We start from the raw sequence: 57671 nt of genomic DNA, 5'->3' as shown, positions 1-57671 counted from the left end.
CTCAAAGACATCAAGGCCAACGAGAAGTTCGCCAAGATGTCGCTCGTCACCTCCATGCGGCTTTCGGTCCAGCCGGTGACGGATGAGGAGTATCTGGAGATCTGCCGGCTGGGTGGTCTCGACAATCCGCCGCGTTGAGCCGCCTTTGAGAACCGATTCCGAGATCTTCATCCGCGCCAATACCAGCCCGATGACGCCGCCGCATGTGCCGGAAATTCGACTGCACCTGGCAGACGAGGCGCATGAGTTGTGGCTGAAGACCGAAGAGGAGCTTGCGGAAATCGGCTTGCCACCGCCCTTCTGGGCGTTTGCCTGGGCGGGCGGTCAGGGACTGGCGCGCTACATACTCGACCATCCTGATATCGTTGCCGGCAAGCGCGTTCTCGACTTCGCCACAGGTTCCGGCCTGGTGGCGATTGCAGCAAAGATGGCGGGCGCGGCCAAGGTCGTTGCCGCCGACATCGATCCGTGGACCGAAACCGCCGTGCGGCTGAACGCCGGCCTGAACGCGGTCGAGGTCGATTTCACTGCTGCTGATCTGATCGGCGGCAAGGTCGAGGCCGACATTCTGCTCGCCGGTGATGTCTTCTATGACAGCGGCTTTGCCACCGCGATCGTTCCGTGGTTCGAAGCTCTCAGCCGCCAAGGCATTACGGTCCTCGTCGGCGATCCGGGTCGCAGCTATCTTCCCAAGGACCGCCTGGATTTCTGCGCAGTCTATCAGGTGCCGGTTACACGAGCGCTTGAGGATAGCGAGGTGAAGAAAACAACTGTCTGGCGTTTCACGGTCTGATAACGCAGACGCCTGCCTCGTAAGAGCAGCTGCTGCTTTTCGCCGTGACGTTGATGACCTTGGCCATTGGTGCGAGGGTCGTGGTTTGCGTTTTCGCTGGAAAGCCGTAGCCGCTGCCGACCGCATAAGTTCCGCCGTCGTTGTCATACACGTAGGACGATCCGGCATAGGTGCCGCTTGCGTTTCCGCCGCCCAGCTGTGGCGCAACGAGGACGATGACGTTGCGTCCACCGTAGCCGCCATAACCTCCGCCATAGCCGCGATAACCATTGTAGCCACCATTCGGCCATGAAGCGCGCTTGATCAGAGGCGTTCGGCCGTGGCGATAGCCGAACCGACCATATCCATCTGAGAAACGGATGCGTCCATCGTTCCATCCACGAAAGGGTCGGCCGACGATGGTGGGCGCATGATGCCTGATGAATCCCTTTCCACCGTGGCGAGAGAACGAATTCTTGCCGAAATCGCCCGCCGAGGTCGGTAGCGCGATCAAAGCAGCGGCGACAAGTGAAACGAGCGTGGAGATAGTCTTCAGCATCACGCGGATCTCCGAAAATGAAATGGTTAACAAAGCGTTAACAGCAAAATGCGCCAAAAGTCGTCGGTTGTCCAGAAGACGTCGCGGCATGCCGCTTGCGTCGAGCACCGGCCGGGTCGTCAAGCACAGTTCGCGCCACCCAGAGACGCAAATCGATTAAATTAAATTGGGGGTGCAATTATACTTGTCGTTAGGGGCTTCCGTGATTAAACGTCGCCATTGATGCGACGCACACAAACAAATTTGTCATTCGTGTGGTTGCCTTGAATGCTCCGAAATCCGGGAGCGCAGAGAAGACGCCGCGAGGTTCTGATGGCGAATGTCACAAATAACCGGCCCCTGTCGCCGCATTTGCAAATTTACAAACCAAACCCCACGATGGTTATGTCGATCGTCCACCGTATCACTGGTGGCGCACTTTATGTCGGCACGCTGCTGGTCGCCTGGTGGCTGATCGCGGCCGCAACCGGTCAAGCCTACTATGAGTGGGTGAACTGGATCCTCAGCAGCATCGTCGGCAAGCTTGTGCTGCTCGGCTATACCTGGGCACTGCTGCACCACATGGTCGGCGGCTTGCGCCACTTCGTCTGGGATCTCGGCTACGGCTTCGATAAAGAAGTCTCGACCAAGATGGCTCAGGCTTCGATCGTCATATCGCTCTGTCTGACCGTGGTGGTCTGGGTGATCGGCTTCCTCATTCGCTTCTGAAGGTTGTTCTCATGGATATGCGCACCCCTCTGGGTAAGGTTCGCGGCCTTGGCTCGGCCAAGGAAGGAACCGATCATTTCTGGCGCCAGCGCGTCACGGCGGTCGCCAATGTGCCGCTCTTCCTCTTCTTCATCATTTTCATGATCGTTCACGCAGGCGAGCCTTACGCAGACGTGGTTCACGCCTTGTCGAACCCGCTTGTTGCGGTCGTCATGGGTCTGATGGTCGTCTCCGGCACCATTCATATGCGGCTCGGCATGCAGGTGATCATCGAGGATTACGTACATGGCGAATTCGCCAAGATCGGCCTGCTGATGTTGAACACCTTCTTTTCGATCCTGATGGCGGGGCTCTGTCTCTTCGCCATTCTGAAAATTGCATTCGTAGGATAACCGTATCATGGCACCGACTTCACCCGCCCAGAATGGCAAGGCCTACAAATATGTCGATCACTCCTATGACGTGATCGTCGTCGGCGCCGGTGGCGCCGGGCTTCGCGCCACGCTCGGCATGGCCGAACAGGGTTTCCGCACGGCCTGCATCACCAAGGTATTTCCGACCCGCTCGCACACGGTCGCGGCCCAGGGCGGCATCGCCGCCTCGCTGCAGAACATGACGCCTGACAGCTGGCAGTGGCACCTCTACGACACCGTCAAGGGCTCCGACTGGCTCGGCGACGTGGACGCCATGCAGTATCTGACCATGGAAGCGCCGAAGGCGGTCTATGAGCTGGAGCACTACGGCGTTCCGTTCTCGCGCAACGAGGAAGGCAAGATCTACCAGCGGCCGTTCGGCGGCCACATGCAGAACTTCGGTGAAGGCCCGCCGGTGCAGCGCACCTGTGCCGTTGCCGACCGTACCGGCCACGCCATCCTGCACACGCTCTACGGCCAGTCGCTGCGCAACAACGCCGAATTCTTCATCGAGTATTTCGCGCTCGACCTGATCATGTCGGAAGACGGCAGCCGCTGCACCGGCGTCGTTGCCTGGTGCCTTGACGACGGCACGATCCATCGCTTCGCCGCCAAGATGGTGGTGCTGGCGACCGGCGGTTACGGCCGCGCCTATTTCTCGGCAACCTCCGCCCATACCTGCACCGGCGACGGCGGCGGCATGGTGGCACGCGCCGGCCTGCCGCTGCAGGACATGGAATTCGTGCAGTTCCACCCGACCGGCATCTATGGTTCGGGCTGTCTGATCACCGAAGGCGCACGCGGCGAAGGCGGCTACCTCGTCAACTCCGAGGGCGAACGCTTCATGGAACGCTATGCGCCTTCAGCCAAGGACCTTGCCTCGCGTGACGTCGTTTCGCGTTGCATGACGCTGGAAATCCGCGAAGGCCGCGGCGTCGGCAAAGCCAAGGACCACATTTTCCTGCATCTCGACCATCTTGACCCAGCCGTTCTGCATGAGCGCCTGCCGGGGATTTCCGAGAGCGCCAAGATCTTTGCCGGCGTCGATGTAACGCGCGAGCCGATCCCGGTCCTGCCGACGGTCCACTACAATATGGGCGGCATTCCAACCAACTATTGGGGCGAAGTGCTGAACGCCGACAGCGCCAATCCGGAACGCATCATCCCCGGCCTGATGGCCGTCGGTGAAGCCGGTTGCGCTTCGGTGCACGGCGCCAACCGCCTTGGCTCCAACTCGCTGATCGACCTCGTGGTCTTCGGCCGCGCTGCCGCGATCCGCGCCGGCGAGGTCATTGATCGTGCGGCCCCGATCCCGCATCTCAACGTCGCCGCCTGCGACAAGATCATGGATCGCTTCGACGGCCTGCGTCACGCCAGCGGCGGCACGCCGACGGCGGTGCTGCGCGAGAAGATGCAGCGCGCCATGCAGGAAGACGCTGCCGTGTTCCGCACGCAGGAATCGCTGGAATCCGGCTGTAAGCGCATCTCGGCCATCTGGCAGGAAATGCGTGACATTAAGGTCACTGACCGCTCGATGATCTGGAATTCCGACCTCGTCGAGACGCTCGAGCTACAGAACCTGATGGCCAATGCCATTACGACGATCTATGGCGCCGAGGCACGCAAGGAGAGCCGCGGCTCGCATGCGCGCGAAGATTACACCGAAGGCGCATTTGCCGGCCGCGACGACGTCAACTGGCGCAAGCATACGCTTTCCTGGGTCAACGACGCCGGCGACGTCAAGCTCGACTACCGCCCGGTTCACACCGAGCTCATCGCAGAGGGCATCGATCCCAAGAAGATCGCTCCCAAGGCTCGCGTGTACTAAGAGGAACTGGACATGGTCGAATTAGCTCTTCCCAAGAACTCCCAGATGCGCGAAGGCAAGGTGTGGCCGAAGCCGGCGGGTGCGAAGAACACCCGCGAATTCCGCGTCTACCGCTGGAGCCCGGATGACGGGCAGAACCCGTCGATCGACACCTTCTACATTGATGTCGACGATTGCGGGCCGATGGTGCTCGACGGTCTGCTCTACATCAAGAACAAGATCGACCCGACGTTGACGCTGCGCCGTTCCTGTCGTGAAGGCATTTGCGGTTCCTGCGCGATGAACATCGACGGCACGAATACGCTGGCCTGCACCAAAGGTCTCGACGACATCAAGGGTGCGGTGAAGATCTATCCGCTGCCGCATCTGCCCGTGGTCAAGGACCTCGTTCCTGATCTCACCAACTTCTACGCCCAGCATCGTTCGATCGAGCCGTGGCTGAAGACGGTTTCGCCGACGCCGGCGAAAGAGTGGAAGCAGAGCCACGAGGATCGCCAGAAGCTCGACGGTCTCTACGAGTGCATCCTCTGCGCCTGCTGCTCGACCTCCTGTCCGAGCTACTGGTGGAATGGCGACCGTTATCTCGGTCCGGCCGTCCTGTTGCAGGCCTATCGCTGGCTCATCGATTCCCGCGACGAGGCGACTGGCGAGCGCCTCGACAATCTCGAGGATCCGTTCCGGCTCTATCGCTGCCACACGATCATGAACTGCGCGCAGACCTGCCCGAAGGGTCTCAACCCGGCCAAGGCGATCGCCGAGATCAAGAAGATGATGGTCGAGCGCCGCGTCTGATTGACCCAGCAAGAGGGCCGCAGATGCGGCCCTTTTCTTTATCCGATCACAAAGCCTTGATTTGCTCGAAATTGCGCCAAATTTGTCTCGGGTTTAGGGCGTTGCTCCCACATCGACACAATTTCTCCTCGCGCTGGCTTGATTCAATACAGCCTTTCAAGATAATTCCGCCGTGATTGCGCGGCAACTTCAGGACAATACTGGAAAAATCAGGAGTATCATGATGCAGTTCAGACATATGGCGACAGGTCTCGTGGTTATTCTGTCGTTAGCTGGCTGCCAGCGCACCGCATACAATGATGCAAGCTATTCTGCCCCGGCGCCGCTCACGGCGCAGCCGGTTCCGTCGGTTCAGGGCGGGCAGCTTCCGCCGCCTTCCGGCTCTTCCCAGTTCCCTGCTGCTCCGTCGACCACGGCGCCTGTCGCCGGCGGCCAGCCCGGCGCGATGGCTGCGAATGCGATGGATGTCACAAAGGAATCGATGGTCGGCAGCTGGCGCGTCAACGGGTCCTGCGACATGTTCCTGACGTTGACCAATCTTGGCAGCGGCTCGCGCGGCGGTACGCGCGGCTGCGTCGGAGAGCTGACGGCGATGGGCTCTTGGGAAGTCTCGGGCAAGCAGGTTCTCTTGAAGGACCGCAGCGGCAACCAGATCGGCAGTGTCTACAAGACCGCCGACAACGCCTTCAGCGGCCAGACCAATACCGGGCAGCCGATCAGCCTCAGCCGTTAAAAGATCAGGCGGCGAAGGCCGCCGATCCTGCATAGGCGGACCTCCTTTATGCAACCCATGCCAGACTATTCCCTGAGCGTCAGCGAACAGTTGAAGTCGCTGACGGCTTCGGGCGCGCTTCAAATCGATTCAGCCCAGATGCATGTGGCGAAATGTCTGGACCGGGTTCTGTCGGCGCTGAAGCAGAGGCGGCCGGCGGCAAAGGCGAGCGCTCTCGGCTGGTTGTTCGCCAACAAGAAGAAGCCGTCGGAATCCGTCAAGGGGCTCTACATTCACGGCAGCGTCGGCCGCGGCAAGACGATGCTGATGGATATGTTTTTCGCGATGGCACCCTGCGCGAAGAAGCGGCGCGCGCATTTCCATGAATTCATGACCGACGCGCACAACCGCATTGCGGCGCACCGCCTGAAGCTGAAGCAAGGCGAGACGAAGCAAGCCGATCCCATTCCGGTCGTCGCCGCCGCTCTCTATGACGAAGCCGAACTGCTTTGCTTCGATGAGTTTACCGTGACGGACATTGCCGATGCGATGATCCTGTCGCGGCTTTTCTCCGAACTTTTCCGGCGCGGATGCCTGCTGGTCGCGACCTCGAATGTCGAGCCCGACAATCTCTATAAGGACGGCCTCAATCGAAGCCTGTTCCTGCCCTTCGTCGACCTTCTGAAGCAGAACGTCGAGATCGTGACCCTGGACTCGCCTACCGATTACCGGATGGAGAAGCTCGACAGTCAGCCGGTCTACCTGACGCCCATCGACGAGCGCACGGACATGGCGATGGAAGCGTCTTGGACGCAGGCACTGCATGGGCGAAAGGCGCAACCGCTCGAAATTCCGATGAAAGGGCGCTCGATCCACGTTCCCCTCGCGGTCGATCGCATCGCGCGCTTCTCCTTTGCCGACCTTTGCGAAAAACCGCTCGGTCCGGCTGACTTTCTCGCGATTTCCGAGCGTTTCGATGCGATCTTCCTCGAACACGTGCCATTGCTGGGGCCCGACAAACGGAATCAGATCAAGCGCTTCATCATCTTGATCGATACGCTTTACGATCATGCGGTGCGGCTCTATGTCTCCGCAGCAGCGATGCCTGAAAGTTTGATGACACAAGCGCGTGGTACCGAGGGCTTTGAATTCGACCGCACTGTCTCGCGTCTTTTCGAAATGCGCAGCGCCGAGTATCTCGCATTGCACCATGAGCGACGGGCTGCCGAGTAAGCTTTGGTGACAATTTATATTACGTTTACGTAAGAATTTTATGATCTAAACGATTGAAATTCCTCGCTCAAAAATAATCGTTTGCCATTTTTTGGCTTTGGGGCTATGCGATGGCGGCATTGGGCGATGCCCCCTCCGCGCGTCGCCTGACGAATTTTGATCGCAAAGGAAACAGCGAAATGGCGCGTAACAAGATCGCACTCATTGGTTCTGGCATGATTGGTGGCACGCTGGCGCATCTCGCCGGCCTGAAGGAACTGGGTGACATCGTTCTCTTCGATATCGCCGACGGCATTCCTCAGGGTAAGGGCCTCGACATTGCTCAGTCCTCTCCGGTCGAGGGCTTCGACGCCAACCTGACGGGCGCCAGCGACTACTCCGCGATCGAAGGCGCGGACGTCTGCATCGTCACCGCCGGCGTCGCCCGCAAGCCGGGCATGAGCCGCGACGATCTTCTCGGCATCAACCTCAAGGTCATGGAACAGGTCGGCGCCGGCATCAAGAAGTACGCCCCGAACGCTTTCGTTATCTGCATCACCAACCCGCTCGACGCGATGGTCTGGGCGCTGCAGAAGTTCTCCGGCCTCCCGGCCAACAAGGTCGTCGGCATGGCCGGCGTGCTCGACAGCTCGCGCTTCCGCCTGTTCCTCTCCCAGGAATTCAACGTTTCCGTCCAGGACGTCACGGCATTCGTTCTAGGCGGCCACGGCGACACCATGGTACCGCTCGCTCGTTACTCCACGGTCGCAGGTATTCCGCTGACCGACCTTGTCACGATGGGTTGGGTCACCAAGGAGCGTTTGGAAGAAATCATCCAGCGCACCCGCGATGGCGGAGCCGAAATCGTCGGCCTGCTGAAGACTGGCTCGGCCTACTACGCGCCGGCTGCTTCCGCGATCGAAATGGCTGAATCCTACCTCAAGGACAAGAAGCGCGTCCTGCCTTGCGCGGCTCAGCTGACCGGCCAGTACGGCGTCAAGGACATGTATGTCGGCGTTCCCACGGTCATTGGTGCCGGCGGTGTCGAGCGCATCATCGAGATCGACCTGAACAAGGCCGAGAAGGAAGCCTTCGACAAGTCTGTCGGCGCTGTCGCCGGCCTATGCGAAGCCTGCATCAACATCGCGCCTGCGCTCAAGTAATAGACCACGCGCTGACGTCATCCAAACAGGAATAGACCCATGAATATTCATGAATATCAGGCCAAGGCCCTGCTGAAGGGCTATGGCGCGCCGGTCGCGCAAGGCGTGGCGATCCTCAAGGTCGAGGAGGCCGAAGCTGCCGCCAAGTCGCTCCCCGGCCCGCTTTACGTGGTCAAGAGCCAGATTCACGCCGGCGGCCGCGGTAAGGGCAAGTTCAAGGAACTCGGCCCTGACGCGAAGGGCGGCGTTCGTCTCGCCAAGTCGATCGACGAAGTCGTTGCCCACGCCAAGGAAATGCTCGGCAATACGCTGGTGACGGCGCAGACAGGTGAAGCTGGCAAGCAGGTCAACCGCCTCTACATCGAAGACGGCGCCGACATCGCTCGCGAGCTCTATTGCTCGCTGCTGGTCGATCGTTCGGTGGGCCGCGTTGCCTTCGTCGTCTCGACGGAAGGCGGCATGGACATCGAGGCCGTCGCTCACGACACGCCTGAAAAGATCCACACGATTGCGATCGATCCGGAAGCCGGTGTCACGGCTGCCGATGTTGCTGCGATCTCCAAGGCGCTGCAGCTCGACGGCGCCGCCGCCGAAGACGCAAAGGCGCTGTTCCCGGCGCTCTACAAGGCGTTCGGCGAAAAGGACATGGCTCTGCTTGAAGTCAACCCGCTGATCGTCATGAAGGACGGCCACCTGCGCGTTCTCGACGCCAAGATGTCGTTCGACGGCAATGCGCTGTTCCGCCATGACGACGTCAAGGCGCTGCGCGACGAGACCGAAGAAGACGCCAAGGAAATCGAGGCCTCGAAGTGGGACCTCGCCTATGTCGCCCTCGATGGCAATATCGGCTGCATGGTCAACGGCGCCGGTCTTGCGATGGCGACGATGGACATCATCAAGCTCTATGGCAAGGAGCCGGCGAACTTCTGCGACGTCGGCGGTGGCGCCGGCAAGGAGAAGGTCGCTGCGGCCTTCAAGATCATTACCGCCGACCCGAAGGTCGAGGGCATCCTCGTTAACATCTTCGGCGGCATCATGCGCTGTGACGTCATCGCCGAAGGTGTTGTCGCGGCTGTTCAGGAAGTCGGTCTTAAGGTTCCGCTCGTCGTCCGCCTCGAAGGCACCAATGTCGAGCTTGGCAAGAAGATCCTCAACGAGTCAGGCCTGGCGATCACCGCGGCCGACGACCTTGACGATGCGGCGAAGAAGATCGTCGCGGCGATCAAAGCCTAATCTGGAAGGACCGGAAAGAATGTCTATTCTCGTCAACAAAGACACGAAGGTTCTCGTTCAGGGCCTGACCGGCAAGACCGGCACCTTCCATACCGAACAGGCGCTCGCCTACTACGGCACCAAGATGGTCGGCGGTATTCATCCGAAAAAGGGCGGCGAATCGTGGTCGTCGGGCGTCGATGGCACCTCGCTGCCGATCTTCGCGACCGTTGCCGAAGCCAAGGAAAAGACTGGCGCCGACGCGACCGTGATCTACGTTCCGCCGGCAGGCGCCGCCGACGCGATCATCGAGGCGATCGAAGCCGAGATCCCGTTCATCACCTGCATCACCGAAGGCATCCCTGTCATGGACATGGTCCGCGTCAAGGCTCGCCTCGACCGATCCAAGTCGCGACTGCTTGGGCCCAACTGCCCGGGCATCCTGACGCCGGAAGAATGCAAGATCGGCATCATGCCGGGCTCGATCTTCCGCAAGGGTTCGGTCGGTATCGTTTCCCGCTCGGGCACGCTGACCTACGAAGCGGTGTTCCAAACCTCGAACGAAGGCCTCGGCCAGACGACGGCCGTCGGCATCGGCGGCGATCCGGTCAAGGGCACCGAGTTCATCGACGTCCTGGAAATGTTCCTCGCAGACGAAGCCACCCAGTCGATCATCATGATCGGCGAAATCGGCGGCTCGGCTGAAGAAGACGCGGCACAGTTCCTGATCGACGAAGCCAAGAAGGGCCGCAAAAAGCCGATGGCCGGTTTCATCGCTGGCCGTACGGCTCCCAAGGGCCGTACAATGGGCCACGCCGGTGCTGTCGTGTCCGGTGGCAAGGGCGATGCGGAATCGAAGATCGCGGCCATGGAATCGGCCGGGATCAAGGTATCGCCGTCCCCGGCTCGTCTCGGTAAGACGCTGGTTGAAGTCGTAAAGGGCTAATCCAATCTATAACCCGGGCAGCGGTTGTTACTGTCTGCCCGGATCTCGACTTCGAAATGAAATGAGCCGCGGACAGGCGGCCAACGACAGATGCGGCAAGCCGGTCGAGTATCCGGCGGATTCACAAGTCAGGAGGCGGACGAAAGCGTCCGCATGTAACCATGGCACGGCAAGAAGCCAACGAGCAGTTTCAGATTACCTCGTTCCTGGATGGCGCCAATGCTTCGTATATCGAGCAGCTCTATGCGCGCTATGAGGAAGACCCGAACTCGGTCGGCGAGGAATGGCGGTCTTTCTTTAAGGCGCTGGAAGACAATCCGGAAGATGTGAAGAAGGCGGCCAAGGGTGCATCCTGGCGCAAGAAGGATTGGCCTCTGCAGCCCAAGAGCGACCTCGTTTCGGCGCTCGACGGTGATTGGGGCACTGTTGAAAAGATCATCGAGACCAAGGTCAAGGGCAAGGCGGAAGCCGCCGGCAAGCCGACCGATGGCGCCGATATCCTGCAGGCAACGCGCGATTCCGTCCGTGCCATCATGATGATCCGCGCCTACCGCATGCGCGGTCACCTGCATGCCAAGCTCGATCCGCTCGGGATCGCCGCGCCTGTTGAAGACTACAAGGAACTGTCGCCCGTAGCTTACGGCTTCACCGAGGCCGACTATTCCCGCAAGATCTTCATCGACAACGTTCTCGGCCTCGAATACGCCACCCTGCCCGAGATGATCGAGATTCTCGAGCGCACCTACTGCTCGACCCTCGGCGTCGAATTCATGCACATCTCCAATCCGGAAGAGAAGGCCTGGATTCAGGAGCGCATCGAAGGCCCGGACAAGGGCGTTGCCTTCACACCGGAAGGCAAGAAGGCAATCCTCGCCAAGCTGGTCGAAGCCGAAGGCTACGAGCAGTTCCTCGACGTGAAGTTCAAGGGCACCAAGCGCTTCGGTCTCGATGGCGGTGAATCGCTTGTCCCGGCGCTCGAGCAGATCTTAAAGCGCGGCGGCCATCTCGGCCTTCGCGAAGCCGTGTTCGGCATGGCTCACCGCGGCCGCTTGAATGTGCTCTCACAGGTCATGGGCAAGCCGCACCGCGCCATCTTCCACGAGTTCAAGGGCGGTTCCTACGCACCTGATGAAGTCGAAGGTTCGGGCGACGTGAAATATCACCTCGGGGCGTCCTCAGACCGTGAGTTCGACGGCAACAAGGTTCACGTGTCACTGACGGCCAACCCGTCGCACCTCGAAATCGTCGACCCTGTCGTCATGGGCAAGGCCCGCGCCAAGCAGGATATGGGCGCTACCGTCTGGGAAGGCGACACCATTCCGCTTTCCGAGCGCGCAAAGGTTCTGCCGCTGCTGATCCACGGCGACGCGGCTTTTGCCGGCCAGGGCGTGATTGCAGAAATCCTCGGCCTGTCCGGCCTGCGCGGTCACCGCGTTGCCGGCACGATGCACGTCATCATCAACAACCAGATCGGCTTCACCACCAATCCGGCCTTCTCGCGTTCGTCGCCCTATCCGTCCGATGTCGCCAAGATGATCGAGGCGCCGATCTTCCACGTCAACGGCGACGATCCGGAAGCGGTTGTCTACGCGGCCAAGATTGCCATGGAATTTCGCATGAAGTTCCACAAGCCTGTCGTCGTCGACATGTTCTGCTACCGTCGCTACGGCCACAACGAAGGCGACGAGCCGTCCTTCACGCAGCCGAAGATGTACAAGGTCATCCGCGCTCACAAGACCGTGCTGCAGATCTATGCGGACCGCCTTGTTGCCGAGGGTCTCGTCAGCGACGGCGAAGTCGAGAGGATGAAGGCCGATTGGCGCGCGCATCTCGAGCAGGAATTCGACGCCGGCCAAAGCTACAAGCCGAACAAGGCCGACTGGCTGGACGGCGAGTGGTCGGGCCTGCGCACGGCTGACAATGCCGACGAGCAACGCCGCGGCAAGACCGCCGTTCCGATGAAGACGCTCAAGGACATCGGCCGCAAGCTGTCGGAAATTCCGGAAGGCTTCCGTGCGCACCGCACGATCCAGCGCTTCATGGAAAACCGCGCCAACATGATCCAGACGGGTGAGAACCTCGACTGGGCGATGGCTGAGGCGCTTGCCTTCGGTTCGCTGGTGGTCGAAGGCCACAAGATCCGTCTCTCCGGTCAGGATTGCGAACGCGGCACGTTCTCGCAACGTCATTCGGTTCTCTACGATCAGGAGACCGAAGAGCGCTTTATTCCGCTTGCGAACCTGTCGCCCAACCAGGCCCGTTATGAAGTCATCAACTCGATGCTCTCGGAAGAAGCGGTGCTCGGCTTCGAATACGGCTATTCGCTGGCTCGTCCGAACGCGCTGACCCTTTGGGAAGCCCAGTTCGGTGACTTCGCCAACGGCGCGCAGGTCGTCTTCGACCAGTTCATCTCGTCGGGCGAACGCAAGTGGCTGCGCATGTCCGGTCTCGTCTGCCTATTGCCGCATGGCTACGAAGGTCAGGGCCCGGAGCACTCTTCGGCCCGCCTCGAGCGCTTCCTGCAGCTCTGCGCTGAAGACAACATGCAGGTCGCCAACGTCACGACGCCGGCGAACTACTTCCACATCCTGCGCCGGCAGCTGAAGCGTGACTTCCGCAAGCCGCTCGTTTTGATGACGCCGAAGTCGCTGCTGCGCCACAAGCGGGCTGTTTCCAGCCTTGCCGAACTCGCCGGCGAGTCCTCCTTCCATCGCCTGCTCTGGGACGATGCGGAGGTCATCAAGGACGGCCCGATCAAGCTGCAGAAGGACAACAAGATCCGCCGCGTCGTCATGTGCACCGGCAAGGTCTATTACGACCTTCTGGAAGAGCGGGAAAAGCGTGGCATCGACGACATCTACCTGCTGCGCGTCGAACAGCTCTATCCGTTCCCGGCAAAGGCGCTCATCAACGAGCTCAGCCGCTTCCGGAACGCAGAGATGGTCTGGTGCCAGGAAGAGCCGAAGAACATGGGCGCATGGTCGTTCATCGACCCGTATCTGGAATGGGTGCTCGCCCATATCGATGCGAAGTACCAGCGCGTCCGCTACACCGGTCGCCCGGCCGCCGCTTCGCCGGCAACGGGTCTGATGTCCAAGCATCTGTCGCAGCTCGCCGCATTCCTCGAGGATGCGCTGGGCGGCTAAGGGATCGGGCGATGGCATATTTCTTCCTCAGACTTGTGCCGCCTCGTCTCCGTTTTCCGCATGATGCGACCGGGGAGGAAATGGCCGCGATGAAGCGCCATGTCACCTATTGGCACCAAAACGCAAAAGAGGGATCGGCGATTGCCGTCGGTCCCGTCTTCGAAGGTGAGGGAGCCTGGGGCATGGCAGTCGTTTCGGCAGTGGATCAAAAGGCGGCGCAAGCGCTTGCCGATGCCGATCCGATCATCCAGTCCGGTTACGGCTTTCGCTTTGACATATTGCCAATGCCCTCGATCATTCTCCGGCCATCTGTTGCCGGAAACGAATAAACGCACACAAGCAAATCAGGATTTGAACAATGGCCACAGAAATCCGCGTTCCAACTCTCGGTGAATCCGTCAGCGAGGCAACCGTCGGTACCTGGTTCAAGAAGGTCGGCGACGCCATCAACGCCGACGAGCCGATTCTCGAGCTTGAAACCGACAAGGTGACCATCGAAGTGCCGGCTCCCGCTTCGGGGACGCTGTCTGAAATCGTTGCCCAGGCTGGCGAAACCGTCGGTCTTGGCGCACTGCTCGGCCAGATCGCCGCAGGCGCCGGTGCTGCAGCTGCTCCGGCTCCTGCTGCCGCTCCTGCCAAGGCCGCCGAACCCGCTGCCGCGGCACCTGCACTGGTCGCCGCTGCTGCTTCGCCGGCGGCTTCCGTATCCGCCATGCCGCCGGCACCGGCTGCTGCGAAGATGCTTGCCGAGAACAGCCTGTCGGCCGATCAGGTCGACGGCAGCGGCAAACGCGGCCAGGTTCTGAAGGGCGACGTGATCGCCGCTGTTGCCAAGGGCATCTCCGCCCCGGCGGCCACTGCGGCCCCTGCCGTTCCGGCGGCTGCCCGCGGCCCGTCGACGGTCGAGGACGCCGCTCGCGAAGAGCGCGTGAAGATGACGCGCCTGCGCCAGACGATCGCCAAGCGCCTGAAGGACGCACAGAACACCGCCGCCATGCTCACCACCTACAACGAGGTGGACATGAAGGCCGTCATGGATCTGCGCGCCAAGTACAAGGACGTCTTCGAAAAGAAGCATGGCGTGAAGCTTGGCTTCATGGGCTTCTTCACCAAGGCGATCACGCATGCGCTGAAGGAACTCCCGGCTGTCAACGCCGAGATCGACGGCACTGACATCATCTACAAGAACTTCTGCCACATCGGCATGGCCGTCGGCACGGACAAGGGTCTCGTCGTGCCTGTTATCCGTGACGCTGACCAGATGTCGATTGCCGAAGTCGAGAAGGAACTGGCGCGTCTGGCAAAGGCTGCTCGCGACGGCTCGCTTTCGATGGCCGATATGCAGGGCGGCACGTTTACGATCACCAACGGCGGCGTTTACGGTTCGCTGATGTCCTCGCCGATCCTGAATGCTCCGCAGTCCGGTATCCTCGGTATGCACAAGATCCAGGACCGTCCGGTTGTCGTCGGCGGCCAGATCGTCATCCGTCCGATGATGTATCTCGCGCTCTCCTACGATCACCGCATCGTCGACGGTAAGGAAGCCGTGACCTTCCTCGTTCGGGTCAAGGAAAGCCTGGAAGATCCGGAACGTCTGGTTCTCGATCTCTAAGCAATCGACTGGGCCGCATGAGCGGCCCTTTTCACCTCGGCGGGGGCGCGCGATGTCGCTGGCAATTTCCACAGGGCGTATGACGATCATGCCTCCCCTTGCCAAAGGCAGGGTCGGGGTTTCGTTCGCGTTTCTGTTGGCGCTGCCTGCGGCCGCCGTCGGCGCTTCCGACTGCCGGCAGGCGAGCGCTGTCTATGCCGACCGGGATGGCGCCTACGAGCTGCGCTTCACGCCGATCGATTCGGGAGCGGCGGCTGCCAGCAACCGGTTCACGTTGAAAGTGCTGAAAACCTCGATCGAACTCGACGGCTACGTCATGCCCTCGGACGATCCCGAGCGCGCCGTCGGTATCCTGATGTTTAAATGCCCAGGCGGCGACGTGACGGGCGCCGATCTTGACGCCTGCACAATCTGGCAGGGCACAGTCTACGGTGCAAATGCCAAGGGCGAGATCGACAACCTTCAGCCTGAAGCTGCGGCGGCCGCTGACAGCGTCTTTCTGCCAGGCCTCGGTCCGTCGATCCGCCAATCGCAGATCTGGGGTAACGACAAGGCGAGTGTTGCGCCGTGGGACGTCCTGGCATTCAAGGAGTGCGCAAAATGACAAAACGACCGGTCCTTCTCGTCACCGGCGGCAGCCGGGGCATCGGTGCTGCGGTCTGCCGGCTTGCTGCCCGTCAGGGCTGGAACGTCGCGGTGAACTACGCCGCGAACCGCGCTGCTGCCGACACTGTTGTCTCCGAAGTCAAGGCTGAGGGTGGCGACGCTATCGCGATCAAGGGCGATGTCGGCAGCGCGCAGGATATCACTTTGATGTTCCGGGCCGTCGACAGACATTTCGGACGGCTGGATGGACTGGTCAACAATGCCGGCATCGTCGATACGCAGCAGCGCGTCGACGAGATGAGCGTCGAACGCCTTGAGCGGATGATGCGGATCAATGTGACCGGCTCGATTCTCTGCGCGGCCGAGGCCGTCCGCCGCATGTCGTCGAAGCATGGCGGCAAAGGCGGCGTAATCGTCAACATCTCGTCGATGGCTGCGGTTCTAGGTTCGGCCACGCAGTATGTCGATTACGCCGCGTCGAAGGCCGCGATCGATACCTTCACCATCGGTCTGTCACGAGAAGTGGCGAACGAGGGCGTGCGTGTGAACGCCATCCGTCCTGGCGTCATCGATACCGACATTCATGCGTCCGGCGGCCTGCCGAACCGCGCGCGCGACCTGGCGCCGAGCATCCCGATGCAGAGGCCCGGTACGGCGGAGGAAATCGCCGATGCGGTCCTCTACCTTCTTTCGCCGACGGCTTCCTATATAACGGGCGCCATACTCAATGTAAGCGGCGGCCGTTAGGACGCGGAGACCTTTTTTTCATGCAATATCTTCTCGAATTTCTCGGCTTGATGGCCGTCTTTTCAATCTTCATCGTTGTGCCGGGAGCCGACTTTGCCGTCATCCTGCGCCAGAGCATCGTGCATGGCCGTCGTGCCGCTATCATGACCGGCCTTGGCATGGGTTTCTCCCTGCTGTTTCACATCAGCTACACGATCCTCGGCCTCGGCCTGATCGTCTCCAAATCGCTGATGCTGTTTGCCATGATCAAGTGGGCCGGCGTCGCCTATCTGGTCTACCTCGGCATCAGATCGTTCCGCGAGCCGGGTTTCAACGTGAATGAAATCGAGGTGACGGAGGAAGACCGCAAGCCGATCTCGGCGCTGAAATGCCTCGGCATGGGCTTCATCACCAACGCGCTCAATCCGAAGCCGGTGCTCTTCTTCCTGTCGCTGTTTTCGACGCTGGTGCATCACGATACCCCGGCACTGATCCAGTTCAGCTACGGCATCGGCATGGCCACAGCGCTCGTCGCCTGGTTCGCCGGCGTCTCCACCTTCTTCACCGTCAAGCCCATACGCGACCGCTTCATCGCAAGTGGCAAATGGTTCAACCGCATCACCGGCGCCGCACTGGTCGGCTTCGGTTTCCGCCTCGCGCTCGCCCGCGCGGCTGACTGAGCAAATAACGAAAAGGAAAAGAAACAATGTCCTATGATGTGATCGTTATCGGAACCGGGCCCGGTGGCTACGTCGCTGCCATCAAGGCGGCGCAGCTTGGCCTCAAGGTCGCCGTGGTCGAAAAGCGCGCGACCTTCGGCGGCACCTGCCTGAACGTCGGCTGCATCCCGTCCAAGGCGTTGCTGCATGCCTCCGAAATGTTCCATCAGGCCGGCCACGGCATGGATGCGCTCGGCATCGAAGTCGCCGCCCCGAAGCTGAACCTTGAAAAGATGCTGGCGCACAAGGATGCGACGGTGAAGTCGAACGTCGACGGCGTTGCCTTCCTCTTCAAGAAGAACAAGATCGATGCCTTCCAGGGCACCGGCAAGATCGTATCGGCTGGTAAGGTTTCCGTGACCGGCGAAGGCGGCAAGGTGCAAGAAATCGAAGGCAAGAACATTGTGATCGCCACCGGCTCCGACGTGGCCGGCATTCCGGGTGTGAAGGTCGACATCGACGAGAAGGTGATCATTTCCTCGACGGGCGCGATCGCGCTCGAAAAAGTGCCGGAAACGATGATCGTCGTCGGCGGTGGTGTCATCGGCCTCGAGCTTGGTTCCGTCTGGTCGCGCCTCGGCGCCAAGGTCACCGTTGTCGAATATCTCGATACAATTCTCGGCGGCATGGATGGCGAAGTCTCCAAGCAATTCCAGCGGATGCTCGTCAAGCAGGGCGTGGCCATCAACCTGAGCTCCAAGGTGACGGGCGTCGAAAAGGGCGGCAAGGGTGCCAAGGTAACGTTCGAGCCGGTTAAGGGCGGCGATGCGCAGACGCTGGAAGCCGAGGTCGTTCTGATCGCGACCGGCCGCATTCCTTACACGGCCGGCCTCGGTCTTGAAGAAGCAGGCGTCAAGCTCGACAACCGTGGCCGCGTCGAGATCGACGGTCATTTCCGTACGAACGTTCCCGGCATCTACGCGATCGGCGACGTGGTGAAAGGGCCGATGCTGGCCCACAAGGCTGAAGACGAAGGCGTGGCACTCGCCGAAATCCTCGCCGGCCAGCATGGCCATGTGAACTACGACGTCATCCCGAGCGTCGTCTACACGCAGCCGGAGGTCGCTTCCGTCGGCAAGACCGAGGAAGAGCTGAAGGCCGCAGGCGTCGCCTACAAGGTCGGCAAGTTCCCGTTCACGGCCAACGGTCGTGCCCGCGCCATGCTCGCGACCGATGGCTTCGTGAAGATCCTTTCCGACAAGGAAACTGATCGTGTCCTCGGCGGCCACATTGTCGGCTTCGGTGCCGGCGAGATGATCCACGAGATCGCCGTGCTGATGGAGTTCGGTGGTTCCGCGGAAGATCTCGGCCGCACGTGCCACGCGCACCCGACCATGTCGGAAGCGGTCAAGGAAGCGGCTCTCGCCGCCTTCTTCAAGCCGATCCATATGTAATATTAAATTTTGGCAATACGGGACGGGCCGCTTGCTTCACAGCAGGCGGCCAATTTACCTTAGAACAGTTCTAATTGCTGTTTTGAGGATAGATACATGCCTACCGATTCTCGTGATGCATATAGCCTGCCGCAGCGGTTGCTGCATTGGGTGATGGCGCTCATGATCTTTTTCAACCTGCTCTTTCCAGATGGTATGAACGCTTGGAACCGGACGGTCCGTCGGGGTGGCATCCCATCGGTTGATCAGGTTGCATCTGCCAATGTGCATGCCTATGTCGGTATCGGCATTCTCATTCTGGCAATCCTTCGTGTTTGCTTGCGCCTTATTCAGGGCGCGCCCGCTGAGCCGGCGGCGGAACCGAAGATATTCCGGATTGGCGCCAAGGTCGCACATGCCGCGCTCTACCTGCTGATCTTCCTCCTGCCGCTGACCGGCATGGCGGCGTACTATCTAGGGGTCGATATTTCCGGCGAGCTTCACGGCGGTATCTTCAAGGCGGTCCTGTGGGCCGTGATCAGCGCGCACGTCGCTGGCGCGCTCGCCCACCAGTTCTACTGGAGGACCAATGTTCTCAGGCGAATGACCGTCGGGAGCTAGTTGACGGCCGTCACCGTGAAGCCCTGCTTGCGCAACAGTTCAATCACGCCGCCTTCGCCCGGCAGATGCAGGGCGCCGACGGCCATAAAGACGTTGCCATTGGCAAGGATCGGGGCTGCACGCTCGGCCATCACCTTGTTGCGGTCGAGGATGATGCGCTGCTCGAAGGCTGCGTAGTCGCTGTCCTCGTCCTTGCCGTCAGGCGAGACGGTCTTCAGCATCGGAATGGTCATGCCGATATCGCCTGAGAGGTAGAGATCGGTCATGGTTTCCACCACATCGTTCATCTTCGATCCCAAGGCCAGCGTTTCGATCAGCGACTTCATGTGGAATTCGGTCGGCAGCTCGGCCATTGCCTGTAGCTGCTCGGCAAGCGTTTCCAGACCCTTGACCTGTTTGCCCTCGGCAACGGCGTCTGCGGCAATCTTCTGGTCGAGGAATTGTACGCCCTTCGCCTTGCGGGCCATTTCGCAGCCAGGCAGGGCAACGACGCTTGAAATCATCCAGGGACGCATGCGCGAGACTGCGGCAAGCGGGATGCCGCGCTGCTTCAGACCCTCCTCCAGGCGAACATAGTCGTCGTGAGACAGAAGCTTCTCGATCGTCGTCCCATCGGTGAACATCATCAGATCAGGCTTCATCAGCAGAGCGGCGGAAGCCTTCTTCTCATCGAGGATCTCGTCGGATTCGATCACGACCGTGTCGGCGGCATCGTGGGCCGCCTGCGTGCGTGGCGGGAGCGTCAGCACGCGTGGATCGGTGACATGCATGCTGCCGAGCAGCCAAGACGGATTCACGCCCGGCTTTTCGATCTTCCAGAAAATGCCCTTGCCGTTCGGCACGGCGTCCGCTTCCTTGACCGCTTCGGCGTAGCGGATCGGGTCGCGCTGCTTGAGATCGGTGAGGATGTTGCGGCCAGTGCAGCTGGCGTCTGCGGCGGCTGCCGATGAGACCGAGAACAGCACGGCGATCAGCGTTGCAGCGAGCAGCATGTGAAATACAGCGATCAGCCAAAGCAGGAGATTGCCCGGCGATGCGATGTGCAGGCTGCGGTGGCCGATGGAAATCGTCATGATGGTGTTCCGGTCACTGTGATCGCCAAGCTTTACGCTTCGCGTGCGGATATTCCTTTAAGAGAAGCCGTTAACAAAAGATTACGCCCGAGGATGGGCACGGTCGTAAACTTCCAGCAGACGGGATGAATCCACACCCGTGTAGACCTGGGTGGTGGAAAGGCTGGCGTGGCCGAGCAATTCCTGAATGGTTCGTAGGTCGCCGCCGCCCGCCAGAAGATGGGTCGCGAAGGAGTGCCGCAGCGCGTGCGGTGTCGCTGTCTCGGGTAGGCCGAAGGCACTTCGCATCTTCTGCATCGTGCGCTGGATGATCGCCGCCTGCAGCTTGCCGCCGCGCGCGCCGCGAAAGAGAGGCTCGTTGCCTTCAAGATGATAGGGACACAACGACCGGTATTTCTCGACTGCCTCGAAGACGATGGTAAGCAGCGGCACGAGGCGGGTCTTGTTGCCCTTGCCGGTAACGCGCAGTGTCGCCGCTCCGCGGTTGAAGTCGTCAGGCGTCAGATCGAGCGCTTCGGAGATGCGCAAGCCGCAGCCATAGAGCAGGGTGAAAACGGCGGCGTCGCGTGCCGCGATCCAGGGCTCTTCGTGTAGCTGCGCTTCGTCGCTGACAACGGTGACGGCCTGCCTGTCGGAAAGTGGCTTCGGCAGCGACTTCGGCTGCTTCGGCGAGCGGATCGCACTGGCGCCGGCTGCATTCACCAGCCCCTTCTTTTCGAGGTAATGCAGCAGTGAGCGTAAGCCGGCGAGATTGCGGCCAAGCGAGCGGGGTCCGGATCCCTCCTTGCGACGTGCGGCGAGGAATGCGCGGAAGTCGGCGGGCCGCAGCGCATGGATATCCTTCAGCGTTGCGGGTCCCGCGAGATGACCGGTCAGGAAGGTAAGGAACTGGCGCGTGTCGCGCTCGTAGGCATCGAGCGTATGCTCGGAAAGGCGACGCTCGCTGGCCAGGCTGTCGAGCCAGGCGGTGCGTTCCGCCATCAGGCGCGGGTCGGCGATGATCAGGAGTTCGTTCACGTGTCTGGCCCTTGAATTTGCCAATCCGGCTGCCAATTCTGAAGGACCGACAGTTATGGAATTGCTAATACCGCCCAAGTGGTTGTCATGGTTCCATCATATTAATCGACGTAACTGGTTTCCCAACGACGCAGGATCTTGCATGCCACGGCGCCACCCCACGACCGCTTTCGGACAATTCGCGGAAGCGATTGCCCTCGTTTCCCATGGCAAGCCGGGACATATCGTTGACACATTGATCGCCGAGCGCGGACAGAGAATCGTCAAGCACCCCTTCTGGCCGATCATGCGGCCCTTTCTCCATACGCTCCTGCGCTACAACAGGGCCATCAGCTTCGCCAACGACGTCGCGAACATGCCAGGCTTCCAGTGCTTCGAGTACATGAGCAACCTATTGAAGCTCGAGATCAATGTCAGGCATGGTGAACGCATTCCTGGTACCGGCGGCTTCATCCTCGTCAGCAACCATCCGACCGGCATTGCCGATGGGGTGGCCGTCTTCGATCTCTTGAAGAACAAGCGGCCCGACATGATGGTGTTCGCCAACCGTGATGCCATACGTGTCAATCCGCGCTTTGCCGAGGTCATTATTCCGGTCGAATGGCGGGAAGAGTATAAGAGCAAGCTCAAGACCCGTGAGACGCTGCTGATCACCAACCGTGCGGTCAGGGAAGGCAAGGCAACGGTTCTCTTTCCGTCCGGGCGGATTGCCTATTGGGCGAACGGACGGCTGAACGAGCGTCCGTGGAAAACCTCGGCTGTCGGGCTTGCCCGCAAGTACAATCTGCCGATCCTGCCGGTGCATATGACGGCACGGAATTCGGGCCTTTTCTACTGGCTCGCAAAGTGGTCGACGGAGCTCAGGGATATGACCGTCTTTCACGAGCTTCTGAACAAGCGCGGCGACCGGTTCGACTTTGTGGTCGGCAACCTGATCCCGGTGGAGCATCTCGACGGCAATATCAACGAGGTGACCAAGGCATTGGAAGACCATACGGTGTGCGCCCTCGATATGGATGACGACGCGCAGTTCCTGCCTCTGGTCCGACCGGCGGAGCCGGTGCTGGCCGGCGCCCATTCAATTCCCTGAGCGGATAGGTTAAAGCGAGCCATGCTGCTCCGCTCGATGTTTGCCCAGAACTACCGGTCCTTGCGATCAATCCGCATGGATCTTTCGGGCATCAATCTATTCATCGGTGAGAACGGGGTCGGGAAGTCCAACCTTTACCGCGCGCTGCAGCTTATCCAGGCGTCAACGCGCGGGCGACTGGCGCATGAAATCGCGGCCGAAGGCGGAATGTTCTCGGCACTGTGGTCTGGCCCGCGCCGGGACTCCGATGGGCCGTTCCGAATCCGCTTGGAAACAGAGCTCCTGGATGAGGAAAGGGCGATCACCTTCCGCTATCGCGTTGAGGCCGGTTTGCGACCGCCGATGGCTGCGGCGGGCTTTCCCTTCGAACCGCAGATCAAGGCCGAAGAGCTTTCGGTCGAGACCGGGACGCGACCGGTCACCATGATGAGGCGCGCCGGCCCCGCGATCTCGGTTCGTGGGCCGAACGGTCGGATGCAGGATTATCCGGAGCAGGCGCTGACCTCGGAAACCGCGATCGCGCTTCTCGGCGATGCGGGGCACTATCCCGAGATCGGAACGTTTCGCCGTGCGATCGACGGCTGGCGCTTCTTTCACGGCTTCCGCACGGACCGCTCTTCACCGCTGCGCGCACCCTGTCTTGCCGTCACAGCGCCGCTTTTGGACGAGGATGGCGCCAACATCGCCGCAGTCTTCGCGACGCTTGTGCATACGCGTGAAGATGCCGTCGATCTCGATCGGGCCGTCGCCGCCGCCCTCGGCGGTGCGCGGCTTGTCGTGCCGTTGCCCGAGGAGACGACGGAGTTCGGCCTTTCCTTCCCGGAATTTCCGAACCGCGTGTTTCAGCCGCGCGAGCTGTCGGACGGGCAGATCCGCTTTCTGGGGCTTGCGGCCGCGCTGATGTCATATCGTCTGCCGCCGCTGATTGCACTGAACGAACCGGAGGCAAGCCTGCATCCGGACATGCTGCTGCCGCTGGCCGACATGATCGCGGACGCGGCGCGAAGCAGCCAGCTCTGGATCGTCACCCACTCCGAGCCGCTGGCGGCTGCCGTGTGCGAGCGATGCGGTGCACGCGCCCGCCATGTCGTGCGGCAGGATGGTGCCACCTGGATTGAAGGAATGCGGCTCACCGGCGTCATCGACGAGGACGAGTGAGACGGCGCGGACAATGTTCCAGGTTTTCTTTTTAAGCCGATCCGGGCATGGTCTCGCCCGATGAGCACAGATTCGTCCGATCTCTTTGGAGCGCTGTTTGAGACGCCGCCGGCCAACCGCACGGTTCCGGTGCTCGTTCCCATGCCTGCGCCGAAGCCCTATTCCTATGCTGTGCCAGAGGGCATGGCGGTCGAACCGGGCTCGGTCGTACAGGTGCCGCTCGGTCCGAGGCAGGTGATTGGCGTCGTCTGGGATGGCGGCGAAGACGGTGTCGATCCGAAGAAACTCAGGCCGATCAGCCATGTCTTCGATTGCCCGCCGCTGACCAAGGAGATGCGCGATTTCATCGACTGGGTGGCGAGTTACACACTTTCGCCCCCTGGTCTCGTGGCGCGTATGGCGCTGCGCGCACCCAACGCCTTCGAGCCGGAGCCGATGGTGGAAGGACTGCGCTTCGTCGGCGGCGAGCCGGAGCGGATGACGTCGGCACGCGCCCGTGTGCTTGATATCGCCGGTGATGGTCTGTCATGGACGCGAAGCGGGCTTGCGCATGCCGCCGGCGTCTCGACAAGCGTGGTCGACGGCCTAGTCAGCCAGGGTATTTTCGAGACGGTGTTCCTGCCGCCGCCACCGGTGGTCGCCAAAGCGGATCCAGATTTCGTGTCAGCACGGCTTGAAGGGCCGCAGAAGGACGCCGCAGACGAGATTCTCGCCGAAGTTCGAAAGGGCGAGTTCGCGGTCGCGCTGATCGACGGCGTCACCGGTTCGGGAAAAACGGAAGTCTATTTCGAGGCGATCGCGGAAACACTGAAGCGCGGCAAGCAGGTGTTGATCCTGTTGCCGGAGATCGCCTTGACGGCGAGCTTTTTGGAGCGATTTCAGGATCGCTTCGGCGCAAAGCCCGCCGAATGGCATTCCGACCTGGCACCGCGCACCCGCGAAAAGGTTTGGCGTCAGGCAATCACGGGCGAGGTTCGCGTCGTTGCCGGCGCGCGTTCGGCGCTGTTTCTGCCGTTCGAGGATCTTGGCCTCATCATCGTCGATGAAGAGCACGACCCGGCGTACAAGCAGGAGGACCGTGTCTATTACAACGCGCGCGACATGGCAGTCGTACGCGCTCGCATTGGCGATTTCCCCGTGGTTCTCGTGTCCGCCACGCCCTCGGTCGAGAGCCAGGTCAATGGGCAGAGCGGGCGTTACAGCACCATTCACATGCCCACCCGTTTCGGCGATGCAGCGTTGCCGGATCTGCACCTTATCGACATGCGTCGCCATGCGCCCGCGCGCGGCGGCTTCCTGTCGCCTGTCCTCATCCGGGCGATCGGCAAGACGATCGACAAGCAGCAGCAGGCGCTTCTCTTCCTCAACCGGCGGGGCTATGCCCCACTGACGCTCTGCCGCGTCTGCGGCCACCGCTTCCAGTGCCCACAGTGTTCCAGTTGGCTCGTCGAGCACCGGTTTAAGAGACAGTTGCAATGCCATCAGTGCGGTCATGCCGAGCGGACGCCCGAAGCCTGCCCGGAATGCGGCACGTTCGATCACCTCGTTGCATGCGGGCCGGGTGTCGAGCGCATCGCCGAAGAGGTGGAGCGCCATTTTCCTGAAGCGCGAACGATCGTGCTCTCGTCTGACATGATGGGCGGCGTCAAGCGGCTGCGGCTCGAGCTCGAGGCCATCGCGAAGGGAGAAGCTGATATCGTCATCGGTACGCAGCTTGTCGCCAAAGGTCATAACTTCCCGCTGATGACGCTAGTCGGCATCGTCGATGCCGATCTCGGGCTTGCCAATGGCGATCCGCGCGCTGCCGAACGCACCTTTCAGCTCTTGTCGCAGGTCACGGGCCGCGCCGGCCGTACCGGCCTGAAGAGCCACGGCCTGCTGCAAACCTACCAGCCGCAACATCCCGTCATGCAGGCGATCGTGTCGGGCGACGCCAGCGCCTTTTACGAGCGCGAGATAGCGGAGCGCGAGCGTGCCATCCTGCCGCCGTTCGGGCGGCTGGCGTCGATCATCGTCTCGGCGGAAACGCGCCACGATGCGGAAAACCACGCCCGCGGCATTCGAAACGCTGCCCCCAATGTCTCCGGCATCTCCGTGCTCGGACCTGCGGAAGCGCCGCTTGCGCTGGTTCGAGGCCGCTATCGTTTCCGGCTTCTCGTGCATGGGCGGCGGAATTCAGACATGCAAGCGTTTCTCAGGGCCATGCTTGCGCAAGCGCCGAAGGAGCGCGGGTCGGTGCATGTGCAGCTCGATGTGGACCCGCAAAGCTTCCTGTAGATGGTGTTCCGACGGGCTTTTGCCGGGTACGGCAATCATGCCATAAGGACGGCGAAGCAGGGGATTCGGGGTCGGTCGAATGGATTTTTATTTTCCAACGGAGTTGGGCGAACAGCTCGCTTTCACAGCAGCCACATTCACGGCGCTGGCGGGCTTTGTCATCATGTTTGCACCAGGCTATGCGATGCGGCTGTTCGGCCTCATGCCGCGCGAGGGCCGGCGTAACGGTTATGCCGAACAACGATCCGTCGGCGGCTTCTATCTCGGCTTCGGTCTTTCGGCCATTATGCTGGCGCAGAGCTGGATCTACATGGCGCTTGGCGCGTCCTTCGCCATGGCGGCGTTTGCGCGGATCATCTCGCTCCTCTCAGATAAGGGGAGCACAATTCTCAACTATTTACTTCTGGTTGTGCAAATCGTTTTGGCAGCACTGCCACTCGCCTATGTTTTCGGTTTCTTTTCCGCTTGAGTTGAGCGGATATCTCTCGTGCTGAGCTCTTTGTAGCCGGGCTTTGAGCATTTTTGCGTTAGAAATCGATGGGAAAGCCGTATTCGGGCGTTACGCGTGTTGCGAGTCCGAACATCCTATGTTAGACGGACCCCGAATTTCGGAAGAAGCAAGAGGCTTCTCTTGCGATTTCTGGGGGAAATCATAACGAATTCAAGATCCTAGGTCAGGCGCCCGCCGGCGACCGGATTCTTGAGTTGAAATCAGGGAAATTTGGGCCAGTGGCAGACACATCCCAGCTTACTTCTGGTGTTGCAGAGCGCTATGCCTCGTCGCTGTTCGAGCTGGCGCTCGAGCAGGGCGCCGTCGAAAGCGTCACCAAGGACCTCGACCAGTTCCAGGCGATGCTCGACGAGAGCGACGACCTGAAGCGTTTCGTTTCGAGCCCTGTTTTCTCGGCCGACGACCAGCTCAAGGCGATCGTTGCCATCAGCGAGAAGGCTGGAATTAGCGGCTTCTTCGCAAATTTCCTGAAGGTCGTGGCGCGTAACCGCCGCCTCTTTGCCCTCCCGGGCATGATCAAGGCCTTCCGCATCATCGCCGCAAACCAGCGTGGCGAAATTACTGCCGAGGTCACCTCGGCCCATGCGCTTGGTGCAGCGCAGGAAACCGAATTGAAGGCGGCGCTCAAGGGCGTCACCGGCAAAGACGTGGCGATTGCCGTCACGGTTGATCCGTCAATTCTTGGTGGTCTGATCGTGAAGGTCGGGTCCCGTCAGATTGATACGTCTCTTCGTACGAAACTCTCTACCCTTAAGCTTGCATTGAAAGAGGTCGGCTGATGGATATCCGCGCTGCGGAAATTTCCGCAATTCTCAAAGACCAGATCAAAAACTTCGGCAAAGAGGCAGAAGTCTCGGAAGTCGGTCAGGTTCTCTCCGTCGGTGACGGTATCGCTCGCGTTTACGGTCTGGACAATGTTCAGGCAGGCGAAATGGTCGAGTTCCCCGGTGGCATCCGGGGCATGGCGCTGAACCTGGAATCGGACAACGTTGGTGTTGTTATTTTCGGTTCGGACCGCGACATCAAGGAAGGCGACACCGTCAAGCGGACCGGCGCCATCGTTGACGTTCCGGTTGGTCCGGAGCTGCTCGGCCGCGTTGTCGATGCTCTCGGCAACCCGATCGACGGCAAGGGCCCGATCAATTCGACCCGCCGCGCGCGCGTCGACGTCAAGGCTCCGGGCATCATTCCGCGCAAGTCGGTTCATGAGCCGATGTCGACCGGCCTCAAGGCTATCGACGCGCTCATCCCGGTCGGCCGTGGCCAGCGCGAGCTCGTCATTGGTGACCGTCAGACCGGCAAGACCGCGATCATTCTCGACACGATCCTGAACCAGAAGGCTATCCACGACAATGGCCCGGACAGCGAGAAGCTGTTCTGCGTCTACGTCGCTATCGGTCAGAAGCGTTCGACTGTTGCCCAGTTCGTCAAGGTTCTCGAAGAACGCGGCGCAATGAAGTACTCGATCGTCGTTGCCGCAACGGCTTCCGATCCTGCTCCGATGCAGTACCTGGCACCGTTTGCCGGCTGCACGATGGGCGAATACTTCCGTGACAACGGTCAGCACGCGCTGATCGGTTATGACGACCTGTCCAAGCAGGCTGTTGCTTACCGCCAGATGTCGCTGCTGCTGCGCCGTCCGCCGGGCCGCGAAGCTTATCCGGGCGACGTTTTCTACCTGCACTCGCGTCTCCTCGAGCGCGCTGCAAAGCTCTCCGACGAAAAGGGCGCTGGTTCTCTGACGGCTCTGCCTGTCATCGAAACCCAGGGCAACGACGTTTCGGCCTTCATTCCGACCAACGTGATCTCGATCACCGACGGCCAGATCTTCCTCGAAACCGACCTGTTCTATCAGGGTATCCGTCCGGCCGTTAACGTCGGTCTGTCGGTTTCCCGCGTCGGCTCCGCCGCTCAGGTCAAGGCGATGAAGCAGGTTGCCGGCTCGATCAAGGGCGAACTCGCCCAGTATCGCGAAATGGCCGCCTTCGCTCAGTTCGGCTCCGACCTCGATGCCTCGACGCAGCGCCTGCTGAACCGCGGTGCACGCCTCACCGAACTCCTGAAGCAGCCGCAGTTCTCGCCGCTGAAGACGGAAGAGCAGGTTGCGGTGATCTTCGCCGGCGTTAACGGCTACCTCGACAAGATCCCAGTCGCACAGGTCGGCAAGTTCGAGCAGGGCCTGCTGTCGTACCTTCGCTCGGAAGGCTCGGCTATCCTCGACACGATCCGCACGGACAAGGCAATCAGCGACGATACGAAGGGCAAGCTCACGGCTGCCATCGATAGCTTCGCGAAGTCCTTCGCCTAATCGGACCCAAAGGACGGATAACGGATGCCTTCACTTAAGGATCTGAAAAACCGGATCGCCTCCGTCAAGGCGACGCAGAAGATCACCAAGGCGATGAAAATGGTTGCCGCGGCGAAGCTTCGGCGTGCCCAGGAGGCGGCCGAGGCCGCCCGTCCGTACTCGCAGCGCATGGGTGCCGTTCTGGCAAACATCGCTGGTGCGATGACGGAGGCCGACGGTGCGCCGGCTCTGATGACGGGCAACGGCAAGGACCAGGTTCACCTGCTGGTCGTGTGCACCGCCGAACGCGGCCTGTGCGGCGGCTTCAACTCGCAGATCTCGCGTTTTGCGCGCGATCACGCTCGCAAGCTCCTCGCCGAAGGCAAGACCGTCAAGATCTTTACCGTCGGCAAGAAGGGTTACGACGTTCTGCGCCGTGAATTCGCTTCGCTCATCGTCGAGCGTAAGGAATTGCGTGAGGTGAAGAAGGTCGGTTTCGAGAATGCCGATCAGATCGGCAGGCGCATCATCGAGATGTTCGAAGCCGACGAGTTCGACGTCTGCACGTTGTTCTACTCCGAATTCAAGTCGGTGATTTCGCAGGTTCCGACGGCACAGCAGCTCATCCCGGCATCGGCTCCTACGGCCGTTGTCGAAGATGCGGCGCACGCTGGCGCGGTCTACGAATACGAGCCGGATCCGGCATCGATCCTCGAGGATCTGATCCCGCGCAACATCTCCGTCCAGATCTTCCGCGCGCTTCTTGAGAACGTCGCCGGCGAAATGGGCGCCAAGATGAGCGCGATGGACAATGCAACGCGCAACGCTGGTGAAATGATCAATAAGCTGACGCTCAACTACAACCGTCAGCGTCAGGCTCAGATCACCAAGGAACTCATTGAAATCATTTCGGGCGCGGAAGCGCTCTGAGGTTAGGGAAAGAGGGTAAGAAGATGGCTAAGGCAGCTACCCCCAAGAAGACTGCGGCAGGCTCTGCCGGCAAGGTCACGCAGGTTATCGGCGCCGTCGTGGACGTTGCTTTCGAAGGCGAACTGCCGGCGATTTTGAACGCGCTTGAAACGAGCAACGGCGGCAACCGCCTGGTTCTCGAAGTTGCGCAGCACCTCGGCGAGAACGTAGTTCGCACCATCGCCATGGACTCGACCGAAGGTCTGGTTCGCGGTCAGGCCGTTTCCGACACCGGTGCTCCGATTGCCGTTCCGGTTGGTCCGGAAACGCTCGGCCGTATCATGAACGTCATCGGTGAGCCGGTTGACGAAGCAGGTCCGCTGGTCACCGCCTCCAAGCGCGCGATCCACCAGGACGCTCCGGCTTACGTCGATCAGTCCACGGAAGCACAGATTCTCGTCACCGGCATCAAGGTCGTCGACCTTCTCGCCCCTTACGCAAAGGGCGGCAAGATCGGCCTCTTCGGCGGCGCCGGCGTCGGCAAGACCGTTCTCATCATGGAACTGATCAACAACGTTGCCAAGGCGCACGGTGGTTACTCGGTCTTTGCTGGCGTGGGTGAACGCACCCGCGAAGGCAACGATCTTTACCACGAAATGATCGAATCCGGCGTCAACAAGCATGGCGGCGGCGAAGGCTCCAAGGCTGCCCTCGTTTACGGCCAGATGAACGAACCGCCGGGCGCCCGCGCTCGTGTGGCTCTGACCGGTCTGACGGTTGCTGAAAATTTCCGCGACCAGGGCCAGGACGTTCTGTTCTTCGTCGACAACATCTTCCGCTTCACGCAGGCAGGTTCCGAAGTGTCGGCTCTGCTCGGCCGTATTCCGTCGGCCGTGGGCTATCAGCCGACGCTCGCTACGGATATGGGTCAGATGCAGGAGCGCATCACGACGACGACGACCGGCTCGATCACCTCGGTTCAGGCCATTTACGTTCCTGCCGACGACTTGACCGACCCGGCTCCGGCAACCTCGTTCGCCCACCTGGACGCTACGACCGTTCTGTCGCGCTCGATCGCTGAAAAGGGTATCTACCCGGCCGTCGATCCGCTCGACTCCACCTCGCGCATGCTCGACCCGATCGTTGTCGGCGAAGAGCACTACGAAGTGGCTCGTAAGGTTCAGTCGACGCTGCAGCGGTACAAGGCCCTGCAGGACATCATCGCCATCCTTGGCATGGACGAATTGTCCGAAGAGGACAAGCTGGCCGTTGCCCGCGCCCGTAAGATCGAGCGCTTCCTGTCGCAGCCGTTCTTCGTTGCTGAAGTCTTCACCGGTTCGCCGGGCAAGCTCGTCGCGCTCGAAGACACGATCAAGGGCTTCAAGGGTCTGGTCAACGGCGAATACGACCACCTGCCGGAAGCTGCCTTCTACATGGTCGGCTCGATCGACGAAGCCATCGAGAAGGCCAAGAAGCTGTCCGCAGCTGCCTGATGAGCGACGCTCACAACGAGATCTTCTGCTGCGACGCTCTTCGGGAAGTCGCAGCAGAGCTTCCCGCTCCGGCAGCGCCGACGATCTATAGATCGGACGATGGCAAGCTGATGATGGTGGTGGGATTGATCCAGACCGAGGAAGGTCTTGGATATCTTGATCAGGCGATAGTGCACTGCCCGTTCTGCGGGACCAATTTGCAAGATACAGAAGCCGCCGAGAAGGTAAGTCACTGATGGCTGACAATTTCAATTTTGAACTCGTGTCTCCCGAGCGCCTGCTCCTTTCGGAGATGGTGACCGAAGTTGTCATTCCGGCAACCGACGGCGAGATGACCGTTATGGCGAACCACGCCCCGACGATGACGACCATCAAGCCGGGTATCGTCAGCGTTCGTTCGGCCAATGGCTCGAAGCGGGATTACGTGGTTTTTGGCGGCTTCGCCGACATTCTGCCGACCGGCTGCACGCTGTTGGCCGAGTCCGCCGTCATCGTTCAGGATCTCTCGAAGGACGAACTGACGCTTCGCATCGAAGCGGCACAGAGAGAGATCGCAGACGCCGTGCATCACGAGCACAAATCGCGTCTGGAACACTACATCATGGAACTGACGCACCTGCAGGGTGTGATCAACCAGGATTGATCGACTTCACATTCCGGTAGTTTGAAGCGGCCTTTCGGGCCGCTTTTTTATTTGTTCTCGTGCTCTCCGTCGTTGCGAAAAAGAATGGCAAGTGGACGCCTGTAAGGTGCGTGACTAGACTACCTCAAGCAAACTTGAGGTCCGCGCCATGGAAGAAGGCTTCACCAATCCCTTCAGGAAATTACTGACAGTCGGTGAAGTCGCCGACCGCAGTGGGCTTGCCGTTTCTGCGCTGCATTTCTACGAAGCCAAAGGCCTCATTTCCAGCATCCGTTCACGCGGCAATCAACGCCGCTTCGGCCGCGATGTGCTTCGCCGCCTCGGCATCATCAAGGTCGCGCAGCGTGTCGGCATTCCCTTGGCCGAGATCCAGGCTGCTTTCGCTACGCTGCCGCAGGGCCGCACGCCGACCACTACGGACTGGCAACGCCTGTCGGCCCTTTGGAAGGAGGATCTTGATACGCGCATCAGTCGCCTCATTGCGCTGCGCGACCGGTTGACGGATTGCATCGGCTGTGGTTGCCTCTCGGTTGAAAGCTGCCCGCTGCGCAATCCTGATGATCGGCTGGCAAAAGATGGGCCGGGTCCGCGTCTGCTGGAAACCGATGACTAGGCAACGTTTCCCGCTGCATCAGAACAATGCGAGAGCCGCATATGGCTCGATCACGCCGTGGAGGACTGGATGTTTCACCCCAAGCTGTTCGAAAACCGCAACGTGGTTGTCACCGGTGGGGGGAGGGGTATCGGTCTGGAAGTGGCGCGGCAGTTTCTCGACTGCGGGGCAAGGGTATTGGTGCACCTCGGTCGCAGCACCGAGCGCGATTTGCCTGATTTCCTGCTGACGGCGGAAGAAGACCGCCGGGCCTTTCTCGTGACCGCCGATTTTTCAACGCCGGGCGGCACCAGCGGATTTGCCGAGAAGGTCCTTGCAACCTTCGACCGTGTCCATGTGCTTATCAACAATGCCGGAACCATGGTCGGCCGCTTTCCGGCGGGCGATCTGACCGACGACCAGTACCAGACGATTGTGCGGCTGAATCAGACATCGGTCGTCGAGGTAACGCGCGCCCTTATTCCGGCACTGAGAGCATCGCAGGACGCGGCAATCGTGAACACGGTCTCCATTTCCGCATCGACGGGCGGCAGCCCCGGCTCGGCTATCTATTCGGCGTCAAAGGCATTTGTCGCAACCTACTCCAAAGCGCTCGCAAGAGAGCTCGCGCCGGACGGCATTCGCGTGAACTGCGTGTCGCCTGGAACGATCGAAACCGACTTCCACCAGCGGTACTCGTCGCCAGATAAGCTGGAGCAAACCCGCAAGACCATTCCCCTGCAGCGACTGGGTACCTCCGAGGATTGCGCGCCCGCATACCTCTTCCTTTCGGCGCCTTCGCTTTCCGGTTACATCACGGGCCAAGTGCTTGAGATCAATGGTGGCCAACTCATCTGCTGAGTTACCGGGACTTTTTTTGGCATTTTGACAGATCCAAACCGCTGGCTGCTGCGAATATGTTATGATTCCGTTTCATACATGTTGTTTCTCTCAACCAGAGATAAAGAATGCGCTTGCATACACCGAAAGCGGGCATGGCCGATCGGGATCTGCAGAAGCTTTCTGCGAGGGCGCGGGAAGCGAGCGACTTCCTCAAGGCGCTCTCCCATCACACGCGACTGATTATTCTCTGCCTCCTGACGGAGGGAGAAAAGACGGTGGGCCAGCTCGAGGAAAGCCTCGGCATTCAACAGGCGATGGTTTCGCAGCAGTTGGCGCGCCTCAGACTGCACGGGCTCGTTTCCGGCCGTCGTGACGGTCGTATGATCTATTACAGCGTTGCTCATCCGGACACGACCACGCTGCTGCATTTTCTGTTCGCGATGTTTCCAGGAACGCAGGACAATTGACAATCGGCCTTGCCGACTGCTCTTTCTGATTTGAAGGCGGCGGCGTGCCGCAGCTCGGCAGAGAGACCGAATGATCGATAAGCTGGAATTCTTTATTGCGCTCGCCAATGAGAAGCACTTCGGCCGCGCCGCGGAGGAATGCGGTATCTCGCAGCCAACGCTGTCCGCTGCCATCCGCCAGCTCGAAGACCAGCTTGGCGTCATGCTCGTGCAGCGTGGCTCGCGTTTCCAGGGCCTGACGCCGGAGGGTCAGCGCGTGCTCGAATGGGCGCGCCGCATTGTCGGCGACGCCCGCACGATGCGCGAAGAGATGCGCGCGGCCCACAAGGGCCTGTCGGGACATATCAGGATCGCCGTCATCCCGACAGCGCTCGCCATGCTGCCGCGCATCACGACGCCATTTCAGGAGCGGCATCCTGATGTGACCTTTTCCATCGTCTCGCGCAACTCGCTGCAGGTGCTCAGCATGCTGGAGAATCTCGAGATCGACGCCGGCATCACCTACCTGGAAAACGAGCCGCTTGGACGCGTGACCAGCGTGCCGCTCTATGCCGAGCACTACAATTTGATTACGGCCGCTGGCAGTCCTCTGTCCGATCGTGATAGCGTCACCTGGAAGGAAGTGGGTAACCTTCGGCTTTGTCTATTGACGGCGGACATGCAGAACCGCCGTATCATCAATCATCACCTGGCCGAAGCCGGCATAACGGCGCATCCGACGCTCGAATCGAATTCGATGATCGTGTTGTTCTCGCATGTCCGAACCGGACGCTGGGCCAGCATCATGCCCCGCAATGTCGCGAAATCCTTTGGCTTTCCTGCCGAAATACGCATGATTCCGATTGTCGAGCCGCGTGCGCACCATCTTGTTGGTCTGGTTGCGACGCATCGCGAGCCGTTCACGCCCTTGGTGTCCGCCTTGCTGCACGAGGCTCGGATTCTCGCCGAAGAGCCGGAATCTTGATAGAAGTTTTCTATCGTTTGACGGAACAGCGTTATTGATCGCTTCGTCCATCCCTGAGAAAGTTCTATAATGAACGGACGCGAGCGGTTCTGTCGGCCACAGGGTTGTGAAGAAAATCCGCCTGCCCAGGGTCGCGACGTGTAACTTGCAGGCCGTGGGAGAGCTGCTGATGAATATTCATGTCGCCAACGGCGATATCGTAACACGTGCCACCGCGATCATCGATCAGCTTAAGCATCTCGAAGGCCCGCTGCTGCCAATCCTCCATGAGATCCAGGATGAATTCGGCTATGTGCCGCAAGAGGCGCTGCCTGTCATTGCGAAGGAGCTCAATCTTTCGCGCGCAGAGGTGCACGGCGTCGTCACCTTCTATCACGACTATCGCGATCATCCCGCTGGCCGGCATGTGCTGAAACTCTGTCGCGCCGAGGCCTGCCAATCGATGGGCGGTGATGCACTGGCCGACCACGTCAAGGCGCTGCTTGGCATCGACTGGCACGCCACGACGCCGGACGGAGCGATCACCCTCGAACCTGTCTTCTGTCTCGGGCTCTGTTCGTGCTCGCCGTCCGCCATGATGGGCGGGGAGGTTCATGGTCGGGTCGATGTCGCCGATCTCGAGGCGCTGATTTCGGAGGCACGTCGATGACCGTCCGAATCTATGTTCCCCGTGATGCTGCCGCGCTGGCACTGGGTGCCGAGCGCGTTGCCAGGGCAATCTCCGAGGAGATCGCCGCTCGCGGTCTCGACGCGAAGATCGTCCGCAACGGCTCACGGGGCATGCACTGGCTGGAGCCGCTGATTGAAGTCGAAGTCGCCGGCAAGCGGATTGGCTACGGACCGATCAAGGCGAAGGACGTTGCTTCGCTCTTCGATGCCGGATTGATCGCCGGCGGCGACCACGCCCTCTGTCTTGGCGAGGTGGAGGAGCTGCCATTTCTCAAGCGTCAGACGCGCCTTACCTTCGCACGCTGCGGCATCACCGATCCCCTTTCTCTGGATGACTATGAAGCCCATGGCGGCCTTGCCGGCTTGCGCCGGGCGATTTCGATGTTGCCCGCCGACATCGTCAAGCAGGTCACCGATTCGGGCTTGCGCGGGCGCGGCGGTGCGGGTTTCCCGACAGGCATCAAGTGGAAGACGGTTCTCGATGCTCCGGGCGAGCGTAAATATATCGTCTGCAACGCCGACGAAGGCGACAGCGGCACTTTCGCCGACCGGATGATCATGGAAGGCGACCCCTTCGTGCTGATCGAAGGCATGGCAATCGCAGGCCTTGCGACCGGCGCGACCAAGGGCTTCGTCTACACCCGCTCGGAATATCCGCATGCGATCGCGGCGATGAGCCGGGCAATCGACATTGCCCGTAGCGCCGGAATTCTCGGCACCTCCGTTCTCGGCTCCGGCAAGGCCTTCGATATGGAAGTTCGCACCGGCGCGGGCGCCTATGTCTGCGGCGAGGAAACAGCGCTTCTGAACAGCCTCGAGGGCAAGCGCGGCATCGTGCGGGCCAAGCCTCCGCTGCCGGCCCACAAGGGTCTTTTCGACTGCCCGACCGTCATCAACAACGTCATTTCGCTCGCATCCGTGCCCGTGATCATGGACAAGGGATCGGCCTATTATCGCGATTTCGGCATGGGGAGGTCGCGCGGTACCATCCCGATCCAGATCGCCGGCAATGTGAAGCATGGCGGTCTCTTCGAGACGGCCTTCGGCATCTCGCTTGGCGAGTTGGTCGATGCCATCGCAGGCGGAACCGCATCCGGACGGCCGGTGAAGGCGGTCCAGGTTGGCGGTCCGCTCGGCGCATATTTCCCGCGCTCGTTGTTCGACACGCCATTCGACTATGAAGCTTTCGCGGCCAAGGATGGATTGATCGGCCATGCCGGTATCGTCGTCTTCGACGATACGGCCGACATGCTGAAACAGGCGCGGTTCGCGATGGAGTTTTGCGCCGTCGAAAGCTGCGGCAAGTGCACGCCCTGCCGGATCGGCTCGACGCGCGGCGTCGAGACGGCGGACAAGATCGCGCGTGGCATCGAGCCGGAAAAGAACCGGGAACTGCTCGCCGATCTCTGTAACACCATGAAGTTCGGGTCGCTCTGCGCGCTCGGGGGCTTTACGCCCTATCCCGTCATGAGCGCCATGACACATTTCCCGGAAGACTTCGTTCCCACACCTCTCATCGAAGCGGCGGAGTAAGACTATGCCTCTCGTCCACGAAACCGACTACGGCACGCCGGCCTCGACCTCCGAAACCATGGTGACGCTCACCATCGACGGCAACCAAGTGACGGTGCCCGAGGGGACGTCCATCATGCGCGCCTCGATGGATGCCGGCATCGAGATTCCGAAGCTCTGCGCCACCGATATGATGGAAGCCTTCGGCTCCTGCCGGCTTTGTCTGGTGGAAGTGCACGGGCGCGCCGGTATGCCGGCCTCCTGCACGACGCCGGTTGCGCCTGATATGGTGGTGTCGACGCAAACCAGCCGACTGAAGGATGTCCGCCGCGGGGTGATGGAGCTTTACATCTCCGATCATCCGCTCGACTGTCTGACCTGTGCGGCCAATGGCGATTGCGAGTTGCAGGACATGGCGGGTGCGGTCGGTCTGCGGGACGTGCGCTATGGCTATGATGGCGACAATCACGTCAAGGCGCGCAACAACGGCGATCTCAATCTCAAATGGGCGCCGAAGGACGAGTCCAACCCCTATTTCACTTTCGATCCGGCAAAGTGCATCGTCTGCTCGCGCTGCGTCCGCGCCTGCGAGGAAGTGCAGGGCACCTTTGCGCTGACCATCGAAGGCCGCGGCTTCGATTCGCGTGTTTCGGCCGGCATGCACGAGGACTTTGTATCCTCCGAGTGTGTTTCGTGCGGCGCCTGCGTCCAGGCCTGCCCGACGGCGACGCTGATCGAGAAGTCGGTGATCGAGATCGGCCAGCCGGAACACTCCGTCGTCACGACCTGCGCCTATTGCGGCGTCGGCTGTTCCTTCAAGGCGGAGATGCGCGGCGAAGAGCTGGTGCGGATGGTGCCCTGGAAGGATGGGCAGGCGAACCGCGGCCATTCCTGCGTCAAGGGCCGCTTCGCCTACGGCTATTCCAGCCACAAGGACCGCATTCTCAATCCGATGATCCGCGAGAAGATCACCGACCCCTGGCGCGAAGTGACTTGGGACGAGGCCTTCGCGCATGTCGCGTCGGAGTTCCGCCGCATCCAGTATCAGTATGGCCGCGACTCTGTCGGAGGCATCACATCGTCTCGCTGCACGAACGAAGAAACCTATTTGGTGCAGAAGCTGGTGCGCGCCGGTTTCCGCAACAACAATGTCGATACCTGCGCCCGTGTCTGCCATTCGCCGACCGGCTATGGCCTCGGCCAGGCGTTCGGTACGTCGGCGGGAACGCAGAATTTCGACAGCGTCGACAAGAGCGATGTCGTCGTCATTATCGGCGCCAATCCGACCGACGGGCATCCGGTATTCGCGTCGCGCTTGAAGAAGCGGTTGCGGCAAGGCGCCAAGCTCATCGTCATCGATCCGCGCCGCACCGATATCGTGCGCTCGCCGCATGTCGAGGCATCCTATCACCTGCCGCTGAAGCCCGGCACGAACGTCGCGATCCTGACGTCGCTTGCGCATGTGATCGTGACCGAGGGGCTGTTCAACGAAGCCTTTATCCGCGAGCGTTGTGACTGGTCCGAATTCGAGGACTGGGCAAGCTTCGTCGCCGAGCCACATCATAGCCCGGAAGCATCGCAGAAGTTCACCGGCGTTCCAGCCGATCTGGTGCGCGGCGCGGCGCGTCTCTATGCCACCGGCGGCAATGGCGCGATCTACTACGGTCTCGGCGTCACCGAACATAGCCAAGGCTCGACAACGGTCATGGCGATCGCCAACCTCGCCATGGTCACCGGCAATATCGGCCGTCCGGGTGTCGGCGTGAACCCGCTGCGCGGCCAGAACAATGTGCAGGGTTCGTGCGACATGGGCTCGTTCCCGCATGAACTGCCTGGCTATCGCCACATCTCCGACGACGCGACACGCGATATCTTTGAGAAGCTCTGGGGTGTCAAGATCAGCAATGAGCCGGGTCTGCGCATCCCGAACATGCTTGATGCTGCGGTCGATGGCACCTTCAAGGGGCTCTACGTCCAGGGTGAGGATATCCTGCAGTCCGATCCCGACACAAAGCACGTCGCCGCGGGCCTCGCCGCCATGGAATGCGTCGTCGTTCATGACCTCTTCCTGAACGAGACGGCGAACTACGCGCATGTCTTCCTGCCCGGTTCCAGCTTCCTCGAGAAGGACGGCACCTTCACCAATGCCGAGCGCCGCATCAACCGCGTTCGCAAGGTCATGAGCCCCCGCAACGGCTATGCCGATTGGGAGGTGACGCAGAAGATGGCGCAGGCCATGGGCCTTGCCTGGAACTACGCGCATCCCTCCGAGATCATGGACGAGATTGCGGCGACGACGCCGAGCTTCGCGCTCGTCTCCTATGACTATCTCGACAAGATGGGCTCCGTGCAGTGGCCCTGCAACGAGGCGCATCCAGAAGGCTCGCCGATCATGCACGTCGACGGGTTTGTCCGCGGCAAGGGCAAGTTCATCCGCACCGAATATGTTGCGACCGACGAGAGGACCGGGCCGCGCTTCCCGCTGCTGCTGACCACCGGGCGCATCCTCAGCCAGTACAATGTCGGCGCACAGACACGCCGCACGGATAACGTCGTCTGGCATCCCGAGGACCGCCTGGAGATCCATGCGCACGACGCCGAACAGCGCGGTATTCGCGATGGCGATTGGGTGAAGCTGATGAGCCGCTCGGGCGACACGACGCTGCGTGCCCTGATCACCGACCGCGTCGCGCCCGGCGTCGTCTACACGACCTTCCACCATCCGGACACGCAGGCGAACGTCATCACCACAGACTTCTCCGACTGGGCGACGAACTGCCCGGAATACAAGGTGACGGCGGTCCAGGTCTCGCCCTCCAACGGCCCGACCGACTGGCAGCGCGACTACGACGAACAGGCACGCCAGAGCCGCCGGATTGTGAGCAAGCTGGAGCCGGCGGAGTGATGATTGACCGCCCGACCCGCGTCGCCGCCAAGCGCATCGCCCGCAGCGGCGGTGTGGTCATGCCGGGCGAGCGGATCGTTCCCGAGGAGGTGCCGATCGCGTTCTCCTATGGCGGCAGCACGCATGCCGTGATGATGGGAACGCCCGGCGATCTCGAGGATTTCGCCATCGGCTTCAGCCTCACGGAAGGGATCATTTCCGATAGCGGGCAGATCGCGGGGATCGACATCGTCGAGAGTGAGAAGGGCATCGACGTCCAGATCGCTCTGGTCGACGAGATTGCTGCTGCGCTGACGGTTCGCCGCCGCAGCATGGCCGGGCCAGTCGGCTGCGGGCTCTGCGGCATCGAGTCGATCGAACAAGCCGTCCGCAAGGTTCCGGATGTGGCTGCGGTGGCACTCAAAGTGACCTATCGAGACATCGTCGAAGCGGTTTCGTTGCTGAATGGCGCACAGCCGCTGCATCGCGAGACTCGGGCGGTGCATGGCGCGGGCTTTTACCTGCCGGGCAAGGGGCTGCTTGCGGTGCGCGAGGATGTCGGCCGTCACAATGCACTCGACAAGCTTTGCGGCGCGGTAATCGCGCGACAGCAGTCCGCAGCCGACGGCATCGTTGCCGTGACCAGTCGCCTTTCCGTCGAGATGGTGCAGAAGGCGGCCATCCTCGGCAGTTCCATTCTTGTCGCCATCTCGGCGCCGACCGCCCTTGCCATTCGCACGGCCGATGAAGCGGGCATGACCCTCGTCGCTTTGGTGCGTGGCGAGGACTTCGAGATTTTCACGCATCCGCACCGCATCCAGCCAGGAAGCATTTCCGATGTCGCATGATACCCAGTCCAAACTTGTCTATATGGCCAATCAGATCGCGATCTTCTTCAAGAGCCAGCCGGAGAGTGAAGCTGCGCAGGGCGTGGCGACGCATATCAACAAATTCTGGGAGCCGCGCATGCGGCGTCAACTCTTCGAGATCCTGGAGGGTGACACCCATGGCCTCAACCCACTCGTTATCCAGGCCGCACCCTTGATCAAACGGCCAGAACCGGTAGCGAGCGCACCCAACTAGGACCACGGTGGCGAAGGCGGGCGCTGGAAGCCGACATCGACGCGTTGCCGCCTGCATCGGTCGGGCCAGTCTGCGCTACGGCTCTCCTGCGATTGTATCCGTCAACAAAAAGCCGCCTTGAGGGCGGCTTTTTATATCGCCAGGGGGCTGATATCAGGCGGCGAGATCGTCTGTCTCGCTTTCCTTAAACATCTTGGCGAGGTTTAGGAAGCAGATCATGCCGTTCTCCGAGGCGATGATGCCCTCGCAGAAGGCCCGATCGAAGGAGGCCGTGACTTCAGGGACCGGCTGAACCTGGCTGGAGGAGATCGTCAGGATGTCCGAGACGCGATCGACCAGCATGCCGATGACCATATTGTGGACTTCGGCCACGACAATGGCGCTGCGCTCGTTGGCGACCGTGCTCTTCATGCCGAGCTTGAAGGCGAGATCAATGATCGGGATTACCGAGCCGCGGAGGTTCATGACACCGATGACGTCGGCCGGCGCGTGCGGGATCGGCGTCGATGGTGCCCAGCCGCGGATTTCGCGGATCGTCGTCGTCTTAACGCAGAATTCCTGATCGTGCAGTCTGAAGGCAATGATCTCCAGCGTATCGCCGCTGAAGTTCGTGGAATTGATCGTAGCCATAAGTATTGTCCCAACCGTCAAAAGCCAGGGCAGAAGCAACCGCACCACCATTGGCGCGGATGGACTTTGCCTTCAAACCGCGCGTGCTCTTCCTGAGGAGGAGTATCGATACGGTTACTCCGGACCTTAATGGAAGAGTGTTGCCTAAATCTAAATTGAGGCAGCTGATTTTTGGCTAGGCGGAAGTGGTGCGTTGCGTCATCATTCGCGGATCGTCAAGGAGAATTGCGTCCGGTGTGATGGCGAGGATGCGCTCGAGGCCGTTTTGATCGACGTGGCCCACCGGAAAGGGCGGATATTCCGGGAGTGCGATCGAACGAGGTTGTCCAACCATGACAGCAACACGCATTCCCGCCTCACGAACGGCGTCAGACAATGCTGCTGTCGCCGACCCCTGCCACAATCTGAACCAGTCCGCTCCGGCTGCGCGTGCCGCACCAGCGCAGGCGGGATCCTCGAGAAAGGCGAGGATCGCGATGTCGTTCGACAAACGACGGGCGGCGCCGATCAGCGCAATACTACGCAGTCCAATGAGCGCGCGTCGCATGGCACCGCGCTGCGCAACGTCGGCAATGATTTGCGCAATCTGTTCCTCGTGGCTCAGTTTGATGTCCAACAGGATGCCCAAAGGGTCAGAGGCCGCCAGGGCTTCCCCAAGGGTCATTACGCTTGGCAGCAGGCTGCGCAGTGTAGCAAGATCGAGGTCCGACACGGCCCGTGGGTCATTGCAAAGTCGATAGAGATCCGAATCGTGAACGCAAACGGGGACGCTATCCCACGTCAACCGGACATCGGTCTCTATAGCGTCGGCGCCGGCAGCCGCGGCAGCCTTGAAGGCAGAGATGCTGTTTTCTGCAGCCAGCGCTGCGCCCCCGCGATGCGCTACCGCAAGCGGGAAACGGTCCGGCGTGCGTTTCCATAGGTCGATGGCCATATCTTGCAAGCGAGCTCGACTCATTCGATCGGGCTCACCCTAGGTTTCAAATTGCCGCCGCACCAGTCGTCTCTTGCGACGATCTAGCGCTAGGCAAGGGTCTTTTCGATCTGCTCCACGGCCCAGTCGACCTGGCTCTTGGTGATAACGAGCGGCGGGGCGAGGCGGATCGTGTTCAAGTGCGTGTCCTTGGCAAGCAGGCCGCGATCCTTGAGCGTGTAGCAATACTGGCGAGCGCCGCCGGCCTCCGGCACGAGCTCGACCGCCATCATCAGCCCGCGGCCGCGCACGTCCCTGATGATGTTGGAGCGGATGGAGCGCAGTCCTTCCAGGAAATAGTCGCCCATCTTTTCGGCGTTCTCGATCATGCCTTCTTCCGTCAGCACCCTCAATGCCGCGCGCGCGACGGCGCAGGCAAGCGGATTGCCGCCGAAGGTCGAGCCGTGCTGCCCTGGCTTCAAGACGCCGAGCACCTCGGAATTGGAGAGCACTGCCGAGACCGGATAAAAACCACCGGAGAGTGCCTTGCCGATCAGCGTCACGTCGGCTTCGATCCCCTCGTGCTCTTCGGCCAGCAGTTTGCCGGTGCGTCCAAGACCTGTCTGGATCTCGTCGAGGATAAGCGTCACTTTGTTTTCGGTGCAGAGTTCGCGCACGCGCTTGAAGTAGCCGCTCGGCGGGATGATGACGCCCGCCTCGCCCTGGATCGGCTCGATCAGCGCTGCGACCGTGTTCTCGTTGATCGCGGCGGCGAACGCGTCGGCATCGCCGAAGGGAACCGTCCGGAAGCCGGGCGTGTAGGGGCCAAAGCCGGTGCGCGCGTCGGGGTCCGTCGAGAAGCTGATGATGCTGAGCGTGCGGCCGTGAAAGTTGTCGGCGCAGACGATGATTTCGGCTTTGCCCTCAGGCACGCCCTTCACCTCGTAGCCCCACTTGCGCACGGCCTTGATGGCGGTTTCGACCGCTTCGGCGCCGGAGTTCATCGGCAGGATCTTGTGCGAGCCGGTCAGCGCCGCGAGTTCTTCATAAAGATGTGCGAGCTGGTCGTTGCGGAAGGCGCGGGAGGTCAGCGTCAGCTTGCCGGCCTGCTCGACCATCGCTGCCAGGATCTTGGGATGGCAGTGTCCTTGGTTCACGGCCGAATAGGCCGACAGGCAGTCGAGATACCGTTTGCCGTCCGTATCCCAGACGTAGACGCCTTCACCGCGGGTGAGGACGACATCGAGCGGTTTGTAATTGTGGGCGCCGAGGCGCTGTTCGGTGTCGATCAGGTTCTTGGAATTGCTCATGTCGGTTCTCCTCAAGCGGCGCGGGTCGGACGGTCGAAGATGCGGCGGCCAAAGAGGCTTGCCGTCAGCTCCACCAGGATCCGGGCGCTCTTGCCGCGGTCGTCGAGGAAGGGGTTCAGCTCCACGAGGTCGAGCGAGGAAACGAGGCCGCTGTCGCAGAGCATCTCCATGATGAGATGCGCCTCACGGAAGGTCGCGCCGCCGGGCACCGTCGTGCCGACGCCAGGCGCGATCTCCGGATCGAGGAAATCGACATCAAGGCTTACGTGCAGCAGGCCGTTTGCATTGGAGACCATACCAAGGATCTGACGCATCGTCGCCGCGACACCCTGTTCATCGAGCCAGCGCATGTCGAAGACATTGACCCCATGCTCCTTGATGAGCTCCCGCTCCGGCGCGTCGACCGACCGGATCCCGACCTGGAAGACGTTGCGCGGATCAACGAACGGACGTTCCTTCGGCAGGATCTCGGCAAGTTCGGCTTGGCCGCAGAAATAGGCGACCGGCATGCCATGGATGTTGCCGGAGGGCGAAGTTGCGGGCGTGTTGAAATCGGAATGGGCGTCGAGCCAGAGGACGAAGAGTGGCCGACCCTGTTGAGCCGCGTAGCGCGCCATTCCAGATACGGTGCCCATCGACAGGCTATGATCGCCGCCAAGGATCAGCGGAAATCGACCGGCGGCCGCGGCCTCATAGACACCGGCTTCGAGCGCGCGGGTAAATGCGCCGACGACACGCAGATTGTGTGCCTTCGGATGGTTCGGGAGATCGCGCGCCGGAACGACATGCACGTCGCCGGCATCGACCACATCATAGCCAAGATCGACCAGCGTCTGATCGACGCCTGCAATGCGAAGCGCGGCCGGACCCATGGCGGCACCTCTGCGTCCCGAACCCTCTTCCAGCGGTGCTCCTATGAGCGTGACCGATCTTGCCTGTGGCTGCATGCTTTTTTCTCCAGCTCGCGTTTTCGGAAGCATATTGAAATATCGGCACGGCGACAAATAGATGAAAAAATGCCAATTACGCGCTATCATTGATCAGTTTGATAAGCGCATTTCGACAAAGTGAAAGCCATGGACGATCTTGATCAGGAACTTCTCAGCGCTTTGCGACACAATGCGCGCGCTTCGGTTTCTTCGCTGGCGGCAATGACCGGTGCATCCCGTGCGACGGTCGCCGCGCGCATCGACCGGCTGGTTGCCAACGGCACCATTGCTGCATTCACCGTCCGCACCGGCCATGAAACCCGCGCGGCCGGCGTGCGCGCGATCGTCATGATCGAGGTGCTGGGCAAGCTTGCGGACAAGGTCGCCGATCAGCTTCGCGGTCTGCCGCAGGTGCGTGCGTTGCACAGCACCAACGGGAAATGGGATTTCATTGCCGAACTTGAGGACCGCGATCTCGTCTCCTTCGACGAAACGCTGCGCCGCATCCGGCTGATCAATGGCATCAATACGACAGAAACCAACATCCTGCTGAAGACCAGGAAGGCCAGCTTCTAGTATTCGTGCTCGTAGACGATACCGGCTTCACCGGCACCGTCGCCACCCGCGCCGGCGCGCAGCTTCACACCGCGGCCGACATCGAGATTGATAATCGCCTTCGCGCCGCCCTTGCCGGTGGTCTGCTGCAGTTCGAAATAGGTCCGGTCGTTGAGATAGCGGCCGACGCTGACGTTGGTGCGGCCCTTGGCATCGGTGCTGATGTCGAAATCGTCGACGCCAAGCTGGTTGCGGAGGCCCTGGAACAGCGATCCGGAACGACCGCCGGCCAACTGGGCCACGGCATCGGCGAGCTGGGCGATCTGAACCGGCGACAGTCGCGACATCGATTGCCCGAAGATCAGCTGCGCCAGAACCTCGTCCTGCGGCAGGGCTGGAGACGAAGAGAAGGTGATCGAGGGATCGGTTGCCAGCCCGGTTACATCGACTGTCAGCGTCGTGGAGCCGGAGGTCGAACTGGCTTCCATCTCAAGCGCAGGCGTCAGATCGCCGGCAAATGTTATACGGCTTCTATTGGTGAAATCGAGCCGTCGGTTCAAAATCGTCAGGCGGCCGCGCCGCATGGTGAAGCCGCCCGAAACGATCGGTTCTGCCGCCGTTCCCCTGATCGTGACGCTGCCGCCGAGTTCGGCGTCGATGCCGCGGCCACGCACGAAGATCTGTGAGGGAGCGTCCAGCTGAAGATCGAGATTGATGGTGTTGGATTTTGCACGAGCGCCCTGTTGTGTCTCGTCGCGCAACTGCGACAGAACCGCCTTGGGCGCGTTTACGTGTCTGATGTCGATCTCGCGCAGCGAGGTCGGAAGCCTCTCGGGGACGGTGATCGAAGCTCTCTCCAGCCGCAACCTGCCGTTCAGAGTGGGGTTCGCAAGCAGCGGACCGCGCAAACCGAGCGTGCCGTCAACAGTCGCCACCACCAGCGTTCCATCGACATAGACCGCCCTGTCGAGTTTAACGTCGATGTTGGCGGGGAAGTTGGAGGCCGGCTGTATCCCAATGCTGCCGGATACCGAGACGCTGCCGCCGCTGGCGAGCTGACCGGTGAGCCGCGAAATCACCGCCTCGTTGCCGTTAAAGCGGATATCCGCGGTCAGGCTGTTGATCGCCAAGTTGCGGCGGACATCGACGATCCGTGCACCACTGGTCGTCACCGTGCCGTTGATGGACGGCGCGGTGGCGGTTCCACTGATCTGCAGATTGAGACTGGCGGTGCCCTCGGCAACGAAGCCCTGGGCGGCAAGCTGCGCACCGAGCACGGCGAATGGCAGATTGCCGGAAAAGCGCATATCGAGCGCGCGATTGCCCGTAATCGTAACGCTGCCGCCGCCCCGCAGGGAGAATCCGCTGTCGCCGGCCAGATTGGTATCGATCGTCAGCCGGTCGTCTTTCAGCCTTCCGTTTGCAGTGATGCTCAACGGCGATAGTCCGGCGCTTCTGGTTTGGCTGGTGGCAGCACCCCTCCAGTCGAGGTTGAAGTCTACAGCCGGCAAAGGCAGCTTGCCCGATACCTTGACCGAGCCCGAAATGTTGCCCTCGGCGGCCAGCCCGGGCACGAATGCGTTAGCAAGGCCAGCAGGCAGGTTGGAGATATCGGCATCTACGGCCAGCGATTGGGCATTCTGCCCAGCGATGACGAAGTTGCCCCCGGCCTTCATCGACACGCCGTTGCCGCTCAAATTCGTCGTGAAATCGAGCCTGCCATCCACTAGCCTTCCGTTCGCGTTCGCCGAAAGCGGCCGGATACCGGATGCCCTCGTCTGCGTCGTTGCGGCGTCTTTCCAGTCCAGCTTGAAATCGATGATCGGGCTGTTCGGCGTCCCTGAGGTCTTCGCGGTGCCTGATATCGTTCCTCCCGCGCCGAGGTTCGGGACGAAGCCATTGGCGAGGCTTGCAGGTAGATCCACAATGTCGGCGTCGACCGAGAGGCCCTGGACGCTGGCGCCTTGCAGGTTCGCCGTGCCCTTCGCTTTCAGCAGGGTACTGCGACTGCTGTTCAGCGTCGCGTCAAAGGAAATCTTGTTGTCGGCAAGGTTGCCGGCAGCGCTCAGCCGAAGACCGGAAAGGCCGGCAGCCTTCGTCTGACGGGTTCCAGCGTTGTTCCAGTCGAGCTTGAAATCGACGGCAGGAATCGGGAGCGAGCCAGAGGCTGTCGCCGTGCCCGAGATCGTCCCTTCGGCACCGAGATCAGGCATGAAATTGTTGACCAGCGCGGCGGGAAGGTTGCTGAGCGTCGCATCTGCCTGCAGACCCTTCACGACCGTTCCCTCAACCGTAAGCTTGCCCTTCGCCTTCAGGGCAGAGCCGCCATCGCCGTCGAGATTCGTCTCGAAATTGAGTGTGTCTTTCGCGAATGTGCCCTTGGCGCCGAGTGCGAGGGCAGAGAGGCGTGCCGCCTTCGTCTGGGTGGTTGCGAGGTCCTTCCAGGTGAGGTCGAAGCTTGCCGTCGGCTGCTGGAGCGTTCCGGAAGCGGATGCCCTACCGGAGATCGTGCCACTGGCGCCAAGGTTGGGAACGAAGGCGTTTGCCAGGCTCGCGGGAACGTTCAGTATCGTGACATCGGCTGTGAGGTCCTCGATTTTCGTTCCCGCCAGCGAGACGTTGCCGGACGCGTTCAACGCCACACCGCCGTTCGCCGTAAGGTCGCTCTGGACGGTCAACTTTTCATCTGCGAAGTTTCCCTTTGCCGTCAACCTGATGCCGGCTAGGCGGGCTGCTTGGGTATGGCTGGTTGCTGCATCCTTCCAAGCGAGATCGAAGGTTGCTGTCGGCGTCGGCAACTTGCCCGAGGCCGATATCGTTCCCGATATCATGCCTTCCGCAGCAAGATTCGGGACAAAGCTGTTGGCGAGTGCCGCCGGAATATTGGCAAGCTGGCCGTCGAGTTTCAGCGTCTGAGCGTCGGCGCCAGCAACGACGAAATTGCCCGTCGCCTCCAGCGACATACCGCCGCTACCGCGTGCGTCAGCGTCGAAGTTGAGAATATTGTCCTTGAGGTTGCCGCTCGCCGTCAGCCCAAGCGACGAGAGCTTGGCACTTCTGGTCTGGCTCGTTGCGGCGTTCTTCCAATTCAGTTTGAAGTCGAGCGCAGGGGCAGGCAGCTTTCCGGCTGCCCTTACGTTGCCGGAGATCGAGCCTTCCGCGGCAAGATCAGGAACAAATGCATTCGCCAATCCGGCCGGGATGTTGACGATATCGGCATCGACTTTCAGCGACTGCGCATTCGGGCCGCCGGTCACGACACTGCCGCCGGCCTTCAGCGATACGCCGCCCTTGCCAGTGAGGTTCGTTTGAAAATCGAGCGTGTTGTTGGCAAAGGTCCCGTTTGCACCGATCGCCAGCGGCGACAGGCCGGCGCCTTTTGTCTGGCTGGTGGCGGCATCCTTCCAATCCAGATCAAAGTTGGCAATCGGCGCCGCCGGCGTGCCAGTCACGGCAACCTTGCCCGAGATCGTGCCTGCGGCATCGAGCTTCGGGACAAAACTATTGGCAAGGCTTGCGGGCAGATCCCGTATGTCAGCCTTGATATCGAGGGTTTCGCCGACGGTGCCGGTCACGTGAACCGAGCCGTCGCCGGTCGTCAACTCCATCGCGCTCAGCGTTACGGTACCGCCACTGATTGACACCTCCGACGGTGATGCGAGCTCCACTGGAATGTTGCGCGGCTTCACCGAGAAACGGTCGAGGCGAAGCAGCGTTGTGCCGGCGTTCAGCTCAACATTGCCAGATGCGACCAAGGGATTGGCATCGTAGGTGGCGCCGAGATCGAAGTTTGTCCGGTTCTGTTGCTGGGCGAAATTCAGCGCCAGTTTTTCGGCTTTGTTAGCACCGAAGGCAAGCTCTTCTGCCTTGATCGTGCCGTTGGCGGCAAAGGCCTTAAGGTCACTGACAGAAACGTTGATGTCGGGTTTGACGACGGCAAATGTGTCGCGGTTCAAGCCGTTGCCGGAAGCGACAATCTTGAGGGCAATCTTGCCGTTGTCGTTGGCAATATCGACGGAGCCCTTCAGGTCACCTTCCGCTTTCTGACCGGCAAGCGCAGCGAGAAGGCCGAGGTCCGGAAAGTCGAACGTCGCCTGTCCGGTCGGCTGGAAAGCAGAAGATAGTTCGACGTGGCCTGTCAGGCGGTTATTGCCGACGTCGGCGGCGATCGAAGGAAGCCGCACTTTCCCGTCCACCACTTGAACGGCGGTGCCGGCATTGATTAGCTGCTCGTCGATCGTGCCCTTGACGGTAATCTCCGCCTGTGGCGCCTTCGGGTCCGCCGTTCCGGAAACGTTAATGTCGAGCTGTTTGACTTGCCGGCCCGCCATCACGAGTGATGGGCCCTTGATATCAGCTGCCACGGCGAGAGCGGAGACATTGCCTTTTGCGCTCAGCTGGTAGGTCAGCTCGCCTGTCGCGCCTTCAAGTAGCGCCTGAACATTTGGAACGCGACCGGAGAGATTGGCATCGAGCGTGTCCTCGTCGAGCACCACGCCGCCTGTAGCCTCAAGAGCGTTCGACTTGATGGAGAGGTTCGAGACATTGAACTTCGAGGGAACCGTTCCTGCAATCTGGCCCTCGATCACAATCGGTGAATTGAAACGCGTTGCGACCGCAGGCGGCAGCGCCGCAGGTTGGACAGTCAGCTTGACGTTGCCGGTCAGCGAGCCGGCGCTCAATTTGTAGGAACCGTTGAGGTTTGCGTTCGTAGCTGCGCTTTCGATCGTCGCGCCGTTGAAGCCAAGCGCATCGGCCGAGATTTGCAGCGGTAGCGTTACCGTGACGGGGCCTTGAATTGCCCGGTTGATGTCGGGATTGACGAACGACGTGTCACCTGCAGCGAGTGTAATCTGAACGCTTCCCGAGCGGCCTGCGAGATTGAAGTTGTCGCTCTTTGCCGTCAGCTTCACGTTGCCCATCGTCCCCTGTGGCAGCACGGCGGAATCGAGCGAAGCGCTCGCATTGAGGCGGGAGGCCTTGGCATCGCCCGTCAACGAAAGATTGACGCCGGAGATCAGGAAGCGGGCTTCGCCTTCGGCCAACGGCCAGCGGAAATCGACCGGGCCTGACGTTCCCAACAGATTGGCGTTCAGGCTGTTCTTGCCCTTCGGATCCAGGGTGCCCGATGCAGCGATCACTACGGCGCCGGTTGCCAAATTGCCGGTCTGGATATCGATCTTGCCTCTGTTGTCGAAGTTGGCGGCGACATCGATGTTCGTCTGGCCCGCAAAGAGGGGGCGGAAGGCCGCCGGCAGCAGGGAGCTGAGGTCGCCGCCGCCCCTGAGGTCAAGGTGATGGAGGCTCTCCGGTGTCAGCGTGTGGCGTGCTTCGATCGAGGCGCGTTGCTGTCCGTCGAGAGCGGCCTGGAGTTGGCCGCGCCAATCCGAAATCGGTCCGTCTCCCGTCAGGCCGATTTCGACGGCTGGGTTGCCGGGCAGTGCCAGCAGGCCCGCGAGCAGCCCACCCTTCGGTTCCGTCAGCTTCGCCTTCAGCCGCAACTGATTGCGATCCGGCATGAAAGCAACATCGGCGATCAGCTTTGCATCCGGAGCATCGTGACGGTGGACGTTGATCGACGCATTCCCGCCTTCGTTGTCGGCGCGCACGCTGCCGTCCGCTGCAAGCGAAAAGGCCCGCCCGATCAGCGGCTGGGCGAGGTTGATCTCCGGCAAGGCGATCTTGTCGATGTCGATCTTGATCGGCAGCGAAGAACCACTGTCGGCTTCGCCTGCCGCAGCCGGATGCGAGGGGAGCGTGCGGACGGGCTGCCGCAGCACGTGGATTGCCGCGGCCTCGACGCTTCTGGCGTGGAACCTGCCGGTGAGGAGCGCCAGGGGATTCCAGTTTATGGCAAGGCCGTCGATCTGAGCGAAGACGCCCTTTGTGTCGGACAGCACGATCTGGCTGGCACGCAGCCCGCCGGTCAGCAGCCCCTCTGGGTCCTGAACCTTGATGGTCATATCCCGGTTGGAGAGGCTCGAGGCGACCCTGTCGGTGACGATGCGTGCACCGAAGGATGTGAAGCCGAAGACACCGATGGCGATGGCAAGCAGGACCAGGGCGGCCCCAGCGCAATAGCCGAGCAGCCGCACGATCCAATTCAAGATTTTCGCCAGTGTCTGCATGGTCGCGGACATTACTCCGTTTCTATGGCGGCTCAAGGCGCACGAGCGCAGTGAGCCGCGAGTGTGTTAGAATGACTGACCGATGCCGGCATAGATGCCGTAATCTGTGCCATCCTCGTACTTGTTGAGCGGTACCGCAAAATCAAGCCGCAGCGGACCAAACGGCGTTGCATAGCGGATGCCGATGCCCGCACCGGCCCGAATGTCGGAAAAATCGGGCGCTATGTCGGCTGAAACCGTCCCGACGTCGATGAATGGCACGATGCCGATCGTATCCGTGATCTTCACTCGGGTTTCGAACGAGGCAGTGACATAAGAGGCGCCACCAGTCTCCTCATTGTCGGCGTTACGCGGCGAGATTTCCTGGTAGCCGTAGCCGCGAACCGAACCACCGCCGCCGGCAAAGAATCGACGTGTGGCAGGAATATTCTGGAGATCGTCTGCCCCCAGAAGAAAGCCTGCGGAAAGCTTTCCGGCGAGAACGATGCGGTCTTCCGCTCCCAGGCCCTGATATCCGGTAATCGAGCCCTCGAAACCGGAGAAGAAGGTTCCATTGTAGGCCTCGTAGCTCGGCGTCGCTTTCAGCATCGCCCGATAGCCTTCGGTCGGATCGAACTTGTTGTCCCGCGCATCGCGGTCATACTGAAACGGCAACGAGAAGGTCAGGTAGCTGTTCTTGCCGAAGGCATCGTCATCGCGTTCCCAACTTACCTCACCGGAGCCTGTGATCGTATCCAGATCGGATAGCTCGTAAGAGAGCCCGAGAGAGGCGGTGACGAGCTTTGCGGTGTAGGCGTCGGGGTTCTGAGTCTTGGCCAGGATGCTCGCCCGCAAAGTCGCGGCCGGAGAGAAAGCGCCAGGTTTGGTGAAGGCGACACCGGCGGAATAGTCGAGATCGCCGATATTGGTCGTTTCGCCCAATCGGCCCACTGACCCTTCGATGCGCAGCGCTTCGGCTTCTCCGAAGAGATTGCGATGACCCCAATAACCGTTGACGCCGAAGCCGTCCGTTGTCGAATACTGGGCGCCGACGCCGAGGTAGCGCTGCTTGCCTTCCGACACTTCGATCGTCATCGGCAATGTTCCGTCCGGCGCCAGTGCGTCTGCCTCGTGGATGGTGACGCTGGAGAAGACGCCCAATGCGCGTAGCCGGTCTCCCGCCTTCCTCAAGGTCTCCGGCGAATACTGTTCACCCCTGTTCAGCCTTGAATAGCGCTGGATGAAGCCCGGTCGAACGGTTTTTTCGCCGCTGACGCCGACGTCGCCGATCGGCGCGACCGGACCGCCTTCGGCGGCGAGCACAATGCTGACTGTGTTCGTTCTGTGGTCGGCTATGACTTTGCGGGTCGTCAACTTGGCCAGCGGACGGCCTTCGCTTTTCAGCTGTTCGACGATCTTGTCGCCAGCCTTGATAATAGTCAGCGAACCGGCCGTTTCACCTGGAGCAAGATCGTAATCTGCCGGATCGCGGCGTGCGGCGTCCCCGCCGAATTGCACTTCATGGACCTTGAAGACAGGGCCTGCGGCGACATTGATCGTCACAGGGACGGGGCGTGAGCGATTGAAGGTCGGATTGGGCGGGAGGGCGTCGATATCGCGGCCATCGACCCTGATCGTCACCACGCCGCCGTAGCGGGCCTTCTCGAAGAGAGCGGCGATCAGCCGCTCGCGGTCGTCCCTGGCCTTGACAACGACGCCCAGGTCGCCGGAGACAGGCCGGTCCTTGTCGCCGACGAGACGGGAACTGTTTTCCAGTGCTTCCTTGAGATCGGCATCGTTGCTGTCGGTCGTCAGCGTCACGTCGTAACGAACCGGATCCGGTATCTGGTCGCTGGCCGATTCGTCGTCCTTGCCCCACAAAGTGATGCCGAAAAGCTTGAAGGCGAAAGCCTCCGAGATGAGCGCTGGCGAAAACGCGAACGCAGCCGCGACGACCAACATGGTGCCTGCGCGCCGATACGCTATACCCGGTTTCGGTGCCGTCCCTCTAGTTTGCATCCGCCGCTTTTGGTTACACTGGAATTAAGCTTCGCGCCCCCCGGCCGGCGGCAACCTTAGCGGCAAATTTCCTCGGCGTGTACCGTTTTAAATCGCTTAAGCACTGAAATGGTGGAAAAAATGAGAAATCCCGGGCTGCGAACCCGGGATTTCGGGATGATTTTGCGTCGGCTCAATAGCCGCCGCGGCAATCGTCGATGTAGCGGCGACCGTACTCGTCGCGATAGTAGCACTGTCCCGGCTGCTCAGCGACACGACCGATAAGGGCGCCCGAAACGCCGCCAATAGCCGCACCGACGGCGGCTCCGCGAACATTTCCCGTCACCGCACCCCCGATGATCGCGCCGGATGCTGCACCGATGCCGGCGCCCTGCTGTGTCGGCGTGCAACTTGCGATCGAAAGTCCAATCAAAGCGAATATGGCAATCTTCTTAATCAAATTCTTCTCCTAGGTTGGTCGCCCTCAAAGAGCGGTGGCCGTCCCTGATTCTTGTTTTTGTCATGCTAATCGTCAAACTGTGGCGCAAAAAGAGCAACCGTCCTTTCGACGTTTGGTTTTTCGCACAATTGGCGTTGCAACTTCCGCCTAAATTCGGCGCAACCGAACGCGCCGAATTTAATTAGCCTCCCTAAAGTAGTGGTTGATCCCAAAGCGAAAAAGTCAAATGATACCCTTCGTGCCTGGAGGAGGCGCGAGGAGGAAATCATGGCGAAAGTGAAACTGACGGTGAACGGCCGGGCAGTGAGTGGCGACTGTGAAGAGCGCACGCTTCTTGTCCATTTTATTCGCGAAAAACTCGGTCTGACGGGAACGCACGTCGGCTGTGATACCAACCAATGCGGTGCTTGTGTCGTTCACATGGATGGCAAGTCGGTGAAGAGTTGCTCGATCCTTGCCGTCCAGGCGTCGGGGTCGACGATCACCACCATCGAGGGGCTTGCCAGCAACGGCGAATTGCATCCTGTCCAGGCCGCCTTCAAGGAGCATCACGCCCTGCAATGCGGCTTCTGCACGCCTGGTATGGTGATGACGGCCGTCGACATGATCTCGCGTCACGGCGGTCACCTGGACGAGGAGACGGTTCGCCACGAGCTCGACGGCAATATCTGTCGATGCACCGGCTACCACAACATCGTCAAAGCCGTCCTGTCTGCCAACGAGCAGATGCATGGCGCTGCCAAGCAGGCGGCCGAATAGCTCTCAGGAATTGTCTGGCTGACTGCCGAACACGATTCTCTTTGGCGGAATGCCAGGCCCGAAACCCCATTGGGAGGACATCATGGGTGTTGAAGGAATTGGTGCACGCGTCGCACGAAAGGAAGACAAGCGGTTCCTGACCGGCAAGGGCCGTTATACGGACGACATGGTCGTGCCGGGCATGAAATTCGCCTGTTTCATCCGCAGTCCGCATGCACACGCCAAAATCAACGGGATCGATACAGCCTCCGCCAAGGCCATGCCCGGCGTTATCGACGTGCTCGACGGCAAGCAGTTGCTCGCCGACGGGATTGGCAACCTCATTTGCGGCTGGATGATCCATTCAAAGGATGGTTCGCCGATGAAGATGGGGGCCTGGCGCCCGCTGGCAGTGGAGACCGTCCGCTATGTCGGCGATGCCGTTGCCGTGGTTGTCGCCGATTCCCTTGCGGAGGCACGGGATGCCGCAGAAGCCGTCGTCGTCGACTATGAGGAATTGCCCGTTGTCGTCGAGGCGGTCGAGGCGCTGAAATTGGGGGCGCCGCAGCTTCACCCGGAAGCTCAGAACAATCTGATCTTCGATTGGGAACTTGGCGATGGCGCCGCAACCGACAAGGCTATTTCCGAAGCGGCACACGTCACCGAGATCGAGATTCACAACAACCGCCTGTCGCCCAATGCGATGGAGCCCCGCGCTGCGCTCGGGATCTACGACGCCGCCGAAGATCACTATACCTGCTACACCACCAGCCAGAACCCGCATGTCGCGCGCCTCGTGATGAGCGCGTTCTACAATGTCGCGCCTGAGAACAAGCTGCGGGTGATCGCCCCCGATGTCGGCGGCGGATTTGGATCGAAGATCTACATCTATCCAGAAGAGATCGTCTGTCTCTGGGCTTCCAAGAAAACGGGCGTGCCGGTGAAGTGGAATTCCGATCGCACGGAGGCCTTCCTGACGGACGCACATGGCCGCGATCACGTGTCGAAGGTGAAAATGGCCTTTGACAGCGACAACCGCATCATCGGGCTGAAGGTCGACACCATCTGCAATCTCGGCGCCTATATGTCGCTCTTTTCGTCGGCGGTTCCGACCTATCTCTACGCGACCCTGCTGTCCGGCCAGTACGATATTCCGGCGATCCATGCCAATGTGCGTACGGTCTATACCAACACCGCACCGGTTGACGCCTATCGCGGTGCCGGCCGGCCGGAGGCGACCTTCCTGCTCGAGCGGACGATGGAAACGGCCGCACGCGAGCTCGGCATCTCACCGGCCGAGCTGCGGCGGAAGAACTTCATCCGCTCCTTCCCGCATCAGACGCCTGTCATCATGAATTATGACGCCGGTGATTACGAAGCATCCCTCAATGCTGCGATGCAGGCCGCCGACTGGAACGGCTTCCAGGCGCGCAAGAGCGAAGCGGCGAGCCGTGGGATGAAACGCGGTCTCGGCATGAGCTGTTACATCGAGGCGTGCGGAATTGCCCCCTCCCAGGCGGTCGGCTCACTTGGTGCCGGTGTCGGCCTGTGGGAATCGGCCGAGGTGCGGGTCAATGCGGTCGGCACGATCGAAGTGCTCACCGGGTCCCACAGCCACGGCCAGGGGCATGAGACGACCTTCGCGCAGCTCGTGTCGGATCGTCTCGGCGTTCCCCTGGAGAGCGTGTCGATCGTGCATGGCGACACCGACAAGGTGCAGATGGGCATGGGCACCTACGGCTCACGTTCAGGCGCCGTCGGTATGTCTGCCGTGGTCAAGGCGCTCGATAAGGTCGAAGCCAAGGCCAAGAAGATTGCCGCCCATCTGATGGAGGCCGACGAGGGCGATATCGTCATCGAAAACGGCGAGGTCAAAGTTGCCGGTACCGACAAGAGCCTCCCGTGGTTCCAGGTGGCGCTTGCTGCCTATACCGCGCACAATCTGCCGGGCGGCATGGAGCCGGGGCTGAAGGAGACCGCCTTCTACGACCCGTCCAATTTCACCTTCCCGGCCGGCTGCTACATTTGTGAAGTCGAAGTCGATCCGGAAACGGGCAAGACGGAGATCATCCAGTTCGTCGCAGCGGACGATTTCGGCAACATCATCAACCCGATGATCGTCGAGGGGCAGGTGCATGGCGGTATCGCACAGGGCATCGGTCAGGCCCTGCTCGAGGCCGTGCATTATGACGAGAACGGCCAGCTGTTGACGGCAAGTTTCATGGATTACGCAATGCCGCGCGCCGACGACTTGCCGTCGTTCAAGGTCTCGCATCAGGTGACGCCGTCCCCGAGCAACCCGCTCGGCATCAAGGGGTGCGGCGAGGCCGGCGCGATCGGGTCTCCCCCAGCACTCATCAATGCCATTACCGATGCCATCGGCAACAACATGCTGACGATGCCGGCCACACCGCAGAAGGTGTGGATGGCGGCGCGTGCGGTTCATTGAGGAGGAACGACGATGTATCAGACCAACTATCACCGCGCGTCCTCGGTCGATGAAGCCGTCAGGATGATTTCGGGAACGTCGGAAGGCAAGTATGTTTCCGGCGGCATGACACTGATCCCGACGATGAAGCAACGCCTCGCCGCGCCTAGCGACCTCGTCGATCTCAGGCATATTCCGGCGATGCAGGGCATCAAAGTCGATAGTCGCAAGGTGACCATCGGGGCGGCGACGCCGCATGCAGAAGTCGCCGCGTCGGCGGCTCTGCGTGCGATCTGTCCCGCGATCTGCGACCTTGCCGGTACGATCGGCGATCCGCATGTCCGCCACATGGGCACAATCGGCGGTTCGATCGCCAACAACGACCCTGCGGCCGACTACCCCTCCGCCATGTTGGCGTTGAATGCCCACATCATCACCAACAAGCGTGAGATCCCCGCCGATGACTTCTTCACCGGTCTGTTCGAGACGGCATTGGAGGATGGCGAACTGGTGACGGCGATAAGCTTCGAGGCACCCGACAAGGCCGGCTACGCGAAGTTTCCAAATCCGGCGTCGCGCTACGCGATGACGGGGGTCTTCGTTGCCAAAGGGGCCGGCGGCGCGCGGGTTGCCGTCACGGGGGCCGGATCGAACGGCGTCTTTCGCGAGACCGCCATGGAAGCCGCACTCAACGCCAACTGGTCTCCGGGCTCTGTGGCAGGCGTCGATGTCAATCCTGCCGGGCTGATGTCGGATCTGCATGCCAGCGCGGAATACCGCGCCAACCTGATCAAAGTGATGGCCAAACGCGCTGTCGCCGAGGCAGGCTGACGAACCAGTCTAATCGCGAGGCATTGCTGCCTCGCGATTCTTCGCTGCGTCTGGTCAAAACCAGCTTTTTCGAATTAAAATAATTCGAGACTATGGGCCTTTTGCCGCAGTTGATGGTAAAGCGGAGGGGAGGGGGTTGACGTGCGCGCGTCCGTTGGCAAAAAACGCTCGCACGATACT

The 57671-nt window shown here is 61.0% G+C and carries 52 protein-coding genes (1 of these 52 running past the window's edge); 42 read left to right on the top strand and 10 right to left on the bottom strand.

Annotated elements, in window-relative coordinates; all coding sequences use genetic code 11:
* Window positions 1-138: the 3' portion of an EVE domain-containing protein gene (locus tag K9B32_RS10980; protein WP_007794193.1), read on the top strand. Its footprint begins 294 nt before the window's first position; only the last 138 of its 432 coding nucleotides appear in the window; the start codon falls outside the window, past its left edge; the stop codon is at window positions 136-138.
* 7 nt (window positions 139-145) lie between these two features.
* Window positions 146-793 carry a class I SAM-dependent methyltransferase gene (locus K9B32_RS10975; protein WP_224561908.1) on the top strand — a complete coding sequence of 216 codons (648 nt, stop codon included), beginning with the start codon at window positions 146-148 and terminating at the stop codon, window positions 791-793.
* On the opposite strand, the gene K9B32_RS10970 is transcribed toward K9B32_RS10975, so the two are convergent.
* A complete protein-coding gene (locus K9B32_RS10970) occupies window positions 783-1331 on the bottom strand; it encodes a hypothetical protein (RefSeq protein ID WP_224561907.1) in 549 nt (182 codons plus the stop codon). The two genes, K9B32_RS10975 and K9B32_RS10970, sit on opposite strands and share 11 nt — an antisense overlap.
* Before the next feature lie 312 nt (window positions 1332-1643).
* Here K9B32_RS10970 and sdhC point away from each other — a divergent pair, with 312 nt between their 5' ends.
* The 17 genes from sdhC to K9B32_RS10885 all read left to right on the top strand — a co-directional run bounded on the left by sdhC (window position 1644) and on the right by K9B32_RS10885 (window position 19120).
* Window positions 1644-2039 carry a succinate dehydrogenase, cytochrome b556 subunit gene (gene sdhC, locus K9B32_RS10965; protein ID WP_224561906.1) on the top strand — a complete coding sequence of 132 codons (396 nt, stop codon included), beginning with the start codon at window positions 1644-1646 and terminating at the stop codon, window positions 2037-2039.
* Between the two features lie 11 nt (window positions 2040-2050).
* On the top strand, window positions 2051-2431 hold the full coding sequence (gene sdhD, locus K9B32_RS10960; protein WP_224561905.1) for a succinate dehydrogenase, hydrophobic membrane anchor protein: 381 nt from the start codon (window positions 2051-2053) through the stop codon (window positions 2429-2431).
* Window positions 2432-2438: 7 nt separating this feature from the next.
* A complete protein-coding gene (gene sdhA, locus K9B32_RS10955; protein ID WP_224561904.1) occupies window positions 2439-4280 on the top strand; it encodes a succinate dehydrogenase flavoprotein subunit in 1842 nt (613 codons plus the stop codon).
* Window positions 4281-4292: 12 nt separating this feature from the next.
* On the top strand, window positions 4293-5072 hold the full coding sequence (locus tag K9B32_RS10950; RefSeq protein ID WP_164567863.1) for a succinate dehydrogenase iron-sulfur subunit: 780 nt from the start codon (window positions 4293-4295) through the stop codon (window positions 5070-5072).
* A 223-nt stretch (window positions 5073-5295) separates the two neighbouring features.
* On the top strand, window positions 5296-5805 hold the full coding sequence (locus K9B32_RS10945; RefSeq protein WP_224561903.1) for a protease inhibitor Inh/omp19 family protein: 510 nt from the start codon (window positions 5296-5298) through the stop codon (window positions 5803-5805).
* Window positions 5806-5853: 48 nt separating this feature from the next.
* Window positions 5854-7017 (top strand): cell division protein ZapE, encoded by a 1164-nt coding sequence (gene zapE, locus K9B32_RS10940; protein ID WP_224561902.1) that lies wholly within the window; start codon window positions 5854-5856, stop codon window positions 7015-7017.
* A 179-nt stretch (window positions 7018-7196) separates the two neighbouring features.
* The gene (gene mdh / locus K9B32_RS10935) at window positions 7197-8159 is read left to right on the top strand and encodes a malate dehydrogenase (RefSeq protein WP_224561901.1); all 963 of its coding nucleotides are present in this window, start codon (window positions 7197-7199) and stop codon (window positions 8157-8159) included.
* Window positions 8160-8198: 39 nt separating this feature from the next.
* A complete protein-coding gene (gene sucC, locus K9B32_RS10930; RefSeq protein ID WP_007796991.1) occupies window positions 8199-9392 on the top strand; it encodes an ADP-forming succinate--CoA ligase subunit beta in 1194 nt (397 codons plus the stop codon).
* Window positions 9393-9411: 19 nt separating this feature from the next.
* Window positions 9412-10317 carry a succinate--CoA ligase subunit alpha gene (sucD, locus tag K9B32_RS10925; RefSeq protein WP_224561900.1) on the top strand — a complete coding sequence of 302 codons (906 nt, stop codon included), beginning with the start codon at window positions 9412-9414 and terminating at the stop codon, window positions 10315-10317.
* A gap of 161 nt (window positions 10318-10478) precedes the next feature.
* A complete protein-coding gene (locus tag K9B32_RS10920; RefSeq protein ID WP_224561899.1) occupies window positions 10479-13463 on the top strand; it encodes a 2-oxoglutarate dehydrogenase E1 component in 2985 nt (994 codons plus the stop codon).
* An 11-nt stretch (window positions 13464-13474) separates the two neighbouring features.
* Window positions 13475-13792, top strand: a complete 318-nt coding sequence (locus K9B32_RS10915; RefSeq protein WP_224561898.1) for a YciI family protein — start codon at window positions 13475-13477, stop codon at window positions 13790-13792.
* Window positions 13793-13821: 29 nt separating this feature from the next.
* Window positions 13822-15075, top strand: coding sequence for a 2-oxoglutarate dehydrogenase complex dihydrolipoyllysine-residue succinyltransferase (gene odhB, locus K9B32_RS10910; RefSeq protein WP_224561897.1), 1254 nt, complete (start codon window positions 13822-13824; stop codon window positions 15073-15075).
* A 52-nt stretch (window positions 15076-15127) separates the two neighbouring features.
* A complete protein-coding gene (locus K9B32_RS10905) occupies window positions 15128-15679 on the top strand; it encodes a hypothetical protein (protein WP_411969699.1) in 552 nt (183 codons plus the stop codon).
* Window positions 15676-16428: an SDR family oxidoreductase gene (locus K9B32_RS10900; protein ID WP_224561896.1), complete on the top strand. Its 753-nt coding sequence runs from the start codon at window positions 15676-15678 to the stop codon at window positions 16426-16428. Before K9B32_RS10905 ends, K9B32_RS10900 begins: the two co-directional genes overlap by 4 nt.
* A 20-nt stretch (window positions 16429-16448) precedes the next feature.
* Window positions 16449-17087 carry a LysE family translocator gene (locus K9B32_RS10895; protein WP_224561895.1) on the top strand — a complete coding sequence of 213 codons (639 nt, stop codon included), beginning with the start codon at window positions 16449-16451 and terminating at the stop codon, window positions 17085-17087.
* Between the two features lie 26 nt (window positions 17088-17113).
* Window positions 17114-18520 (top strand): dihydrolipoyl dehydrogenase, encoded by a 1407-nt coding sequence (lpdA, locus tag K9B32_RS10890; protein WP_224561894.1) that lies wholly within the window; start codon window positions 17114-17116, stop codon window positions 18518-18520.
* 96 nt (window positions 18521-18616) lie between these two features.
* Complete coding sequence (locus K9B32_RS10885) at window positions 18617-19120, top strand: cytochrome b (RefSeq protein ID WP_224561893.1); 504 nt, start codon at window positions 18617-18619, stop codon at window positions 19118-19120.
* Here the strand turns inward: K9B32_RS10885 and K9B32_RS10880 are convergent.
* Window positions 19117-20193, bottom strand: coding sequence for a TraB/GumN family protein (locus K9B32_RS10880; protein WP_224561892.1), 1077 nt, complete (start codon window positions 20191-20193; stop codon window positions 19117-19119). The two genes, K9B32_RS10885 and K9B32_RS10880, sit on opposite strands and share 4 nt — an antisense overlap.
* Window positions 20194-20274: 81 nt before the next feature.
* Window positions 20275-21210 carry a tyrosine recombinase XerC gene (locus K9B32_RS10875; protein WP_224561891.1) on the bottom strand — a complete coding sequence of 312 codons (936 nt, stop codon included), beginning with the start codon at window positions 21208-21210 and terminating at the stop codon, window positions 20275-20277.
* Window positions 21211-21352: 142 nt separating this feature from the next.
* On the opposite strand from K9B32_RS10875, the gene K9B32_RS10870 reads away from it, so the two are divergent.
* The 19 genes from K9B32_RS10870 (at window position 21353) to K9B32_RS10780 (ending at window position 40592) form a co-directional block, all read left to right on the top strand.
* Entirely contained in the window at window positions 21353-22300 is a 948-nt protein-coding gene (locus K9B32_RS10870; protein WP_224561890.1) for a GNAT family N-acetyltransferase, read from the top strand.
* Between the two features lie 21 nt (window positions 22301-22321).
* Window positions 22322-23458, top strand: coding sequence for an AAA family ATPase (locus tag K9B32_RS10865; protein WP_224561889.1), 1137 nt, complete (start codon window positions 22322-22324; stop codon window positions 23456-23458).
* Between the two features lie 60 nt (window positions 23459-23518).
* Window positions 23519-25735, top strand: a complete 2217-nt coding sequence (locus K9B32_RS10860) for a primosomal protein N' (protein ID WP_224561888.1) — start codon at window positions 23519-23521, stop codon at window positions 25733-25735.
* Window positions 25736-25814: 79 nt separating this feature from the next.
* Window positions 25815-26204: a DUF4345 domain-containing protein gene (locus K9B32_RS10855; RefSeq protein ID WP_224561887.1), complete on the top strand. Its 390-nt coding sequence runs from the start codon at window positions 25815-25817 to the stop codon at window positions 26202-26204.
* A gap of 260 nt (window positions 26205-26464) precedes the next feature.
* On the top strand, window positions 26465-27025 hold the full coding sequence (locus K9B32_RS10850) for a F0F1 ATP synthase subunit delta (protein WP_224561886.1): 561 nt from the start codon (window positions 26465-26467) through the stop codon (window positions 27023-27025).
* Window positions 27025-28554 (top strand): F0F1 ATP synthase subunit alpha, encoded by a 1530-nt coding sequence (gene atpA, locus K9B32_RS10845; RefSeq protein WP_007796947.1) that lies wholly within the window; start codon window positions 27025-27027, stop codon window positions 28552-28554. Before K9B32_RS10850 ends, atpA begins: the two co-directional genes overlap by 1 nt.
* A 24-nt stretch (window positions 28555-28578) precedes the next feature.
* Complete coding sequence (locus K9B32_RS10840; protein WP_224561885.1) at window positions 28579-29463, top strand: F0F1 ATP synthase subunit gamma; 885 nt, start codon at window positions 28579-28581, stop codon at window positions 29461-29463.
* A 23-nt stretch (window positions 29464-29486) separates the two neighbouring features.
* Window positions 29487-30935, top strand: a complete 1449-nt coding sequence (gene atpD / locus K9B32_RS10835) for a F0F1 ATP synthase subunit beta (RefSeq protein ID WP_007796943.1) — start codon at window positions 29487-29489, stop codon at window positions 30933-30935.
* Window positions 30935-31171 (top strand): hypothetical protein, encoded by a 237-nt coding sequence (locus tag K9B32_RS10830; RefSeq protein ID WP_224561884.1) that lies wholly within the window; start codon window positions 30935-30937, stop codon window positions 31169-31171. The genes atpD and K9B32_RS10830 overlap by 1 nt, the downstream gene beginning before the upstream one ends.
* Window positions 31171-31578: a F0F1 ATP synthase subunit epsilon gene (locus K9B32_RS10825; protein ID WP_224561883.1), complete on the top strand. Its 408-nt coding sequence runs from the start codon at window positions 31171-31173 to the stop codon at window positions 31576-31578. The genes K9B32_RS10830 and K9B32_RS10825 overlap by 1 nt, the downstream gene beginning before the upstream one ends.
* Before the next feature lie 148 nt (window positions 31579-31726).
* Complete coding sequence (gene soxR / locus K9B32_RS10820) at window positions 31727-32191, top strand: redox-sensitive transcriptional activator SoxR (RefSeq protein ID WP_224561882.1); 465 nt, start codon at window positions 31727-31729, stop codon at window positions 32189-32191.
* A 69-nt stretch (window positions 32192-32260) separates the two neighbouring features.
* Complete coding sequence (locus K9B32_RS10815; RefSeq protein WP_224561881.1) at window positions 32261-33031, top strand: SDR family NAD(P)-dependent oxidoreductase; 771 nt, start codon at window positions 32261-32263, stop codon at window positions 33029-33031.
* A gap of 107 nt (window positions 33032-33138) precedes the next feature.
* Window positions 33139-33480, top strand: coding sequence for an ArsR/SmtB family transcription factor (locus K9B32_RS10810; protein WP_224561880.1), 342 nt, complete (start codon window positions 33139-33141; stop codon window positions 33478-33480).
* A gap of 70 nt (window positions 33481-33550) precedes the next feature.
* On the top strand, window positions 33551-34444 hold the full coding sequence (locus K9B32_RS10805) for a LysR family transcriptional regulator (RefSeq protein WP_224561879.1): 894 nt from the start codon (window positions 33551-33553) through the stop codon (window positions 34442-34444).
* Between the two features lie 169 nt (window positions 34445-34613).
* Entirely contained in the window at window positions 34614-35093 is a 480-nt protein-coding gene (locus tag K9B32_RS10800; RefSeq protein ID WP_224561878.1) for a formate dehydrogenase subunit gamma, read from the top strand.
* On the top strand, window positions 35090-36646 hold the full coding sequence (locus K9B32_RS10795) for a formate dehydrogenase beta subunit (protein ID WP_224561877.1): 1557 nt from the start codon (window positions 35090-35092) through the stop codon (window positions 36644-36646). The genes K9B32_RS10800 and K9B32_RS10795 overlap by 4 nt, the downstream gene beginning before the upstream one ends.
* A 4-nt stretch (window positions 36647-36650) precedes the next feature.
* Entirely contained in the window at window positions 36651-39530 is a 2880-nt protein-coding gene (gene fdhF / locus K9B32_RS10790) for a formate dehydrogenase subunit alpha (RefSeq protein ID WP_224561876.1), read from the top strand.
* Window positions 39530-40357: a formate dehydrogenase accessory sulfurtransferase FdhD gene (fdhD, locus tag K9B32_RS10785; RefSeq protein ID WP_224562254.1), complete on the top strand. Its 828-nt coding sequence runs from the start codon at window positions 39530-39532 to the stop codon at window positions 40355-40357. Before fdhF ends, fdhD begins: the two co-directional genes overlap by 1 nt.
* Window positions 40347-40592, top strand: coding sequence for a formate dehydrogenase subunit delta (locus tag K9B32_RS10780; protein ID WP_224561875.1), 246 nt, complete (start codon window positions 40347-40349; stop codon window positions 40590-40592). The genes fdhD and K9B32_RS10780 overlap by 11 nt, the downstream gene beginning before the upstream one ends.
* A 153-nt stretch (window positions 40593-40745) precedes the next feature.
* Here the strand turns inward: K9B32_RS10780 and K9B32_RS10775 are convergent, their stop codons facing one another.
* From K9B32_RS10775 to rocF, 4 genes are all read right to left on the bottom strand, one after another.
* The gene (locus K9B32_RS10775; RefSeq protein ID WP_007796914.1) at window positions 40746-41222 is read right to left on the bottom strand and encodes a chemotaxis protein CheW; all 477 of its coding nucleotides are present in this window, start codon (window positions 41220-41222) and stop codon (window positions 40746-40748) included.
* A 175-nt stretch (window positions 41223-41397) separates the two neighbouring features.
* Window positions 41398-42156: a glycerophosphodiester phosphodiesterase gene (locus K9B32_RS10770; protein WP_224562252.1), complete on the bottom strand. Its 759-nt coding sequence runs from the start codon at window positions 42154-42156 to the stop codon at window positions 41398-41400.
* 89 nt (window positions 42157-42245) lie between these two features.
* Entirely contained in the window at window positions 42246-43445 is a 1200-nt protein-coding gene (gene rocD / locus K9B32_RS10765) for an ornithine--oxo-acid transaminase (protein ID WP_224561874.1), read from the bottom strand.
* 11 nt (window positions 43446-43456) lie between these two features.
* Window positions 43457-44392 (bottom strand): arginase, encoded by a 936-nt coding sequence (rocF, locus tag K9B32_RS10760; RefSeq protein ID WP_224561873.1) that lies wholly within the window; start codon window positions 44390-44392, stop codon window positions 43457-43459.
* 129 nt (window positions 44393-44521) lie between these two features.
* Between rocF and K9B32_RS10755 the strand changes: the two genes are divergently transcribed.
* Window positions 44522-44950, top strand: a complete 429-nt coding sequence (locus tag K9B32_RS10755) for an Lrp/AsnC family transcriptional regulator (protein WP_007796901.1) — start codon at window positions 44522-44524, stop codon at window positions 44948-44950.
* On the opposite strand, the gene K9B32_RS10750 is transcribed toward K9B32_RS10755, so the two are convergent.
* The 3 genes from K9B32_RS10750 to K9B32_RS10740 form a co-directional block, all read right to left on the bottom strand.
* Window positions 44947-51057 carry a translocation/assembly module TamB domain-containing protein gene (locus K9B32_RS10750; RefSeq protein ID WP_224562249.1) on the bottom strand — a complete coding sequence of 2037 codons (6111 nt, stop codon included), beginning with the start codon at window positions 51055-51057 and terminating at the stop codon, window positions 44947-44949. The genes K9B32_RS10755 and K9B32_RS10750 overlap by 4 nt on opposite strands.
* Before the next feature lie 66 nt (window positions 51058-51123).
* Entirely contained in the window at window positions 51124-53055 is a 1932-nt protein-coding gene (locus K9B32_RS10745) for an autotransporter assembly complex protein TamA (RefSeq protein WP_224561872.1), read from the bottom strand.
* Window positions 53056-53227: 172 nt separating this feature from the next.
* Window positions 53228-53491: a YMGG-like glycine zipper-containing protein gene (locus K9B32_RS10740; RefSeq protein WP_224562247.1), complete on the bottom strand. Its 264-nt coding sequence runs from the start codon at window positions 53489-53491 to the stop codon at window positions 53228-53230.
* A 270-nt stretch (window positions 53492-53761) separates the two neighbouring features.
* On the opposite strand from K9B32_RS10740, the gene K9B32_RS10735 reads away from it, so the two are divergent.
* The 3 genes from K9B32_RS10735 (at window position 53762) to K9B32_RS10725 (ending at window position 57491) form a co-directional block, all read left to right on the top strand.
* Window positions 53762-54253 (top strand): (2Fe-2S)-binding protein, encoded by a 492-nt coding sequence (locus K9B32_RS10735; protein ID WP_224561871.1) that lies wholly within the window; start codon window positions 53762-53764, stop codon window positions 54251-54253.
* 82 nt (window positions 54254-54335) lie between these two features.
* Window positions 54336-56681: a xanthine dehydrogenase family protein molybdopterin-binding subunit gene (locus K9B32_RS10730; protein ID WP_224561870.1), complete on the top strand. Its 2346-nt coding sequence runs from the start codon at window positions 54336-54338 to the stop codon at window positions 56679-56681.
* 12 nt (window positions 56682-56693) lie between these two features.
* Complete coding sequence (locus K9B32_RS10725) at window positions 56694-57491, top strand: FAD binding domain-containing protein (protein WP_224561869.1); 798 nt, start codon at window positions 56694-56696, stop codon at window positions 57489-57491.
* The last annotated feature ends 180 nt before the right edge of the window (window positions 57492-57671 follow it).

Source organism: Rhizobium sp. 3T7, from assembly GCF_020166565.1.
Taxonomy (GTDB): Bacteria; Pseudomonadota; Alphaproteobacteria; order Rhizobiales; family Rhizobiaceae; genus Rhizobium.
Note: the sequence above shows the minus strand (reverse complement) of the source record. Positions and strands in the feature narration are given on the sequence as shown.

Coding starts and splice junctions, on each gene's coding strand:
- K9B32_RS10970 (WP_224561907.1), bottom strand. CDS start 1,331: ATGCTGAAGACTATCTCCACGCTCGTTTCACTTGTCGCCGCTGCTTTG.
- sdhC (WP_224561906.1), top strand. CDS start 1,644: ATGGCGAATGTCACAAATAACCGGCCCCTGTCGCCGCATTTGCAAATT.
- sdhD (WP_224561905.1), top strand. CDS start 2,051: ATGGATATGCGCACCCCTCTGGGTAAGGTTCGCGGCCTTGGCTCGGCC.
- sdhA (WP_224561904.1), top strand. CDS start 2,439: ATGGCACCGACTTCACCCGCCCAGAATGGCAAGGCCTACAAATATGTC.
- K9B32_RS10950 (WP_164567863.1), top strand. CDS start 4,293: ATGGTCGAATTAGCTCTTCCCAAGAACTCCCAGATGCGCGAAGGCAAG.
- K9B32_RS10945 (WP_224561903.1), top strand. CDS start 5,296: ATGCAGTTCAGACATATGGCGACAGGTCTCGTGGTTATTCTGTCGTTA.
- zapE (WP_224561902.1), top strand. CDS start 5,854: ATGCAACCCATGCCAGACTATTCCCTGAGCGTCAGCGAACAGTTGAAG.
- mdh (WP_224561901.1), top strand. CDS start 7,197: ATGGCGCGTAACAAGATCGCACTCATTGGTTCTGGCATGATTGGTGGC.
- sucC (WP_007796991.1), top strand. CDS start 8,199: ATGAATATTCATGAATATCAGGCCAAGGCCCTGCTGAAGGGCTATGGC.
- sucD (WP_224561900.1), top strand. CDS start 9,412: ATGTCTATTCTCGTCAACAAAGACACGAAGGTTCTCGTTCAGGGCCTG.
- K9B32_RS10920 (WP_224561899.1), top strand. CDS start 10,479: ATGGCACGGCAAGAAGCCAACGAGCAGTTTCAGATTACCTCGTTCCTG.
- K9B32_RS10915 (WP_224561898.1), top strand. CDS start 13,475: ATGGCATATTTCTTCCTCAGACTTGTGCCGCCTCGTCTCCGTTTTCCG.
- odhB (WP_224561897.1), top strand. CDS start 13,822: ATGGCCACAGAAATCCGCGTTCCAACTCTCGGTGAATCCGTCAGCGAG.
- K9B32_RS10905 (WP_411969699.1), top strand. CDS start 15,128: ATGTCGCTGGCAATTTCCACAGGGCGTATGACGATCATGCCTCCCCTT.
- K9B32_RS10900 (WP_224561896.1), top strand. CDS start 15,676: ATGACAAAACGACCGGTCCTTCTCGTCACCGGCGGCAGCCGGGGCATC.
- K9B32_RS10895 (WP_224561895.1), top strand. CDS start 16,449: ATGCAATATCTTCTCGAATTTCTCGGCTTGATGGCCGTCTTTTCAATC.
- lpdA (WP_224561894.1), top strand. CDS start 17,114: ATGTCCTATGATGTGATCGTTATCGGAACCGGGCCCGGTGGCTACGTC.
- K9B32_RS10885 (WP_224561893.1), top strand. CDS start 18,617: ATGCCTACCGATTCTCGTGATGCATATAGCCTGCCGCAGCGGTTGCTG.
- K9B32_RS10880 (WP_224561892.1), bottom strand. CDS start 20,193: ATGACGATTTCCATCGGCCACCGCAGCCTGCACATCGCATCGCCGGGC.
- K9B32_RS10870 (WP_224561890.1), top strand. CDS start 21,353: ATGCCACGGCGCCACCCCACGACCGCTTTCGGACAATTCGCGGAAGCG.
- K9B32_RS10865 (WP_224561889.1), top strand. CDS start 22,322: ATGCTGCTCCGCTCGATGTTTGCCCAGAACTACCGGTCCTTGCGATCA.
- K9B32_RS10860 (WP_224561888.1), top strand. CDS start 23,519: ATGAGCACAGATTCGTCCGATCTCTTTGGAGCGCTGTTTGAGACGCCG.
- K9B32_RS10855 (WP_224561887.1), top strand. CDS start 25,815: ATGGATTTTTATTTTCCAACGGAGTTGGGCGAACAGCTCGCTTTCACA.
- atpA (WP_007796947.1), top strand. CDS start 27,025: ATGGATATCCGCGCTGCGGAAATTTCCGCAATTCTCAAAGACCAGATC.
- K9B32_RS10840 (WP_224561885.1), top strand. CDS start 28,579: ATGCCTTCACTTAAGGATCTGAAAAACCGGATCGCCTCCGTCAAGGCG.
- atpD (WP_007796943.1), top strand. CDS start 29,487: ATGGCTAAGGCAGCTACCCCCAAGAAGACTGCGGCAGGCTCTGCCGGC.
- K9B32_RS10830 (WP_224561884.1), top strand. CDS start 30,935: ATGAGCGACGCTCACAACGAGATCTTCTGCTGCGACGCTCTTCGGGAA.
- K9B32_RS10825 (WP_224561883.1), top strand. CDS start 31,171: ATGGCTGACAATTTCAATTTTGAACTCGTGTCTCCCGAGCGCCTGCTC.
- soxR (WP_224561882.1), top strand. CDS start 31,727: ATGGAAGAAGGCTTCACCAATCCCTTCAGGAAATTACTGACAGTCGGT.
- K9B32_RS10815 (WP_224561881.1), top strand. CDS start 32,261: ATGTTTCACCCCAAGCTGTTCGAAAACCGCAACGTGGTTGTCACCGGT.
- K9B32_RS10810 (WP_224561880.1), top strand. CDS start 33,139: ATGCGCTTGCATACACCGAAAGCGGGCATGGCCGATCGGGATCTGCAG.
- K9B32_RS10805 (WP_224561879.1), top strand. CDS start 33,551: ATGATCGATAAGCTGGAATTCTTTATTGCGCTCGCCAATGAGAAGCAC.
- K9B32_RS10800 (WP_224561878.1), top strand. CDS start 34,614: ATGAATATTCATGTCGCCAACGGCGATATCGTAACACGTGCCACCGCG.
- K9B32_RS10795 (WP_224561877.1), top strand. CDS start 35,090: ATGACCGTCCGAATCTATGTTCCCCGTGATGCTGCCGCGCTGGCACTG.
- fdhF (WP_224561876.1), top strand. CDS start 36,651: ATGCCTCTCGTCCACGAAACCGACTACGGCACGCCGGCCTCGACCTCC.
- fdhD (WP_224562254.1), top strand. CDS start 39,530: ATGATTGACCGCCCGACCCGCGTCGCCGCCAAGCGCATCGCCCGCAGC.
- K9B32_RS10780 (WP_224561875.1), top strand. CDS start 40,347: ATGTCGCATGATACCCAGTCCAAACTTGTCTATATGGCCAATCAGATC.
- K9B32_RS10775 (WP_007796914.1), bottom strand. CDS start 41,222: ATGGCTACGATCAATTCCACGAACTTCAGCGGCGATACGCTGGAGATC.
- K9B32_RS10770 (WP_224562252.1), bottom strand. CDS start 42,156: ATGGCCATCGACCTATGGAAACGCACGCCGGACCGTTTCCCGCTTGCG.
- rocD (WP_224561874.1), bottom strand. CDS start 43,445: ATGAGCAATTCCAAGAACCTGATCGACACCGAACAGCGCCTCGGCGCC.
- rocF (WP_224561873.1), bottom strand. CDS start 44,392: ATGCAGCCACAGGCAAGATCGGTCACGCTCATAGGAGCACCGCTGGAA.
- K9B32_RS10755 (WP_007796901.1), top strand. CDS start 44,522: ATGGACGATCTTGATCAGGAACTTCTCAGCGCTTTGCGACACAATGCG.
- K9B32_RS10750 (WP_224562249.1), bottom strand. CDS start 51,057: ATGCAGACACTGGCGAAAATCTTGAATTGGATCGTGCGGCTGCTCGGC.
- K9B32_RS10745 (WP_224561872.1), bottom strand. CDS start 53,055: ATGCAAACTAGAGGGACGGCACCGAAACCGGGTATAGCGTATCGGCGC.
- K9B32_RS10735 (WP_224561871.1), top strand. CDS start 53,762: ATGGCGAAAGTGAAACTGACGGTGAACGGCCGGGCAGTGAGTGGCGAC.
- K9B32_RS10730 (WP_224561870.1), top strand. CDS start 54,336: ATGGGTGTTGAAGGAATTGGTGCACGCGTCGCACGAAAGGAAGACAAG.
- K9B32_RS10725 (WP_224561869.1), top strand. CDS start 56,694: ATGTATCAGACCAACTATCACCGCGCGTCCTCGGTCGATGAAGCCGTC.